This is a genomic window from Nonomuraea guangzhouensis (genome assembly GCF_019396345.1).
Taxonomy (GTDB): Bacteria; Actinomycetota; Actinomycetes; order Streptosporangiales; family Streptosporangiaceae; genus Nonomuraea; species Nonomuraea guangzhouensis.
The window spans coordinates 1-56,507 of sequence record NZ_JAHKRM010000022.1; the positions used below are offsets into that span (position 1 = coordinate 1).

56 protein-coding genes, 1 tRNA gene and 1 pseudogene (1 of these 58 running past the window's edge) are annotated in these 56,507 nt (G+C 68.5%); 28 read left to right on the plus strand and 30 right to left on the minus strand.

The window, feature by feature from the left end; genetic code table 11:
- Window positions 1-140 precede the first annotated feature (140 nt).
- Both KME78_RS38410 and KME78_RS38415 read left to right on the plus strand, forming a co-directional pair.
- Entirely contained in the window at window positions 141-443 is a 303-nt protein-coding gene (locus tag KME78_RS38410) for a zinc ribbon domain-containing protein (protein WP_219534390.1), read from the plus strand.
- 155 nt (window positions 444-598) lie between these two features.
- A complete protein-coding gene (locus KME78_RS38415) occupies window positions 599-1,255 on the plus strand; it encodes a class I SAM-dependent methyltransferase (protein ID WP_219534391.1) in 657 nt (218 codons plus the stop codon).
- A 61-nt stretch (window positions 1,256-1,316) separates the two neighbouring features.
- Here KME78_RS38415 and KME78_RS38420 read toward each other — a convergent pair whose 3' ends face one another.
- The 3 genes from KME78_RS38420 to KME78_RS38430 are packed head-to-tail and all read right to left on the minus strand — an operon-like array spanning window position 1,317 to window position 2,418.
- Window positions 1,317-1,847 carry an Rv3654c family TadE-like protein gene (locus KME78_RS38420; RefSeq protein ID WP_219534392.1) on the minus strand — a complete coding sequence of 177 codons (531 nt, stop codon included), beginning with the start codon at window positions 1,845-1,847 and terminating at the stop codon, window positions 1,317-1,319.
- Complete coding sequence (locus tag KME78_RS38425) at window positions 1,844-2,308, minus strand: TadE family type IV pilus minor pilin (RefSeq protein WP_308127290.1); 465 nt, start codon at window positions 2,306-2,308, stop codon at window positions 1,844-1,846. The genes KME78_RS38420 and KME78_RS38425 overlap by 4 nt, the downstream gene beginning before the upstream one ends.
- Window positions 2,305-2,418, minus strand: coding sequence for a DUF4244 domain-containing protein (locus KME78_RS38430; protein ID WP_219534615.1), 114 nt, complete (start codon window positions 2,416-2,418; stop codon window positions 2,305-2,307). The genes KME78_RS38425 and KME78_RS38430 overlap by 4 nt, the downstream gene beginning before the upstream one ends.
- Window positions 2,419-2,553: 135 nt before the next feature.
- Between KME78_RS38430 and KME78_RS67455 the strand changes: the two genes are divergently transcribed.
- The 7 genes from KME78_RS67455 (at window position 2,554) to KME78_RS38465 (ending at window position 9,562) form a co-directional block, all read left to right on the plus strand.
- Window positions 2,554-3,672 carry a tyrosine-type recombinase/integrase gene (locus KME78_RS67455; RefSeq protein ID WP_219534393.1) on the plus strand — a complete coding sequence of 373 codons (1,119 nt, stop codon included), beginning with the start codon at window positions 2,554-2,556 and terminating at the stop codon, window positions 3,670-3,672.
- Entirely contained in the window at window positions 3,669-6,197 is a 2,529-nt protein-coding gene (locus KME78_RS67460; protein ID WP_219534394.1) for a tyrosine-type recombinase/integrase, read from the plus strand. The genes KME78_RS67455 and KME78_RS67460 overlap by 4 nt, the downstream gene beginning before the upstream one ends.
- On the plus strand, window positions 6,194-6,778 hold the full coding sequence (locus KME78_RS38445; protein WP_219534395.1) for a DUF6262 family protein: 585 nt from the start codon (window positions 6,194-6,196) through the stop codon (window positions 6,776-6,778). The genes KME78_RS67460 and KME78_RS38445 overlap by 4 nt, the downstream gene beginning before the upstream one ends.
- A 112-nt stretch (window positions 6,779-6,890) precedes the next feature.
- Window positions 6,891-7,733 (plus strand): hypothetical protein, encoded by an 843-nt coding sequence (locus tag KME78_RS38450; protein ID WP_219534396.1) that lies wholly within the window; start codon window positions 6,891-6,893, stop codon window positions 7,731-7,733.
- Window positions 7,730-8,683 (plus strand): hypothetical protein, encoded by a 954-nt coding sequence (locus tag KME78_RS38455; RefSeq protein WP_219534397.1) that lies wholly within the window; start codon window positions 7,730-7,732, stop codon window positions 8,681-8,683. Before KME78_RS38450 ends, KME78_RS38455 begins: the two co-directional genes overlap by 4 nt.
- Complete coding sequence (locus KME78_RS38460; protein ID WP_219534398.1) at window positions 8,680-9,231, plus strand: hypothetical protein; 552 nt, start codon at window positions 8,680-8,682, stop codon at window positions 9,229-9,231. Before KME78_RS38455 ends, KME78_RS38460 begins: the two co-directional genes overlap by 4 nt.
- Window positions 9,232-9,304: 73 nt before the next feature.
- Complete coding sequence (locus KME78_RS38465; RefSeq protein WP_219534399.1) at window positions 9,305-9,562, plus strand: hypothetical protein; 258 nt, start codon at window positions 9,305-9,307, stop codon at window positions 9,560-9,562.
- A 34-nt stretch (window positions 9,563-9,596) separates the two neighbouring features.
- Here KME78_RS38465 and KME78_RS38470 read toward each other — a convergent pair whose 3' ends face one another.
- The 6 genes from KME78_RS38470 to KME78_RS38495 form a co-directional block, all read right to left on the minus strand.
- The gene (locus KME78_RS38470) at window positions 9,597-10,394 is read right to left on the minus strand and encodes a hypothetical protein (protein WP_219534400.1); all 798 of its coding nucleotides are present in this window, start codon (window positions 10,392-10,394) and stop codon (window positions 9,597-9,599) included.
- Between the two features lie 1,670 nt (window positions 10,395-12,064).
- Window positions 12,065-12,922: a type II secretion system F family protein gene (locus KME78_RS67465; RefSeq protein ID WP_219534401.1), complete on the minus strand. Its 858-nt coding sequence runs from the start codon at window positions 12,920-12,922 to the stop codon at window positions 12,065-12,067.
- 428 nt (window positions 12,923-13,350) lie between these two features.
- On the minus strand, window positions 13,351-14,061 hold the full coding sequence (locus tag KME78_RS38480; protein WP_308127291.1) for a type II secretion system F family protein: 711 nt from the start codon (window positions 14,059-14,061) through the stop codon (window positions 13,351-13,353).
- An 815-nt stretch (window positions 14,062-14,876) separates the two neighbouring features.
- Window positions 14,877-16,037: a TadA family conjugal transfer-associated ATPase gene (locus KME78_RS38485; RefSeq protein WP_219534402.1), complete on the minus strand. Its 1,161-nt coding sequence runs from the start codon at window positions 16,035-16,037 to the stop codon at window positions 14,877-14,879.
- Window positions 16,038-16,296: 259 nt separating this feature from the next.
- On the minus strand, window positions 16,297-17,337 hold the full coding sequence (gene ssd, locus KME78_RS38490) for a septum site-determining protein Ssd (RefSeq protein WP_219534403.1): 1,041 nt from the start codon (window positions 17,335-17,337) through the stop codon (window positions 16,297-16,299).
- A gap of 953 nt (window positions 17,338-18,290) precedes the next feature.
- The gene (locus tag KME78_RS38495; protein ID WP_308127292.1) at window positions 18,291-19,022 is read right to left on the minus strand and encodes a Fic family protein; all 732 of its coding nucleotides are present in this window, start codon (window positions 19,020-19,022) and stop codon (window positions 18,291-18,293) included.
- Window positions 19,023-19,249: 227 nt separating this feature from the next.
- On the opposite strand from KME78_RS38495, the gene acs reads away from it, so the two are divergent.
- The 5 genes from acs (at window position 19,250) to KME78_RS38520 (ending at window position 24,459) form a co-directional block, all read left to right on the plus strand.
- Window positions 19,250-21,223, plus strand: a complete 1,974-nt coding sequence (gene acs, locus KME78_RS38500) for an acetate--CoA ligase (protein ID WP_219534405.1) — start codon at window positions 19,250-19,252, stop codon at window positions 21,221-21,223.
- A 229-nt stretch (window positions 21,224-21,452) separates the two neighbouring features.
- Window positions 21,453-22,661 carry a Na+/H+ antiporter NhaA gene (gene nhaA / locus KME78_RS38505; RefSeq protein ID WP_219534406.1) on the plus strand — a complete coding sequence of 403 codons (1,209 nt, stop codon included), beginning with the start codon at window positions 21,453-21,455 and terminating at the stop codon, window positions 22,659-22,661.
- A 31-nt stretch (window positions 22,662-22,692) separates the two neighbouring features.
- Window positions 22,693-23,109 (plus strand): phage holin family protein, encoded by a 417-nt coding sequence (locus KME78_RS38510; protein WP_219534407.1) that lies wholly within the window; start codon window positions 22,693-22,695, stop codon window positions 23,107-23,109.
- On the plus strand, window positions 23,099-24,019 hold the full coding sequence (locus tag KME78_RS38515; protein ID WP_219534408.1) for an alpha/beta fold hydrolase: 921 nt from the start codon (window positions 23,099-23,101) through the stop codon (window positions 24,017-24,019). Before KME78_RS38510 ends, KME78_RS38515 begins: the two co-directional genes overlap by 11 nt.
- Window positions 24,016-24,459, plus strand: a complete 444-nt coding sequence (locus KME78_RS38520; RefSeq protein WP_219534409.1) for a DUF309 domain-containing protein — start codon at window positions 24,016-24,018, stop codon at window positions 24,457-24,459. The genes KME78_RS38515 and KME78_RS38520 overlap by 4 nt, the downstream gene beginning before the upstream one ends.
- Here the strand turns inward: KME78_RS38520 and KME78_RS38525 are convergent.
- Window positions 24,456-25,646, minus strand: a complete 1,191-nt coding sequence (locus KME78_RS38525) for a MarP family serine protease (RefSeq protein ID WP_219534410.1) — start codon at window positions 25,644-25,646, stop codon at window positions 24,456-24,458. The genes KME78_RS38520 and KME78_RS38525 overlap by 4 nt on opposite strands.
- 80 nt (window positions 25,647-25,726) lie before the next feature.
- On the opposite strand from KME78_RS38525, the gene KME78_RS38530 reads away from it, so the two are divergent.
- Window positions 25,727-26,263 (plus strand): HEAT repeat domain-containing protein, encoded by a 537-nt coding sequence (locus tag KME78_RS38530; RefSeq protein ID WP_219534411.1) that lies wholly within the window; start codon window positions 25,727-25,729, stop codon window positions 26,261-26,263.
- 8 nt (window positions 26,264-26,271) lie between these two features.
- On the opposite strand, the gene KME78_RS38535 is transcribed toward KME78_RS38530, so the two are convergent.
- The gene (locus tag KME78_RS38535) at window positions 26,272-26,919 is read right to left on the minus strand and encodes an NUDIX hydrolase (protein WP_219534412.1); all 648 of its coding nucleotides are present in this window, start codon (window positions 26,917-26,919) and stop codon (window positions 26,272-26,274) included.
- Window positions 26,920-26,959: 40 nt separating this feature from the next.
- The gene (gene nth, locus KME78_RS38540) at window positions 26,960-27,667 is read right to left on the minus strand and encodes an endonuclease III (protein WP_219534413.1); all 708 of its coding nucleotides are present in this window, start codon (window positions 27,665-27,667) and stop codon (window positions 26,960-26,962) included.
- A 56-nt stretch (window positions 27,668-27,723) separates the two neighbouring features.
- Here nth and KME78_RS38545 point away from each other — a divergent pair, with 56 nt between their 5' ends.
- A complete protein-coding gene (locus tag KME78_RS38545; RefSeq protein ID WP_185069893.1) occupies window positions 27,724-28,404 on the plus strand; it encodes a Crp/Fnr family transcriptional regulator in 681 nt (226 codons plus the stop codon).
- Here the strand turns inward: KME78_RS38545 and KME78_RS38550 are convergent.
- The 4 genes from KME78_RS38550 to sp36 are packed head-to-tail and all read right to left on the minus strand — an operon-like array spanning window position 28,386 to window position 30,634.
- Window positions 28,386-29,174 carry an MBL fold metallo-hydrolase gene (locus KME78_RS38550; RefSeq protein WP_219534414.1) on the minus strand — a complete coding sequence of 263 codons (789 nt, stop codon included), beginning with the start codon at window positions 29,172-29,174 and terminating at the stop codon, window positions 28,386-28,388. The genes KME78_RS38545 and KME78_RS38550 overlap by 19 nt on opposite strands.
- Window positions 29,171-29,974 carry an NUDIX hydrolase gene (locus tag KME78_RS38555; RefSeq protein ID WP_219534415.1) on the minus strand — a complete coding sequence of 268 codons (804 nt, stop codon included), beginning with the start codon at window positions 29,972-29,974 and terminating at the stop codon, window positions 29,171-29,173. Before KME78_RS38555 ends, KME78_RS38550 begins: the two co-directional genes overlap by 4 nt.
- A 49-nt stretch (window positions 29,975-30,023) precedes the next feature.
- Complete coding sequence (locus KME78_RS38560) at window positions 30,024-30,482, minus strand: RidA family protein (RefSeq protein WP_219534416.1); 459 nt, start codon at window positions 30,480-30,482, stop codon at window positions 30,024-30,026.
- On the minus strand, window positions 30,479-30,634 hold the full coding sequence (sp36, locus tag KME78_RS38565; protein WP_165959776.1) for a Sp36 family protein: 156 nt from the start codon (window positions 30,632-30,634) through the stop codon (window positions 30,479-30,481). The genes KME78_RS38560 and sp36 overlap by 4 nt, the downstream gene beginning before the upstream one ends.
- An 88-nt stretch (window positions 30,635-30,722) precedes the next feature.
- Here sp36 and bagA point away from each other — a divergent pair, with 88 nt between their 5' ends.
- Both bagA and bagB read left to right on the plus strand, forming a co-directional pair.
- Complete coding sequence (bagA, locus tag KME78_RS38570) at window positions 30,723-31,718, plus strand: ATPase BagA (RefSeq protein ID WP_219534417.1); 996 nt, start codon at window positions 30,723-30,725, stop codon at window positions 31,716-31,718.
- Complete coding sequence (gene bagB, locus KME78_RS38575) at window positions 31,715-32,842, plus strand: ATPase BagB (protein WP_219534418.1); 1,128 nt, start codon at window positions 31,715-31,717, stop codon at window positions 32,840-32,842. Before bagA ends, bagB begins: the two co-directional genes overlap by 4 nt.
- A 44-nt stretch (window positions 32,843-32,886) precedes the next feature.
- On the opposite strand, the gene KME78_RS38580 is transcribed toward bagB, so the two are convergent.
- On the minus strand, window positions 32,887-33,183 hold the full coding sequence (locus KME78_RS38580) for a WhiB family transcriptional regulator (protein ID WP_148036282.1): 297 nt from the start codon (window positions 33,181-33,183) through the stop codon (window positions 32,887-32,889).
- Window positions 33,184-33,424: 241 nt separating this feature from the next.
- On the opposite strand from KME78_RS38580, the gene KME78_RS38585 reads away from it, so the two are divergent.
- Window positions 33,425-35,686: a transglycosylase domain-containing protein gene (locus KME78_RS38585; protein WP_308127293.1), complete on the plus strand. Its 2,262-nt coding sequence runs from the start codon at window positions 33,425-33,427 to the stop codon at window positions 35,684-35,686.
- A 48-nt stretch (window positions 35,687-35,734) separates the two neighbouring features.
- On the opposite strand, the gene KME78_RS38590 is transcribed toward KME78_RS38585, so the two are convergent.
- Window positions 35,735-36,190, minus strand: a complete 456-nt coding sequence (locus KME78_RS38590) for a GatB/YqeY domain-containing protein (RefSeq protein WP_219534420.1) — start codon at window positions 36,188-36,190, stop codon at window positions 35,735-35,737.
- A gap of 195 nt (window positions 36,191-36,385) precedes the next feature.
- On the opposite strand from KME78_RS38590, the gene KME78_RS38595 reads away from it, so the two are divergent.
- The 4 genes from KME78_RS38595 to KME78_RS38610 all read left to right on the plus strand — a co-directional run bounded on the left by KME78_RS38595 (window position 36,386) and on the right by KME78_RS38610 (window position 39,384).
- On the plus strand, window positions 36,386-37,249 hold the full coding sequence (locus KME78_RS38595) for a metallophosphoesterase (protein WP_246652861.1): 864 nt from the start codon (window positions 36,386-36,388) through the stop codon (window positions 37,247-37,249).
- A gap of 64 nt (window positions 37,250-37,313) precedes the next feature.
- Window positions 37,314-37,387 (plus strand) — tRNA-Pro (locus KME78_RS38600).
- A 288-nt stretch (window positions 37,388-37,675) separates the two neighbouring features.
- Window positions 37,676-38,302: a hypothetical protein gene (locus tag KME78_RS38605; protein WP_219534422.1), complete on the plus strand. Its 627-nt coding sequence runs from the start codon at window positions 37,676-37,678 to the stop codon at window positions 38,300-38,302.
- A complete protein-coding gene (locus KME78_RS38610; protein ID WP_219534423.1) occupies window positions 38,299-39,384 on the plus strand; it encodes an XRE family transcriptional regulator in 1,086 nt (361 codons plus the stop codon). The genes KME78_RS38605 and KME78_RS38610 overlap by 4 nt, the downstream gene beginning before the upstream one ends.
- Before the next feature lie 51 nt (window positions 39,385-39,435).
- Here KME78_RS38610 and KME78_RS38615 read toward each other — a convergent pair whose 3' ends face one another.
- From KME78_RS38615 to KME78_RS38640, 6 genes are all read right to left on the minus strand, one after another.
- Window positions 39,436-40,707: a serine hydrolase domain-containing protein gene (locus tag KME78_RS38615; RefSeq protein ID WP_219534424.1), complete on the minus strand. Its 1,272-nt coding sequence runs from the start codon at window positions 40,705-40,707 to the stop codon at window positions 39,436-39,438.
- A gap of 104 nt (window positions 40,708-40,811) precedes the next feature.
- Entirely contained in the window at window positions 40,812-41,477 is a 666-nt protein-coding gene (locus KME78_RS38620) for a response regulator transcription factor (RefSeq protein ID WP_219534425.1), read from the minus strand.
- A complete protein-coding gene (locus tag KME78_RS38625) occupies window positions 41,474-42,619 on the minus strand; it encodes a sensor histidine kinase (protein ID WP_219534426.1) in 1,146 nt (381 codons plus the stop codon). The genes KME78_RS38620 and KME78_RS38625 overlap by 4 nt, the downstream gene beginning before the upstream one ends.
- A gap of 172 nt (window positions 42,620-42,791) precedes the next feature.
- Entirely contained in the window at window positions 42,792-43,217 is a 426-nt protein-coding gene (locus KME78_RS38630) for a hypothetical protein (protein ID WP_219534427.1), read from the minus strand.
- A gap of 181 nt (window positions 43,218-43,398) precedes the next feature.
- Complete coding sequence (locus KME78_RS38635) at window positions 43,399-43,620, minus strand: hypothetical protein (protein ID WP_219534428.1); 222 nt, start codon at window positions 43,618-43,620, stop codon at window positions 43,399-43,401.
- Window positions 43,621-43,622: 2 nt separating this feature from the next.
- Window positions 43,623-44,042, minus strand: coding sequence for a SigE family RNA polymerase sigma factor (locus KME78_RS38640; protein ID WP_219534429.1), 420 nt, complete (start codon window positions 44,040-44,042; stop codon window positions 43,623-43,625).
- A 146-nt stretch (window positions 44,043-44,188) separates the two neighbouring features.
- On the opposite strand from KME78_RS38640, the gene KME78_RS38645 reads away from it, so the two are divergent.
- The 3 genes and pseudogenes from KME78_RS38645 to KME78_RS65060 form a co-directional block, all read left to right on the plus strand.
- Entirely contained in the window at window positions 44,189-45,331 is a 1,143-nt protein-coding gene (locus KME78_RS38645; protein WP_219534430.1) for a serine hydrolase domain-containing protein, read from the plus strand.
- Between the two features lie 40 nt (window positions 45,332-45,371).
- Window positions 45,372-45,710: a TetR/AcrR family transcriptional regulator C-terminal domain-containing protein gene (locus KME78_RS38650; RefSeq protein WP_246652826.1), complete on the plus strand. Its 339-nt coding sequence runs from the start codon at window positions 45,372-45,374 to the stop codon at window positions 45,708-45,710.
- A gap of 137 nt (window positions 45,711-45,847) precedes the next feature.
- Window positions 45,848-46,726 (plus strand): annotated as a pseudogene (locus KME78_RS65060) (DUF5829 family protein); the annotation flags it as partial.
- Window positions 46,727-46,764: 38 nt separating this feature from the next.
- Here the strand turns inward: KME78_RS65060 and KME78_RS38655 are convergent.
- The 5 genes from KME78_RS38655 to KME78_RS38675 form a co-directional block, all read right to left on the minus strand.
- Window positions 46,765-48,273, minus strand: coding sequence for a helicase HerA-like domain-containing protein (locus tag KME78_RS38655; RefSeq protein ID WP_246652827.1), 1,509 nt, complete (start codon window positions 48,271-48,273; stop codon window positions 46,765-46,767).
- Window positions 48,274-48,847: 574 nt separating this feature from the next.
- A complete protein-coding gene (locus tag KME78_RS38660) occupies window positions 48,848-50,785 on the minus strand; it encodes a glycosyl hydrolase family 18 protein (RefSeq protein WP_219534432.1) in 1,938 nt (645 codons plus the stop codon).
- A 175-nt stretch (window positions 50,786-50,960) separates the two neighbouring features.
- Window positions 50,961-51,845 (minus strand): hypothetical protein, encoded by an 885-nt coding sequence (locus KME78_RS38665; protein ID WP_219534433.1) that lies wholly within the window; start codon window positions 51,843-51,845, stop codon window positions 50,961-50,963.
- The gene (locus tag KME78_RS38670; protein WP_219534434.1) at window positions 51,842-52,894 is read right to left on the minus strand and encodes a hypothetical protein; all 1,053 of its coding nucleotides are present in this window, start codon (window positions 52,892-52,894) and stop codon (window positions 51,842-51,844) included. The genes KME78_RS38665 and KME78_RS38670 overlap by 4 nt, the downstream gene beginning before the upstream one ends.
- Window positions 52,887-53,507, minus strand: a complete 621-nt coding sequence (locus KME78_RS38675; protein WP_308127294.1) for an RNA polymerase sigma factor — start codon at window positions 53,505-53,507, stop codon at window positions 52,887-52,889. Before KME78_RS38675 ends, KME78_RS38670 begins: the two co-directional genes overlap by 8 nt.
- A gap of 131 nt (window positions 53,508-53,638) precedes the next feature.
- Here KME78_RS38675 and KME78_RS38680 point away from each other — a divergent pair, with 131 nt between their 5' ends.
- The gene (locus tag KME78_RS38680) at window positions 53,639-54,079 is read left to right on the plus strand and encodes a hypothetical protein (protein WP_219534435.1); all 441 of its coding nucleotides are present in this window, start codon (window positions 53,639-53,641) and stop codon (window positions 54,077-54,079) included.
- A 33-nt stretch (window positions 54,080-54,112) separates the two neighbouring features.
- Here KME78_RS38680 and KME78_RS38685 read toward each other — a convergent pair whose 3' ends face one another.
- Entirely contained in the window at window positions 54,113-56,230 is a 2,118-nt protein-coding gene (locus KME78_RS38685) for a glycosyl hydrolase family 95 catalytic domain-containing protein (protein ID WP_219534436.1), read from the minus strand.
- 94 nt (window positions 56,231-56,324) lie between these two features.
- Between KME78_RS38685 and boxC the strand changes: the two genes are divergently transcribed.
- A protein-coding gene (gene boxC / locus KME78_RS38690) for a 2,3-epoxybenzoyl-CoA dihydrolase (protein ID WP_219534437.1) crosses the window boundary here: on the plus strand, window positions 56,325-56,507 show its 5' portion. The gene runs 1,407 nt beyond the window's last position; the window shows 183 of its 1,590 coding nt (coding positions 1-183); it begins with the start codon at window positions 56,325-56,327; the stop codon falls past the right edge of the window.

The following is a 56,507-nucleotide window of genomic DNA, read 5'->3' on the forward strand; positions in this document are numbered from 1 at the left end:
CGCGATCAACCTCATCCGCCTGGACGCCTGGCTCACCCAGACACCCCTCGGCGCGACCCGAGTCTCACACTTCGCGCGCCTCGACCTGACACTCACCGCATGACCCACCGAATTGGGCAACGGAGTCCTTTAGGTGGGCGGTGAAGGCCCGTGCGGGAAGGCCCTCTGGGCTTGAGCGTGTCCTGATCCCGGCGGCGAACACCAGCCGGGAATGCCACCAGTGCCACACCATCACCGAGGGATCGCGGCAATCCCAGGCCAGGTTCGTGAGCAAGAATCCAGCGTGCGGGTGGATCGGCAACGCCGATACCAATGCCGCCCGCACCCAGGCGTACCAGTACAACTCAGCCGCCGGACAGGCGGTAAACGGACGTGGAGGCCCCGCGGTACTGGGGCCGGTGAAGCGTCAAGCCACTCGTAGCGGGACCACGCCCACCCCGTAAAGGGCGGCCGCGTAGCAGCCATGAGGATCCTCCCCGTTCACAGGGAGGAGCATGTCAAACTTCCCCTCGTGACTGCTGCTCCCCGACGTGGTGGGTCTTTCTACGACTCGCCTACGACATTCCAGAGGTATCTCGACCATCGTCACAGCGGAGGGATGAGCCCCAACCACGTCATGGAGGAGCCCGCGCTACTGGACGCGATGGGCACGGTCACCGGCCTGCGGGTTTTGGATCTCGGGTGCGGGGACGCGGCCATCGGGCGGACTCTGCTGAACGCCGGCTGCAGTAGCTACCTGGGCCTGGACGGCTCTGCGGCCATGGTCGAAGCTGCCGGCGAAACCCTTCAGGGCACAAGTGGGCGTGCTGAGCAGGTGGATATGGAGGACTTCGCCGCTCCGCCGTCCTCGTTCGACCTGATCGTTTCTCGTCTCGCACTGCACTACGTCGAGGACTTCGCAGCGGTGTTGATGGCTTGCCATGCATGCCTTTCGCCTGGTGGGCGGATTGTTTTTTCGGTTGTTCATCCCGTGCTCAGCTCTTATGACGCCGGGACACGGGAGCCGCGCACGAACTGGATCGTCGATGACTACTTCCTCAAGGGGCCACGACAGCGCAGCTGGTTGGGCGGCAGTGTCACCTGGTTTCACCGGACTGTTGAGGACTACGTGGATGCGCTGGTGAACGCTGGGTTCGCGCTGTCGGCTCTGCGTGAGTGCGCTCCTCGGGAAGAGCGGTTCGACGGCGACCTGGCCGAGTTGGCGCGTCGCCGCCGCGTTCCGCTCTTCCTGTTACTCAGCGGCACGCGGATCTGACCGGTCCAGGAGAACCGCCGAATAGAGTCTTTCACCTGCAGTCTTACGTACTCGGCCTTACCTACTCGCCTGAATCACCAAGGTGGTCTTCCCCGTCGAGCGGGTCCGGATGTCCACGCCCTGGCTGAGCAGCGTCCAGCTCACCCACTCGCCTGTCTTCGTTCACTAGGTCCTCGGTCTTGGGCTGCTTGTGCGCGGTGTACCCGCTCGGGCCGGCGCGAGCTCTGCCGGTCAGGGTTCGTGTCCCTATGGCGGGCAGGGTGATGGTCAGCGAGGTTCGGACGTCTGCGATTTCATCCGTGAGCGTGCATTCGAGGAGGTGAACGGCGTTTTTCGCGGCTACGATCTCCGCCCTGTCACAGGCGGCTTGAGGATCGACGATCGCGAGCCTGGCTGCGGCAAGCGCGCTCAGGTCGGCTGCGTCGTGTACGTGATGACGTGCGACGCGTACGGAGCCCACCATGGCGAAGGCTGTGGCAACCGCCATGAGCAGGCCCATGAGCGCGACGCCCCACAATGTCGCGGAGCCACGGTCTGCTTGCTTGGCGAACGTTGATTCTCGACGCTTCGCGCATGTGTGCTGGTACGTCATGATTCCGTGGCGGCGGTCGCGGAGGCGGTTACTTGTACGGCGGGCAGAGACGCTCCCCATGCTGGTCGTACCTCCACCGAGACCTCTACTTTTGTGCTCTCTGGATTGCGGCTGATGTCCACCCGTGCGTTGGGCCGGGTGGCGGATTGAACGAGTTCGCGGACTTCGTCCAGGGGCTCGCCTCTGGCGGCGGCCCTCGCTGCGGCGCGGGCCGCGTCGACGCACTCCAGCTGGACACCGACTGCTTGAATCGCCCACAGTGCGGCGGCCAAGACGACCATGAGCGCGGGTAGGACCATGGCGGTCTCAGCTGTCACAGAGCCGCGCGATGCCGGGCCCTTCACGTGCGATGCCGGACACTTCGGGTGCGACGCCAGAAACTTCGCGTGCGATGTCGGCATCTTCAGGCGCGGTGTTGAACGCTTCACGTGTTTGGGGGCCGCAGCTTGGGGTGGGGTCATCCGGCTGCGTTGAGCGCCTGGTCGATGAGCTTCGAGAGCATCACTTGCACCTTTGGGCTGCTGACCACCTTGAACAGCACCGCCGCGAAGGCGCATGCGGCGATCGTTATCTTTGGTGACTCTCAGTCGTGTGACAAGTACTTCAAGTAGTGTTGGCGGCTACTTGGCGCACAGTATCTGGGGGTCCGTACGGCATGTTGGGCAGGTCAGGCGCGGCTGAGCGGCATTACCGGGCTGAACGAGCGGTGGCCGCCGATGAGTCGGTGTCGTGGGTGGTGGTCGACGAGGACCTCGAGTTGCACGTCGAGGCGTGCGCGTACCTGGCGGGGCTGCGCGCGGCGGACCGGGCGTTCAACACCGAGAAGACCTACGCCGGCCGGATCGCCTTGTACTTGTCGTACTGCCGAGGTCATGGGCTGGACTGGGCCGGCCCGAGCCTTCCGCAGCTGATGGCGATGATGCGCTGGCTGGTGGAGGAGCCGATGCCGTCGCGTTCACGCAAGCCGGGCGCTGCGGTGCGGTATCGCAGCGAGGGCACCGCGAACGCGATCATGGGGACCGTCGGGGAGTTCCTGTCGTGGTGCAGCCTGCAGGGCTGGGTGCCGCCGACGGTGGTGAACACGCTGACTCAGCCGAAGTTCCTGCGCTACCTGCCGGCGGGGTTCGACCCGGGCGAGGACGGCCAGTACCGCACGATCATGGCCCGCACGATCAAGTACAGGGTCGCGATCCCGGGCTATGAGTGGCTGGCGGATCAGGAGATCGACGTGCTGCTCGGCCTTGCCCGGCACGAGCGCGACAGATTCCTCATCCAGCTTCTTTCGCAGACGGCCATGCGGATTGGCGAAGCGCTCGGGCTGCGCAGGCAGGACATGCACCTGCTGCCCGATTCTCGGGTGATGAACTGCCGGCACGAGGGGCCGCACGTCCACGTCCGGCGGCGCCTCAACGCCAACGGGGCGTTCGCCAAGGCCCGGCAGCCCCGGGCGATCCCGGTGGACGAGGTCACGATCGAGCTTTATGCGCACTACCAGTTCGAGCGGGCCGAGATCGCCGGGGACGCCGGGGACATGGTTTTTGTGAACCTGTTCCACGCGCCGGTGGGTAAGGCCATGTCGTACGGGACGGCCTATGAGTTGTTCTGCCGCCTGGCCAAGCAAGCCGGATTCCGGGCACGACCGCATATGCTCCGTCATTCGTCGATCACCAGGCTCCGGCGGGCCGGGGTGGATCGCCGGGTCGTGCAGGAGATCGCCGGCCACGTCTCGGTGACCTCGCAGGACCCGTACTCCCATGTCACCGACTCCGACAAGCGCGAGGCCGTGGAGATGGTGGCGGCCAAGAGACGGCAGGCCCGTTCGTGAGCGGGCCGGGCAACGTGCTCGCCTTCCCCGGACCGGACGACGAGCCGGCCGGGCGCGAGCCGGTCCTGGGAGCGCTGGCACCGGCGCAGGCCGAGATCTGGACCGCGTGGCTGTCGGCGAACACGCCCTCCCCCTGGCGGGTTGGGGAGTGGGACGCGGCCACGTGGCTGTTCACCGGCGATGTCGACAACCGCTCCACGGTCGCCTACCGCTGCACGGTGGCGGCCTGCGATCGGATCTCGCGCACGCAGGCCCTGTGTGACCTGTGTGAGAAGGCGTTCCGGAAGTCGGAGCTGGCGCTGGAGGAGTTCCGGGACAGCTTCGTCCCGGACCGCAACCGGGTGATCGACGGCGGGGCCAGGCCCTGCATCGTGGCAGGCTGCGCGCGGGACGGAGCGGTGTGGGGGTTGTGCGCCGCGCACGGGTCGCTACGGCACAAGGACATGATGCGCAAGCGTCCCGGCGCCGAGGAACTGGAGGCGTGGGTCGCCGCCGCGGCCCCCTACGACCCGCTCCCGGCGTGTCTGGTCGGCGGCTGCGTGCGTGACTGGCGGCCGGGATCGGGGATCTGCGACCTGCACACCCGGCGGCTGAAGGCGGACGGCCTGGAGGTGGCGGACGCGGCCTGGCTGGATCGCCAAGCGCCGTTCCTGATCGTCAACCAGTTCTCCCTGGCGCCGCTGGAGCCGGTGGCGCGCGCGGAGCTGCTGTTCGCGCTGGCCGCCCGGGATTCGCGGGGGCAGCGGCTGGACCCGACCGCGGTCCGGCAGTCGGTCGCGGTGCTGGCCGGCCACCGCATCGCCGCGATCGCGGCCGTCGCTCTGGGGGCGCTGCCGAGCCGGGCCACGGCGAACGTCGATGCGCTGTTGCGGGAGACGTTCCGGGTGGTGGCTGCGGCCTTCGACCGGTTCCGCGGCGTGGATCCGGCCACGCGGCCGACCTTGGACCTGGTCGACCTCGGGGCCCGGAGCAGGCACGGCAGGCCCACGGCTCGGCCCGGCGATCTGGACATCTCGATGATCCGGCAGGTCTGGCTGCGGGAGATCCTGGTGGCCTGGATCAGCGAGGCCAAGCCCACGACCAGCGAGGTCCGCCGGGCACACCGAGCGGTGCAGACCGCCGCCCGGGCGCTGGACGCGCGCACCGGCGGCGGGCTGGACCCCGCGAGGCTGGGGTTCGCCGATATGACGGCGGTCGTCGCGGGCTTTGAGAACCTCCTGCGGGCCGATGGCCAGGAGATGAGCCAGAAGAACAAGGGCAGTCTGCTGTCGATGTGGTTCAAGGTGCTGGACTGGGGCCGGCTCACCGAGCGGCTGGACGGCATGGCCGCCTCCTTCGCCCGGCACTCCAGTCACGTCATCAAGCAGGTCCAGGTCAACGAGGACGAGATCGGCAGGGCGATCCCAGAGTCGGTGATCAACCAGTTGGACGCGCACACCGAGCTGCTGGGCGCGGGCATCGCCCACGGGCGGCTCTCGCCCGAGCAGGTCCACGCGATGGCGGTGGCGGTTTATGAGCTGCTGCGCGACACCGGCCGCCGCCCCGCCGAGATCGGCCAGCTGGAGGTCGATTGCCTGGAGCGGGACGGGGAGGATTGGCAGCTGCGCTGGGACAACAGCAAAGGGCTGCGCAAGGGGCGCCGGTTGCCGATCCCATCGGAGACGGTGTCCACCATCCACACCTGGCAGGCCGTCCGGCAGGCGATCGCGTTGCCGTCCGGTTCGGAGGGGTTCCTGTTCCCGCCGGCCGGTGAGTTCGGGGAGGTCCGGCATCTGATCTCCGAGCAGATCTCACCGATCATCCGGGCCTTCGCTGATGCGGTCCCGCAACTGCTGGCCGAGGAGTTCGGCCCGGACGGGCGGCCGCTGCCGTTCGACCGATCGCTCATCTTCCCCTACGCATTCCGACATGCTTATTGCCAGCGGCACGCGGATGCGGGGGTGCCGATCGATGTGCTCCGCGACCTTATGGATCACCGATCCACTCAGACCACGTCCGGGTACTACACCGTCTCCCTCAAGCGGAAGCGGGAAGCGGTGGCGATAGCCGGCCGCCACGGTTTCGACCGCGCCGGCCGGGCTCGGCCGACCCGTTCGGGCACCGCCTATGAGGCGCAGTCGGTGGCGGTGCCCTACGGCCGCTGCACCGAGCCCGCCAACGTCAGAGCCGGAGGCAGCGCCTGCGCGATCCGCTTCCAGTGCGCCGCCTGCCAGTTCTTCCGCGCCGACCCGTCCTATCTGCCGGAGATGGAGCAGCACGTCATGCAGTTGCGGGCCGATCGGGAGCGGGCGCTGGCGATGGACGTCGACGAGTACGTGATCAAAAACTTCGACGCCAACATCGAGGCGATGGGCAGGATCGTCGGCATCGCCCGGGACAAGCTGGAGGCGCTGCCCGAGGAGGAACGGGCCGAGCTGCTCGCGGCCACCGAGGCGTTGCGCATCGTCCGGGCCCAGCAGGCCGACGGCATCACCGACCTGGGCATGCCCGGCTTCCCCAGACGGCGCGGGCGGGAAAGCGCGTGAGCCAGAGGGCACCGGGTGCTGGGCGCACCCCCGGCGACGTGCTGCGCGAGGTTCGCCGCAAGGACAGCCAGGTCAAACGCGGCAAGGTGCTGGCCACGCTGGAGAAGCTGAAGTCCGGCGGGGAACCGATCACCTTCCGGGGTGTCGCGGCGGCGGCCCAGGTGTCGACCTCGCTGGTCTACTCCCCAGGCGTCCGCGAGCACATCGAGACCGCGATCGCCGGGCAAGCCAAAGCAGCCCGGCGCGCCACCGCGACCGGGACCAGCGTCTCGGCCGCGTCGCTGGCCTGCGACCTAGAGCTGGCCCGCGCCCAGATCAAGCAGCTGCGCGCGGAGCGGGACAAGCTCAAGGCCGCCGTCCGGCGCGGTCTGGGGGCGGCGCTGGAGACGGCCGGCAGCCGGGAACTGACGGAGCGGATCAACGAGCTGCTGGCCCAGGTCGAACGCCTGGCCGCCGAGCGCGACGCCGCGCTGGCGGAGAACACGCGGCTGAAGGCCACGCTGACCGAGACCGAAGACAATCTGACCGCCAACCGGACGGCGTTGAAAGACCTGATGAAGGAGGTCAACCGCGAACGCTGACCCAAGGCGCCCCGGCTCCCGCACCCCTGGGCGGAGAATCGGCAAACAGAAGCGTATCCATTTGATTACACTGCGTGCTCGTCAACCAGCCCGGTTTCACTGAGGGGTCCGCATGAGCTTCACAGAACACGACGTTCACGAGTGCCGCCGCCTGATGAGCGCCTGCCGCGTCAGCCAGCTGGCGATCGGCGACATGCTGGCGGCCGCGTGGGCCGACGGCGATGCCCTCGGACAGTTCTGCGAGCAGGTCGGCCTGTCGGTGACCACCGCCAAGCAGTGGCGGGCCACAGCGAAGGCTGTCACGCCGAACCTGCGCACGCTGCTGGAGACCTGCGGCGTCTTCGTCTCCTACTCCGTCTTGCGCGAGGGGACACGCATGATCGGCGGCCGGCCCGTCGACCCCGGCTACGCCAAGCTCCGGCGCTTGATCGACGATGCGAAGACGGCGGGTGGCGACCGGGTCAACTACGCCACCTACCAGACGGTCTTGGGCACGGCGCCCTCGCTGGCCATCGTCTTGGATCCGCAGGCACGAGAGGCGGAGGAGGTCGTCGACTACGTCAGCGACATGAACAACAGCCCCAACCGCGACCTGCTCGTCTCGGCGCTGCTCGCCGACGACGCCGTGACCCGCGCCGAGCTGGAGGCCGAGTTCGACAAGCAGCGGGCCGAGCGAGAAGAACAGGGCGGCCAGCAGCCGCCGAAACAGCCCACGGGCAAGCCCGACCCCAGCGCCGCGCTGGTCGCCGATCTGCTCGCCCTGGCCGCGCAGTCCGCACGGATCATCAAACGCCTTCCCAAGACAGTGCAGCTGGACCTCGCGCAGCGGGCCAACGCCTCGGTCGCCTTGGACGACCTGGACGTCTTCACCACGAGGGTCCGTCAGATCGCCGCGATCCGCACGGTCCGCGTCCCGGCGCAGCGGCGGTCGCAGCGCGAGAAGACGACAGCATGAACCAGGATCTGCCCGAGGAGGCTCTCGACGACGGCGAGGAAGCCCTGCAGGCGGACATCGACGAGTTCGTCACCCTGGATCGCAAAGGCCCTTGGAGGCTCGCCCTTCTGGTCGCCAGGCGAGTCACGCCCGGCGAGGGCAACGGCGTGAGAATCGACTACCAGCCCCGGAGCGGCCTGAACGCCTTCCGGCGCATCAGCGCCGGAGAGTTCGCCCGCCGGGCCAGGACTGCACCCAGGCGCGTCATAGCCCTGTTGGATGCGTGGAATCGGCTCGCCGCCGACGGCGTCGTCCCGCCCGCCGCCGCCCTGCGCCCGGACACGACCATCGAGTCTCCTGATACCGGGGAGTATCCCTTTTACGGCAAGAACGGCTACTACCGCAGCTGGGAGGCCACGGGTCTGTCGACCGAGCGGCGTGATGCGGTCGAGAAAGAAGCGGAAAAGAGCGGGACCCGGCCGTCGGCCATCACCTATGTCATGACACATCCCACAGCAGTCAAGACTGCTCTGCTGGCCGATGAGGCGACCCGGAGGACGGCGCGGGAGGCCCTGCAGGAGTTCGAAGCCCGCCAGGCCGCCGCAGATGCCGAAGACCGCGCCGCGGCCGCCGAGGTCGCCAGCGAGCGGCAGCGCGAATACGACGACGTCATCCGCGCCGAGCGGGACGCCTATGCCGCACAAGCCCGCCAAGCCAGCGAGGGATCGCAGGCCGAGGCGTCCATGGACGTCTTCAACGCCATGGCCGAGATCCGCATGGCCGCCTCACGGGCGCTGGCGTTGCTGAGCAAGCAGCAGATCAACTTCACCTCGGACCGCGCCCAGGCCATCGCGGAGTTGTGTGACGGCGCCGAGGCGGCGATCGCCGCCGTTCGTGACATGGCCACCGGCGCTGCTCTGGACGACGCCGCGCTCGCGGCTTTCATGGACGAGAACGGGAAATTCCTGTGAGCCGCCGCCGTGATGAGATGGGCTGGACCCGCGCCGAGACCGACGTCGCCGAAGTGATGATCTGGCTGCGCAGCAACCACGGCCGCGAGATCAGCTACGCCGACATCGCCGCCGGCGTCGGCATCAAGGACGGCGCCCGCCTGCGGCGGGCCGTCAAGGTCGCCCGCGTGGTCGCGGCCAACCGGGGCGATCGCCTGGAAAGATTCCTGCCATCGCAAAGCCCCGCCCGTCGCCGGGTCTTCGTCACCCGCTACATGCGCCAGGGCCTGGGCGATGAGTTCGGCGCCCGCGACGCGATGTCCGCCGCCCGCACCGCGATGACCGCGATGAAGGACATGCACCGCGCCACCACCTTCGAGGCCGGCAACGACAAGTCGATCGCGCGCCAGGAGTTCGGCACGATGGCCACGGCCGTCGACGAGTGCATCACCAAGGTCTCCGGCATCGACAAGGTCGGCCCCCAGGTGGTCCGACAGGAGAACACCGGCCTGCTCGCTCAGATGATCGCCGCCCTGGAAGCCCGTCTCACCGAGCCGTCAACAGGCTGACCAGGGCCGCCCCCGTGTCCTGCCAGCCGCCCCGGACACGCCTCGCAATCCGACGACCAGCCAGGAGCCCATCGTGACCCCGCTCGAACACACCCTCGCCAAAGCACTCACCGAGGTCGTCATCAGACTGGACCTCAGCGACGACGACGCCATCACGCCCGAGGCCACGATGCAGGTGATCGAGCCGGTGGCCGCCCTGCTGCAGGACCTCCCCGAGCGGGACCGGCAAGCTCTCGCCGAGCTGATCAACCAGTTCGCGCACCAGGAAACCGACCCTGAGCGGCAGCTGACCGCCTGGGAAGCGCCCGAAACCCTGGGCCTCCTGGTCTGAGAGTGTGTCCTCAGTACAACAACCAGACTTTCCCCTAGCGTTGATTGGGGAGTCTTCGCTCCATTTCGAATAGGAGGTCTCGAGCCTCCTTCAGGGTGCTTCGGCCAGGCTGTCGGGACTGGGGATGGGCGATCCAGTCGCGGACACTCTTCGCGAAGGCCACCTGGAAGCGCTCCATTCCGCTTGCGCCAGTCAGCCAGGCGACACCGTCGTGCCGAGCCTGAGGACGGCGCCGCATCAGTCGCTCCCATATTTGAAGGATCTCTCGCTCCAGTCGCAAGGCCTTCTCAGAGCGCTCAACCGGGTCCGTGGCCGGCTGAGGATTTGCGGCGGGCCTGCCTTGCCTCTGGGAACCTGGAGGCACTCGCACCGCGCGGTTCCCTAAGGGAACCTGCGGCCTTCTGGCTTGGCGAGTTGCGTCTTGAGGCTTCGGGCGAGATGTCGGCACTGCAGGTCTTGACTCGATCACCTTGGTCAGCTCGGCCTTGAACTCGGCCGCCCTCTCAGCATCAAGATCTTGGAACGTCCTCATTGGTCTAATAACACGCATTCCCATGTTCTCGAGCGCGACCCACACAAGATGGCGGGCCGCCCCATAATCAAGGCCGAACTCCTCCTTAGCGACCTCCCATACGTTGATCGTTCCGCGCTCGATCACCTTGCCCAGCTCGGCTCTGAACTCGGCCTCCCTCTCTGCATCAAGAGTTTTGACCGTCGCTGGTAAACGAACAGGCACTCCCATGTTGTCGAGCGCCACATACACGAGACGGAGGTCATCACACTTGAGGCCGAACTCTTTAGCGACCTCCCATACGTTGATCGTTCCGCTCACGACCCTCCTCAGACTCCGCATGCCGACGCAGCTATTGCCATCGTTTATCACAATCGCACCAACTGGAGCGCCCAAGCCGCGCAACGCCCCATGGGTGATCCGGTCGAGTTCGTCGCGGGGCAGGCCGAGGAGATGGGCCTGGCGCGCAAGGCGAGCACCAGGCCCGGGAGGGACATCTATCCCTTACCTCGATGACCAGCATGCTTCCTACGGGGCCTGGTATGTCCAGAGGCGTTCCCTATCGCTCGGCCCGAAGACATCTCGATGCCCTTTGGGCGGTTCGTCCTCATCGGGCCGGCCGAGTTCAATTGGTCGATGCGATTTGCGAATCTGGCGGAGAAGAGTACGGCCACGGCCCGCAGAATCGCCGGGCGTTCCTTTGGGTGAGTCCCGCGCAGCGCCAGCCACACCACAACTACCCGGGCCAGGCCCGCGACTATGCCTGCGGCGGCCAGAAGCGCCATGCCGCTAGGGACAAGATTGCCCACTTCAACAAGATCCCTTCGCCTCTCCTGGTCGAGAGAGGCGATCCACATCAGGTCCTCAGCTCGACCAGTGCATGACTGGTTGAACCGAGAACCCTTCGCTGCCGGCACAACGTGGATCTCAGAAGTGGTGGGCGACGACCCCTCTAGCGTCGAACGACAAGGCCCTTCTGCATTTCCCCTCACCCTCCGGGAGCAGGGGCGGAGCGTGCTACTGCCGGTGCAGCCGACTCGACTGGCCCGGCAGAGCTCGCGGCCTTATCCACGAGTTACCCGAACGACCTCACGGCCGCCGACCAGATAGCAACAACCCTACTCGCCTCCGTCCAAGACGCGGGCGTTCGCCGACTCTGAACACTGCCAGCAGCTTGGAACCCTGGTCGCCGTCACGGGCTGCGTTCGGGTCAACTTGGCCTACGTGAAAGAAGAGATCATCGTCCTCTGACCTGGTGGAAGAGTCCTCCAACCCTAGATAATCGCCGTGCCCACCGCGTATTCGGCTGTGGACATTCCGCGATCGCGGAGCGGTCCCGAACAGCGGGCCCATCTGTTGGCGAGCCAGTTGTGGGGGCGGGCGGCTGGATTGGCCGGTTTGGCGAGCAGTTGGTCTTCAGAGGGTGTGGCGGCAGCGTTCAGGGGGGTTGCCGCATCGTGCATGGTGCCTCCAGGTGATCGGGCCGGGCGTTGTCCGGCGTGGGTCCAACGGTGCCTGAAGGCTGTATGTGGCGGACGGCCCGAACGTGGTTCTGGGGATAAGTGGAGGCGTCGGAGCGGCCTGTGGATAGGTGATAGGGCACCTGTGGATGGGCGATAGGGCAAGGGGATACCGCTTGCGCCTGGGTTGGGTCGGAAGCCCACGCTCATCTGAGGCCGGTCTGCCGGGTCGAGGGCTCGGGCGTGTGCTGCGGAGCATAGGCAGGTTCCAGTTCCAGGCGCAGGCAGGCCCCAGGGCGCAGGTGGATTCGGAAACTCAGGCCCGTCGCGGGGCCCGGGCCGGCAGGTTCCTGGACACAGGCAGGGCCTCAAGCAAAGGCTGATCCTGGAGCAGGCCAGTCCCGGGAGGCAGGTCCCGGGAGGACAGATCCCGGGGGCAAGAAGCAGATCAGTCCCGAGGGGCAGGTCAGTCCCGGGCTGGCCCCTGGATGCAGGCTGGTTCCGAAGTACGGGCTGGTCCCTGGGTAGGTGTTACGGGAAGGTGATGGCGGTTGCGAGGCCAGCGACGATGGGGATGATGCCGAGCAGGACGAAGGCCGGTAGGAAGCACAGGCCGAGAGGCGCTACTGCCTTTACGCCCACGCTCCTGGCTGCGGCCACGGACATGGCTCGGGTGGACTCGCGGGCGTCGTTGGCTAGGCGGGTCAGGACGTCTGCCACTGGGGCGCCGGTCTGAGCGGCTCTGCTCATTGCTCGTGACAGTTGTGCAGTGGCCGGTTCTCGGGCGAGGAAGGCCCAGGTGGGGTCTGGGTCGGCGCCCAGGCGGAGTTGACGGCTAACCCACGACAGGCGCTGGCCGAGTGGGCCGGCCAGCGCGTCTGCCGCTATCTCGGTGGCCGCACTGACCGGTTGCCCGGCGAGTAGGCAAGCTGCCATCAGGTCGGCGGCGAACGGCAGGTCGGCGGTGATCTGTTTGGCGTCTTGGCGGGCTTCTGGGTCGTTTCGTCTGTGTAGGGCCACCCCGACGATGGGGGCGATGAGCAGGGCCGCTATCAGTCCGGCTGCTCCGCCGATGAGTAGAGCGGTGATGAGGGCGGCGCCGAGGGCTCCGACGATCGTGCGGCGGGTGATCGGTTGGGGTGAAGTTGCGGGGTGATCGAGCCAGGTTGGTGGGGAGAGTGTGTCGGTAGTCGGCCGTGTGGGGGACGTGTCGGTATCTGGCCCTGTCGAGGGTGCGCGTGTGGGTCGCTGTGATCCGGGGTGATGTGGGCGGTCTCGGGCGGATGCTCCTGGCGGTAGCAGGCGGGTCACGCGTTCTGCCGGGGTTGTCGGTGAGATCCACAGCCAGGTTGCTGCGCAGGCACATGCTGCGGAGAGCAGTTCGAACATCGAGCATCCGTTCCGATCGGTTGCGCGGCGCGATCACTTGAAGAAGGAGATCGACGCCAAGGAGCTGGTCGCTGCCGCTGAGGTGGGCAGGCGGAAGCTGACGCCTCTGAGCGGCCGTGGCTGCCACGACCGAGGTGGCCATGACCGAGGTGGCCATGACCGAGGTGGCCATGACCAGGTCTGGGCGGGTCATGGTGGAGAACTGAGCGGACCACAGTGTGAGCGGGTCGTAGTGGGGTCTACTCGGACCACGGTGTGCGCAGACCGTGGTGGGGTCTACTCGGACCACGGTGTGCGCAGACCGTGGTGGGGTCTACTCGGACCACGGTGTGCGCGCACCCTGGTGAGGTCTGGACGCACCCTGGTGAGGTCTGGACGCACCGTGGTGAGGTCTGGACGCACCCTGGTGAGGTCTGGACGCACCGTGGCTAAGAGTTTTCAGCGCGGGTTGCCATCTGGTGGGTCCACCACAGGCCGCAGGCGTCCAGGGCGATACCGGCCGTGAGGCAGGCGAGGCCGGGGAGGTTGCCGAAGAGGAAGGCGAGCGGATGCATTCCCAGTGCGCTTCCCATGAGGAGGCCTAGGGCGGGCAGTGCGGCCAGCATTCTCGCGGTGGTGCGAGGACCGGCCAGTTGCGCCTTGACGTCCTGGCGGTGGGATTGGGCTGAACGTAGCGTGCTGCCGATGCGTTCTACGAGGGGAGCTAGGCCTGCGCCTACGGTCACGCTGACGCTCCAGCAGGCGGCCAGGCTGCGTAGTCCCTCGCCGCCCTGCTGTGGTGCCACGGATACGAGAGCCGTGGATACGTCGCCGCCGTCTCTTGCCGCCGCCATCACCGGGCGTAGGGCTTCCGGGTCTGGGAAGTCCACCGCGTTGATCGCTCTGGTGAGGGCTTCGCCTGGAGTACGGCCTGCGGTCAGTTCGGCTGAGAGGGCTTGGCAGAGCTCGATCGATGCTCGGCGCCAGGTGGCGGCACGACGAGCTGGGCTGGGGCGGGTGATCAGGTGTTTTATGGATCGCTGCTGGAATGGCTCGCGGATGGAGGTCAGTCTGTCGAGGCGGGCTGTGGCGGTGCTTGGGCCGGTCCACAACCATACGGCGGCTGCTGTGGACAATGCGGCCATTAGGGCTGCGATCACGGATTTACGCTCCTTTCGCCCGTCGTGGTCTGGCCGAATGAGCCTGTTGGCCGGTGACAGTGCGGCTTGGTGACAGTGCGGCTTGGTGACAGTGGGGTTGGCTCGGTGCGGGTCGGTGGCTGGGTGCAGGTAGGTGACTGGGTGCAGGTCGGTGACTGGGTGCGGGTCGGTGACTGGGTGCAGGTGGATGACTCGGTGCAGGTGGATGACTCTGTGACGGTACGGGGTCGGATGAGCCTTGCCGGGGGAGGCACGGATCGAGTGGGGCTCGCCGGTGACGGTACGGGTCAGTGGAGGTACGGGTTGGGTGTATGCGGCGCCGATGGTCGCTCCGGCGGGGTGGGGGTACCGGTCGGGCGTTCTTCGGTCATGGTCGGGGCGCACGACACGTCGCCGGACGTACGAGGCGGAGGACGTACGAGGCGGAGGACGTACGAGGCGGAGGACGTACGAGGCGGAGGACGTACGAGGCGGAGGACGTACGAGGCGGAGGACGTACGAGGCGGAGGACGTACGAGGCGGGGGGCGGGGGCGTACGAGGCGGAGGGCGTACGTGAGGAACTCTCAGTAATGGTCTGGGCGTAGGACGACGTCGTCTGGTGCGGTACGGACCGGCGAGCTTCGTTGGGCACGTGACGCCTGACTTGGATTCGGTCGCGGGCTGTATCTCTCGCTCGCCGTTCCCGCCTGGTCGCGCCGCCTCTGTACGGCTGGTGGTGCGGCTGCGGTGCGGTGTGGAGGCGACGTTTCCGTGACTCTCACCAAGCGACACGAATCCGGTTCACTGCGGCAAGGTCGCCGCGTCGCGAAGTTGGTCACGGGCGAGTCCTCTCCGTCAGGGTGTCGTGTCCTGGGCCGGTGCGCGGGTGGCCTTTTGTGTCGAAGGTCAGGGCGGGTACGGATTCGACGAAGCCTGTCGAAGATCTCGACAGGAGGCAGATTTCCGCTACGCGGCGGCGTCCGTCGGAGCGGTTGCGGGTCAGGTGGATGACCACGTCCAAGGCGGCGGCGAGTTGGCTGTGAACGGCTTCTCTGCTCAACCCCGCCGCGCAGCCCAATGCCTCCAGCCGGGGCGGTACGTCGGCGGCCGCGTTGGCGTGCAATGTGCCGCAGCCGCCCTCGTGGCCGGTGTTCAGGGCGGCTAGCAAGTCCACTACTTCGGCGCCTCTGACCTCTCCGACCACTACTCGGTCGGGGCGCATGCGGAGGGCCTGGCGTACCAGGTCTCGTAGGCCTACGCCGCCGGCGCCTTCGAGGTTTGGTGGACGGGACTCCAGGCGTACGACGTGGGGGTGGAGCGGGCGGAGCTCGGCTGAGTCTTCTACGAGAAGCAGGCGTTCGCCTGGGTCCGCCAGCGAGAGCAGGGCTGACAGGAGAGTCGTCTTGCCTGTGCCGGTGCCGCCTGTCACCAGGAATGCCAGCCGGGCCGTCACGATGGCCGTCAGTAGGGGCACCGCCGACGGTGGGATCGTGCCTGCCGCCACCAGGTCGGGCAGGGCGAACGTACGTCTCGGTGGCAGGCGGAGCGACACGCAGGTGCCGCCTGAGGCGATCGGCGGGAGCACGGCGTGGAGGCGTACTCCTCCGGCCAGTCTGGCGTCCACGTACGGCGAGGCGTCGTCCAGGCGACGGCCGGCGGCGGCTGCCAGGCGCTGGGCCAGCCTGCGGACTGCGCCGTCGTCGGTGAACGTCACCGAGGTCCTGCGCAGGCCGTGGCCGTCGTCGACCCATACCTCGCGAGAGCCGTTGACCAGGACGTCGGTGACGTCGGGTTCTGCCAGGAGGGGCTCCAGCGGGCCTGCTCCTATGAGGTCGGCGCAGAGGGAACGGGCTACGGCGAGGATCTCCGCGTCGCCGTATACGGATTTTTCGGCTCGTAGGGCTACTGCTACCTGGGCGGCGCTTGGTTCGACGCCGGTCCGTGCCAGCCGTACGCGCACGGCCTCGATCAGCTCAGGTGACACGCCCGTGTTCATGTGCTCATTTCTCTGTGCTCTGTGTCGCTTTTGATATGTGCTCGCCTCTGGCCTGACCTGCGCTGATCCCTGTCCTGGTTTGGGTGGCGGTGCGTCCGCCGTGGGTGGTGGTTTCCGTCACGAGGAGGCCCGACCCGGCCGGTCTGCCCAACTGACCCCCAAAGGACGCGGGCTCACGGGCTGACAGGCCACCGGTGCGGACGCGAACGCGGGTGCGGGTGCGGACAGCTCCTTGCCGCCGAGGACAACGGCTGGCTCGTCACGGCGGGAGTAGGTCGCGGAGGAGGGAGGTGCAGAGGGCGCCGAGGACGGTGCGGGGGCCGAGTTTGGGGAGTTCGCCGCGGTTGAGGGTGGTGGGGAGGCGGGGCTGGTCGGGTAGGTGGCCTGCGGAGGGGATGCCGAGGGAACTCGCCACCACGTCGTCGTCGAGGATGCCGGGGCGGATGACCGCGCGGATGTCTGAGGTGTGCCGGTTGACCTCCGTGAGGACCTGGGCGGCGGCCAGGACTCCGCGTACGTCGGCCGTGGCCACGAGCAGGGTGCCACTCGCCCTTGTCAGCGCCTCGATGGCGGCAGGGTCGAGGTGGCGTGGTAGGTCGACGACCACCACGTCGAAGCCGCGGCGCCCGGCTTCCAGCACCGAGCGCATGGCCTGGGCGGGGATCGCCCGTACCTCGCCGCGGTGGAAGGACAGGACCGTCAGGTCGCCGAACGCGGGCAGCGCGGCCTGCAGGGCCGCCGAGCCGACCCGGCCCTCGCGGGCCACCAGGTCTCCCCAGCGCGCGCCGGTGGCCTCCTCCTGTCCCAGCAACGCGTCGATGCCGCCGCCCAGCGGGTCGGCGTCGATCAGCAGCGTGCGCAGGCGGTCGCCGGAGGCGCGCAGGGCCAGACAGGCCGACAGGACGCTCGCGCCGACGCCGCCCCGGCCGCCGATGACGCAGAGCACGACGCCGGAGCGGGGATCGGGCTCCATGGCGTCGGCGAACTCCTCCACGAGGCGCCGCTCGCCGCTGGGCAGGTCGATGACGGCCTGGGCGCCCACGGCCACGCATCGGCGCCAGCTGTCGGGGTCTTCCGGGTCGCGGGTGACCAGGAGCACGCCGTCTCGGGCGGGTGGTGAGGTGGCGGCCATCGCGTCGGCCAGGTCGCCGCCTATCACCACCAGGGGTGCGAGGTTCCAGAAAGGGCGCGCGTGGGCGGGGGCGTGGGCCACGTCGAGCTGGGCACCGGCTGCGGCGGCCACGCGGACGAGGTCGTCGAGCAGGTCACGGTCTTCGGTGATGACCAGTGGGCGGTGCATGAGGGGTCTCCCTGATCTGGTGGTCGGGATCGGGAGGTACACCATGCGTCGGGAGGGTGGGGTGGCGGGGGGCCGAACGTGGTTCTGTGGATGACGGGGCTGGAGGAGGGAGTTCCTGTGGACGACGGGATGGGAGGAGGGGGTAGGTCCGGGGTCTGTCCTGGTGGGCGGCTAGACCGCAAGACGGACTATCAGACGGTCCACAAGACCGAAGTCCTGTGGATGATGGGGGTCGCTGGACAAAGGCCCTGTGGAAGTCGGCGCCGGAGGATGGACCTCGCCGGCGAAGGGGCCGGAGGGCCAAGGGGGCCAAGCGCTGGGGGGCCAGACGGCCGGGAGAACCAAGGCGCACAGAAAAGGGGCGACCCCCGCCGGGGGGGAGAGCGGGGGTCGCCTGATCGGTCCGGCTCCGGGGGGGTAGAGCCGGTCCCGTTTCAGAAGAAAGCTTTCATCACTTGACCAGAGCATGGCAAGAGACTGGCAATGCAAACCCGTGCACAGTCGCCCCAGTTTCAAGAGATACCCCCGTATGCTGCCCGATCAACTTGAGTTTCGTCGAGGAGCAATCTCGCATTTTCGCCAAGTTTTTTCGCCCTCTCATAACGATCACATAAAGCAGCTCACTCAGAGTGATCGTCACAGGTTGATAACCACAGCAAAACCCCCGGTCGCGCGAAATCTCCGCCCCCGCAGACCCTCGTCCTGGTAAAGGTCTTGCTCCCAGGGGTTCCCATCAGGGCGGATCCGTCGTACAAAGGTGACACGGACCACTTGTCCGGGTGCGTCAACCAGGCACCCACGCGCGACCAGCCGCGGGAGGCGCGTCGTGACGGGCTTGTCCCGCTCCGACGAATAGAGGTGCACGCTTGGTAACCCGGTGTGACGTATCGGCCGACGGCGTCTCATGACTGAGACGCCGTCAGCTATGTCAGCCTCAAGCAGGCTCAGGTAGGTCAGCCCCGTTGCAGCGCCTCGCAGATCGCGGTCGTCTCGCGTACGCCAAGGGTGACCGCGGCGGCACAGTGTCGTACCCAGGTCGCCACCCCCTCGGGTGATCCGCTCAGGTAGGCCCGCAGGCCATCGGCATAAGGCAGCTCCAGATGCCCTACTTCGACGGCCACCAGCGACTTCGGGTCCAGCCCGTACTCGACCAGTGTGAGCCGTTCGGCCGAGCGCGCGACGACGCCGTCGGCCGTACCGAACGGGCGCAGCACGGCCAGCTCCGCGTGGACGACGGCGGCCAGCACGAGCGCGGGCGCCTTCGTGGGCGCTTCGAGCAGCCCGAACAGGCTCTCCAGACGCGCGGCCAGCTCCTCGTCCGGGGTGCGCGGCCGGCCGAGTGAGTCCGTGAGACCGGCCGCGGCGACCGTGTGCAGGCGGGCGAGCACCTGACGGGGGGCTTTGCGCCAGGTGATGCCCAGCCGGCCCAGCTCGGCTGAGGCGCGCAGGGCTCCCTGGACGACGGGATCCTCGACCGAGCCCTGGCGCAGCTCGTCCAGGGGCACGTCGACGCCCTCGATGGCCGCCGACGCCCGCGCTCCGCGCAAGGACGACTCGGCCGACACAGTCGGGCTCGCGCGGCGCAGGACGCGATGGCGATAGAGCCCGTCTACGGCCCGCCTGGCCTCCTCCACCGCCTCGGGAACGCCGGGAAGTGCCGCGATGACAGCCAGTGGATCACTCACGGCATTCAACATTAGCGGGGGACCCAATAAACCCATCCATTGGCCCGTTCCATCTTCGTTCGGTGCCAAGATGACAACAGTTCAATAGCGCATGTAAGACCACTTGATAACCGGATCGGCCGCGCGTCGTCACATGTACAGACCTGTCTAGACCTCTTGTGTGCGGAGCAGGTGAGCTGGTGGAGTGGGACATGAACCGTCAGATCTGGCCATAGAAGGAGTACGAGGTGGCCCCGGAAACCCCTGGCAACGAGCCCCAGGCGCTGTCGAACCTGCTGCAGGAGAACCGCCGGTTCGCACCGCCGGCCAACCTGGCGGCGGCGGCGAATGTGACCTCCGCCGCGTACACCGAGGCGGCGGCCGACCGGCTCGCGTTCTGGGAGAGTGCGGCTGACCGGCTGACCTGGGCCAAGCGGTGGGAGACCACGCTTGAGTGGAACGCGCCGTTCGCCAAGTGGTTCGTCGGCGGCGAGCTGAACGTCGCCTACAACTGCGTCGACCGCCACGTCGAAGAGGGCCGCGGCGACAAGGTCGCCTACCACTGGGAGGGCGAGCCCGAGGGCGACACCCGTACCCTCACCTACAACGACCTGAAGTCCGAGGTCAGCAAGGCCGCCAACGCCCTGCTGGAGCTGGGCGTGCGCAAGGGCGACCGCGTCGCCGTCTATATGCCGATGATCCCCGAGCTGCCGATCGCGATGCTGGCCTGCGCCAGGATCGGCGCGGTCCACTCGGTGGTGTTCGGCGGGTTCTCGGCGACCGCGCTGAAGAGCCGCATCGACGACGCCGACGCCAAGCTGGTCATCACGGCCGACGGCGGCTACCGCCGCGGCGCCCCCTCGGCGCTCAAGCCGACCGTGGACGAGGCCGTCGCCGAGTGCCCGCAGGTCGAGCACGTCCTGGTCGTACGTCGCACCGGCCAGGACGTGGCGACGAACGACAAGGACGTGTGGTGGCACGACGTGGTCGAGCGGCAGAGCGACCAGCACACCGCCGAGCCGCACGACGCCGAGGACCCGCTGTACATCCTGTACACCAGCGGCACCACCGGCCGGCCGAAGGGCATCCTGCACACCACCGGCGGATACCTGACCCAGACGGCCTGGACGCACCACGCGGTCTTCGACCTCAAGCCGGAGACCGACATCTACTGGTGCACCGCCGACATCGGCTGGGTGACCGGACACTCCTACATCGTGTACGGCCCGCTCGCCAACGGCGCGACCAGCGTCATCTATGAGGGGACTCCCGACACCCCGCACCGGGGCCGGTTCTGGGAGATCGTGCAGAAGTACAAGATCACGATCCTCTACACCGCCCCCACGGCGATCCGGACGTTCATGAAGTGGGGCGACGACATCCCCGCCAAGTACGACATGTCCAGCCTGCGCATCCTCGGCTCCGTCGGCGAGCCGATCAACCCCGAGGCGTACGTCTGGTACCGCGAGCACATCGGCCACGACCGCTGCCCGGTCGTCGACACCTGGTGGCAGACCGAGACCGGCGCCATCATGATCAGCCCGCTGCCGGGCGTCACCAGCGGCAAGCCGGGCGCCGCGATGCGCCCGCTGCCGGGCATCAGCGCGGACGTGGTCGACGACCAGGGCAACAGCGTGCCCGACGGGGGCGGCGGCTTCCTGGTGATCCGTGAGCCGTGGCCGTCCATGCTCCGCACGATCTGGGGCGACGACCAGCGCTACATCGACACGTACTGGAGCCGCTTCGATGGCATGTACTTCCCCGGCGACGGCGCCAAGAGGGACTCGGACGGCGACCTGTGGCTGCTCGGCCGCGTCGACGACGTCATGCTCGTCTCGGGGCACAACATCTCCACGACGGAGGTGGAGAGCGCGCTGGTGAGCCACCCGAAGGTCGCCGAGGCGGCCGTCGTGGGCGCGACCGACCCGGTGACCGGGCAGGCCATCGTGTCGTTCGTGATCCTGCGCGGCACCGCGGAGGAGGGCGCCGACATCGCCACCGAGCTGCGCAACCACGTGGCCAAGGCGCTCGGGCCCATCGCCAAGCCGCGGCAGATCCTGGTGGTGCCCGAGCTGCCCAAGACCCGCTCGGGGAAGATCATGCGCCGCCTGCTCCGCGACGTCGCGGAGAACCGCAGCGTGGGCGACGTCACCACACTGGCCGACAGCACCGTGATGGATCTCATCTCAGAGAAGCTCCCGTCAGCCAAGAGCGAAGACTGATCCTTTACGGCACGGCCAACCTGGCGCCACCCGCCGCACGTGGCGGGTGGCCTCCAGGGAAACGGCCGCTGACCCCGCACAGGGCCGGCCGCCGTGACGTGCGTCTTCTGGGCCGGTTACCGGGTTAGGGTGACAGCCGGTTACCGGGTTAGGGTGAAAGCGGTGTGCCGGGAAGTCGGGTCGGCGTCACGAGGAAGCGATCCTCGCGACACCCGCCAGAGGAGACCCCGTGCGTAGAACCATCGAGATGTGGCCCTTCCCACCCACCGTCCGCTACGCACGCACCGTGGCCGAGGCGCTGCGCGCCGAGACGATCGGCGGCATCGTCATGCTGGCCGCCACCGTCGCCGCGCTGATCTGGGCGAACGTCGCGCACGGCGGCTACGCCGCGCTCCAGCACACCGCGCTCGGCCCCATGGAGCTCTATGAGTGGGCGCAGCACGGCCTGCTGACGGTCTTCTTCTTCGTGGCCGGGCTGGAGGTCAAGGAGGAGTTCGTCCATGGGGAGCTGGCCAACCTGCGCAAGGCCGCGCTGCCCATCGTCGCCTCCCTGTCCGGCATGGCCGTGCCCGCGCTCGTGTACCTCGCGGTGAGCTGGGGGGCGCCGGACGCGGCACGCGGCTGGGCGATTCCCACCGCCACCGACATCGCCTTCGCGCTCGCCGTGCTGGCCGTGACCGCCAGCGCGATGCCCCCGGCCCTGCGGGCGTTCCTGCTGACCAGCGCGGTCGTCGACGATCTCGGCGCCATCACCATCATCGCCGCCTTCTACACCGACCACCTGAACCTGCTCATGCTGCTGGCCGGCGCCGCCCTGATCGCCGTCTACGGGATCCTGCAGCGCTCGGGAGCCGGGAAGCTGTGGATGTACCTGCCGCTGGCCGTAGGCGCCTGGTACGCCGTGGAGGCCAGCGGCGTCCACGCGACCGTGGCGGGAGTGGCGCTCGGTCTGCTCACCCGCGTCACGACGCGAGAGCACGAGACCCGCTCCCCCGCGGAGGCCGCCGATCACTACCTCCGCCCCGTCTCCGCGGGCTTCGCGGTGCCGGTCTTCGCGTTCCTGTCGGCGGGGGTGAAACTCGACGGCTCCAGCCTCGGCGGTATCTTCTCCGATCGGGTAGTTCTGGGAGTGGTAGCGGGGCTCGTGATCGGGAAGTTCCTGGGTGTGTTCGGCGGTGCCTGGCTGTCCGTACGGCTGGGCCTGGCGAAACTATCCGAAGAGCTCCAATGGCGGGACATGGCGGCGGTGTCGCTGTTGGCCGGGATCGGGTTCACGGTGTCGCTACTGATCGGCGACCTGGCTTTCGGCGCCGACCGGGAGCGGGCCGACGCCGTGACGACCGGGATCCTCGCGGCCAGCCTCACCGCGTCCGTCCTGGCGGCGGTGCTGCTCCACGTACGGGTGCGTAAGCGCCGCACAGCGCTGGATGATGTTTGACAGGGCCACCAGGCCTCGATAGGAGACGTTCATGCCGCAGACTCCCGAGGAAGAATCCCTGGGCTCACTGGTCGCCCAGGCGAGCGATCACATCTCGACCCTGGTCCGCTCGGAGATCGAGCTGGCCAAGGCCGAGCTCAGGTTCGACGCCAAGCGGGTCGGCACGGCCGGTGGCCTGTTCGCCGCGGCCGCCTTCATGGCGCACCTGTGCTTGATCCTCGCCTCGTTCACGTTCGCCTTCGTGCTCGCCCAGTGGCTGCCGAACTGGGTGGCCTTCCTCATCGTCACCGCCGTCTACCTGGTGGCCGCCGGGCTGGCGGTGTTCTTCGGGATGCGTAGGCTGAAGGGACTCGCCGGAATGAAGCGTACGACCAGGTCGATCAAGGGCCTCAAGGAGATCGCCACTCCGGAGAAGGAGATAGAGCCGGTGACCAGTGATGGCGCCTGACGAGTCAGTCGTCCAGATCGAGGGCCCGTGGAAGCACCGCGCGGTCCACGCCGGCGGCACCCGCTTCCACGTCGTGGAGGCCGGTGAGGGGCCGCTGGTCCTGCTGCTGCACGGGTTCCCGCAGTTCTGGTGGACCTGGCGCAACCAACTCCGGTCGCTGCCCGCCGCCGGGTTCCGCGCGGCCGCGGTGGACCTGCGCGGTTACGGCGGCAGCGACAAGCCGCCGCGCGGCTACGACCTGCCCACACTGGCCGGTGACGCGAGCGGCCTGATCCGCGCGCTCGGCGAGACCGGGGCCATCGTGGTCGGCCACGACTGGGGCGGCCTGCTCGCCTGGACGATGGCGGTGCTCGACCCGAAGTGCGTGCGCCGGCTGGTCACCGTGTCCGCGCCGCACCCGCTGCGCATGCGCAGGTCGCTGGTGACCGACCCGTTCGGCCAGCTGCGGGCGACCCGCCCGTCGATCGGCTACCAGCTCCCGCTGCTGCCCGAGCGCCGGCTCACCCGTAACGACGGCTCGCTGGTCGGCAAGATACTCGACGCGTGGTCGGGCCCAGGCTGGCCGGACGCGCAGACCGCGCGCGTCTACCGCGAGGCGTTCCGCATCCCGACCGTCGCCCACTGCGCGCTGGAGTATCACCGCTGGTTCGGCCGCTCCCAGTTCCGTCCCGACGGCCTGCGTTTCGCCAGGACCATGCGTGCCGAGATCGAGGCCCCCACCCTGCAACTGCACGGCGCGCTCGACCGCCGGGTGCTGCCGCGCACCGCCCAGGGTTCGGGCGGCTACGTGACCGCTCCCTACCGGTGGCGGCTGATCGAGGGCGCAGGCCACTTCCCCCACGAGGAGACCCCCGACGTGTTCGATGCCGAGCTGATCGGCTGGCTGACCGACCCGGAGCCTGACCGATGAGAGACCGCGACCCCGACGGCAAGCCGCGCAACGCCCGGCCACGCGACGCCTACGGCCGGCCGCTGCCCTACGGCTCGACCGGCGTGGACCGGGTGCCCGACGACTACGCGCCCTCCACAGCGCAGGCCCTGGCCGACGGGCGCCGCTTCCTGAGCGAGGGCCTGCCGTTCAACGCGCACGAGGTGTTCGAGGGCCGCTGGAAGTGCGCCCCCGACGACGAGCGCGAGCTCTGGCAGGGGCTGGCGCAGATCTGCGTCGGGCTGACGCACCTCCAACGCGGCAACGGGCGCGGGGCGCTGACCCTCTTCGGCCGCGGCGCCGCCCGTGTGCAGTCGTACGGCGAGCCGTACGACTCGGTGGGCCGGGCGGCCTCGGGCCTGAGCCCCGACAGCGACCCCGGGCAGGCCATCGCGCTGATCCTGAGCGAGCTGCCCGGCTAGTCGCACTCCTGCGTGCCGGCCGGCGTGGTGTCGTTCCTGCCCTGGTCGGCGTCGGGCCTGACCTCGTTGGCCGTCAGCACGTAGCCGGTGTCCTCCTGGCTGACCGCGGCGGCGAAGACGACCCCGAACACCTGCCCGTTCACGGTCAGGAGCGGGCCGCCGGAGTTGCCGGGCAGCACCTTGCCGCGGATCGCGTAGACCTTCCGGGTGACGTTCTTGCTGTGGTAGATGTCGGGGCCCTCGGCGTCCAGCTGGCTGCGGATGCGGGCCGGCTCCGCCGTGAAGCCCTGACCCTTGGGGAACCCGGCGACGATGGCGTTGTCGCCCTTCTCCGCGCTGCCGTCGAAGGAGAGCTGCGGCAGGTCCAGTCCGGGCACGTACAGGATGGCGATGTCCCGCTGCGGGTTGTAGCGGACGACCGTGGCCGGGTGGCGCTTGTTGTCGTAGGCGAGGACCTGCAGGTCACGTGTCACGCCGGCGACCACGTGCGCGTTGGTCATGATCCGGTCCTTGGCGTAGACGAACCCGGTGCCCTCGATGAGCTTGTTGCAGCTCTCGGCGTTGCCCTGCACCTTGACGATGGCCCGCTGCGCCCGGCCGAGCTTGGCGCCCTGCAGGATGCTGCGCGCCGGCGGCGGCACGTCGACGAGCTGGCCGGCGCCGATGGCGTCGAACACCGGCGGGAACTCCGACCGGTCGACGAACTTCTTGAACGGCTGCTGCCAGTTGCGCGCGCTCTGCGGGATCGAGTCGTCGACCGTGGTGAGCAGCATGGAGTTCTTTACCTGGTCGACGAGGGGGGTGAACGCCGTCGACACGATCAGCGACCCGATCAGCCAGGCGATCACCAGCACCGACAGCGCGCTGGCGAACGTGCCGCCGACCGCGTCGGCGACCTTGGCCGGCTCCCAGGTGACATGGCTGCGCACCACGGCGCCGATCGTCGAGGAGGCGAACTGGCCGATCGTCGCGGCCAGGAAGACGATCACGATCGCGAGCAACGCCTGCGGCGTGTCACCGCCGACGACGGCCTTGGCGATGGGAGGCGCGATGAAGACCCCGAGCACGGCCCCGCCGACGAATCCGACGAAGCTCATGACACCGATGATGAAGCCCTGCCGGTAACCCGAGATGCCGAAGGCGATCACGAGGCCGATCAATATGAGGTCAAGCAGATCACCGCGCACGTTTCAAAGGTAACCAGCGATCCGGTCAAGTGTGCACGTCTTCCCAAGGACGTCGTCACCGGCTGGTTACCGTTGACGGCATGCCGCCGATCGACGAAACAGTGCGCGGCCTCATCGAAGCAGCTCTTGACGACGACGATCCCGACGGGGCGGTGCGCTGGCACGTGATCTCCGTACTACGGCAGCGCGACGATCTGGAGTCCTTCATCGAGGCGCGACGGCTCTGCGCGGCGGATGACGTCACCCAGCGCCTGCTCGGCGTGGACATCATGGGCATGCTGAAGACGTTCGCGGACCGGACGCTGCCCGTCCTGCGCTACCTCGCGGCCAGCGAGGACCACGTCATGGTGCTCTACTCCGTGCTCATCGCCTTCGGCCACCTGGCCGACCCTCGGTCGCTGCCGTCCGTGCTCGACCTGGCCGTGCACGACGACCCACGCGTCAGGTACGGCGCCGCGTACGCGCTCCAGCACGTGCTGGGCGACCCGCCGGACCGGGCCGGGCTGAACGCGCTGCGGGCGCTGGCCGCCGACAGCGACCCCGACGTGGCCGGCTGGGCCGCGCTAGGCGTCGCGCTGACCACGGGCGACTCGGACCGCCTGGGCCCGGTCGTCTGAAGCCCTGTTCAGCCTCGCGAGGCCAGGTCCAGGACGTCGGGCGGCATCTCCTCCACCTGCCCGGGGTCCCACGGCCGCTCCAGGCCGCCTTCGCGCAGCACCGCGTCGAGCACCATCGCGGTGAACCCCCACACCAGCATGCCGCGCACCCGGAACGCCGGCCCGGCGAAGCCACGCGGATGTCGCAGCGTGAACCGGTTGCCCGGATCGACCAGCTCGGCGATCGGCACCCGCTCCACGGACTCGACCTCGGCGGGCGAGGCCGCGTGCACCGCCGACGGTGTGTGCCACCAGCCGACGACCGGCGTGACCCGGTTGTCGCTGCGCCAGACGAAGAGCTCGGGCATCGTGCCGAGCACGGTCACGCCGCTCGGGTCGAGGCCGGTCTCCTCCTCCGCCTCGCGCAGCGCCGCCCCGACGGGCCCGCCGTCCTCCGGATCCACGCCGCCGCCCGGGAACGCCGGCTGGCCCGCGTGCCTGCGCCCGTTCGAGCTGCGCTGAATGAGCAGCACGTCGGGGCCGAGCGGCCCCTCGCCGAACAGCAACAGCACCGCCGCGGGCCGGCCGCCCTCGGCGGGCGGCCGCAGCCCGGAGGGCACCGAAGTACGTACGGCCTGCGCCGCGAGCCTGTCGAGCCAGTGGGGCACCTGAGTCACGCAATCTCCAACACGCCGGGGCTTCGGGGACTTCCCCGTTTTACGAGAAGGGGCCCGATCTCACGAGCTTCTGGGCCTTGGCGGTGTCGGTGGGGCCGGTGCCGTACGAGGGGCAGAGGGCGGCCAGCGGGCAGACGCCGCAGGCCGGCGTGCGGGAGTGGCAGATGCGGCGGCCGTGCCAGATCACCCGGTGCGAGAAGACCGTCCACTCGCGCTTGGGGATCAGCTCCCCCACCACGTGCTCGATCTTGACCGGGTCGGTCTCCTCGGTCCAGCCGAAGCGGCGGACCAGCCGCTGGAAGTGCGTGTCGACGGTGAGCCCAGGCACGTCGAAGGCGTTGCCGAGCACCACGTTGGCCGTCTTGCGGCCCACGCCGGGCAGCTTGACCAGGTCCTTCAGCTTGTTGGGCACCACCCCTCCGTGGTGCTCGCACACGGCCTGGGCCATGCCGATGATGCTGTTGGTCTTGGCGCGGAAGAACCCCGTCGAGCGGATGATCTCTTCCATCTCGGCTCGGTCGGCGCCCGCATAGTCATCCACTGTCGGGTACTTGGCGAAGAGGACTGGAGTAACCATGTTGACCCTCTTGTCCGTACACTGCGCCGAGAGGATCGTCGCGACCAGCAGTTCGAGCGGGGTACCGAAGTCGAGCTCGCAATGGGCGTCGGGGTAGGTTTCCGCCAGGATGCGATTCATCCGGCGTGCGCGACGCACGAGGGCGAGCCTGGACTCAGTGGGCATTCCCATAGCCTACGTGTGCCGCCCGGAGTGGGGTGCGTCACAATGGCAGCAGAGGAGGCAGAGTGAACACCGAAGATGTGCTGGGCAAGGCCCCCCTGTTCGCCGCGCTTGACCGTGAGAGCGCCGCGGCGCTGCGGACGAGCATCACCGAAGTCCAGCTGTCCAAGGGACAGACGCTCTTCCACGAGAACGAGACAGGCGACCGGCTCTACGTCGTGCTCGAAGGCAAGATCAAGCTGTCGCGCACCTCGCCCGACGGCCGGGAAAACCTGCTGAGCGTGCTGGGCCCGAGCGAGATGTTCGGCGAGCTGTCCCTGTTCGACCCGCGTCCCCGCACGGCCTCCGCGACCGCGCTGACCGACGTGCGCCTGGCCGGGCTGGGCCACGACGACCTGCGTCCCTGGCTCACCGGCCGTCCCGAGGTGGCGCTCCACCTGCTGCGGGCGCTGGCCCAGCGGCTGCGCCGCACCAACGACGTGCTGGCCGACCTGGTCTTCACCGACGTGCCCGGCCGGGTGGCCAAGCAGCTGCTCGACCTGGCCGAGCGGTTCGGCACCAAGACCGACGACGGGCTGCGCGTCCACCACGACCTCACCCAGGAGGAGCTGGCCCAGCTCGTCGGCGCCTCACGCGAGACGGTCAACAAGGCTCTCGCCGACTTCGCGCAGCGCGGCTGGCTGCGCATCGAGGCCAAGGCCGTGGTCATCCTCGACATGGACCGCCTCTACAACCGCTCCAGGTAGTCGAGCTGGGCCCGCACCGACATCTCGGCCGCGGGCCACAGCGAGGTGTCGACGTCGCTGTAGACGATCTCCACGATCTGGCGGGGCGTCTTGGCGCCCTGGCGCAGCGCCGCCCTGATCTGGTCGAGGCGCTGCCGCCGGTGCGCGAGATAGCCGTCGAGCACGCCGATCGGGTCGGCCAGCACCGGGCCGTGGCCCGGCAGCAGCGCCGCCACGCCCAGCTCCTCGGCCATGGTCCTGAGCCGGTCGAGGCTGCGCAGGTAGTCGGCCAGGTCACCGTCGTGGGCGATCACCGTGGTGCCGCGGCCGAGCACGGTGTCGCCGGTCAGCATGGCCTCGTCCTGGGGCAGCCAGAAGCAGAGCGAGTCGAACGAGTGCCCCGGCGTGCCGTACACGCGCACCTCGACGTCGCCGGCGCGCACCACGTCGCCGTCGCCGAGCCCCTCGTCGCCGAGCCGGTGCTTGGGGTCGAGCGCCCGTACGGGCGCGCCGACCAGCTCGGCGAAGCGCTTGGCGCCGCCGCTGTGGTCGTGGTGGCCGTGGGTGAGCAGGATCCGGCTCACCCGGCGCCCGGCGAGGTGATCGGCGACCCGGCGCAGGTGCCGCTCGTCGTCGGGGCCCGGGTCGATGACGATGGTGTCCTGTTCGCCGATGATCCAGGTGTTCGTGCCGTCGAGGGTCATCGGTGACGGGTTGGGGGCGAGGAGGTTCTCGGCGTGGGCCGTACGGGATCCGTCGGGTGAGCCGGCCGGGATGTGCAGGCCGCTCATGCCGTCACCAGCTGGAACTCACCGTCGACCTCCACGACCCTGGGCAGGATCGTGACGATCTCGCGCCGCGCGGCCAGGACGGCCTCCACCGAGTCGCAGGCGGCCAGTTCGTTCAGCGTGCGGTAGGTGGGCGGCATCAGGAAGATCTTTCCCTCGTGCGCCAGCTCGACGGCGTCGGCCGGGCGTTTCCAGGCGACCTGGTCGGCCTCGCCGCCGACATCGCGGGTGCGCTGCCCCTCGGGGAGCACGGCGGCGAAGAAGCGGGTGTCGAAGCGCCGGGTCTCGATCTCCGGCGTGATCCAGTGCGCCCAGGGCTTGAGCAGGTCCGAGCGGAGCACCAGGCCGCGCTTGGCGAGGAAGTCGGCGAAGGCCAGGCTCCGGTCGATCAGCGCGAGCCGGTCGGCCTCCCAGTCGTCTCCCGTGGTGTCGTCGACGACCGAATCGGGCCCCGGCCCCGCGAGCAGCACCCCCGACTCCTCGAAGGTCTCCCGTACGGCCGCGCAGACCAGGCCGCGCGCCACCGCCTCGTCCGCGCCGAAGACCTCGCCCCAGTCGGCCGGAGACGGCCCGGCCCAGGCGACGGCGTGGTCGGTGTCACGGGGATCGACCGAGCCGCCGGGGAAGACGTAGGCGCCCGCCGCGAAGGCCATCGTGGCCTTGCGCCGGAGCAGATATACCTCTGGCCCCTCGCGCAGGATCACCACCGTGGCGGCGTCCCGCGCGGGGACCGGCTGGACACGTCCGGCGAGGATGTCCCTGGCTCGCTCGGCGAGCTCGTCCGGGAGTCGAAGACCAGTCACATGACCTCCTTCTAGAACATCACTCGGGTCATGGTGACATATCCGGACTCTAGGCGACCTCGGCGATCAGCTCCACCTCGACCGGAGCATCGAGCGGCAGCGCGGCGACGCCCACGGCGCTGCGGGCGTGCTTGCCCGCCTCACCCAGCACCTCGGCGAGCAGCTCGCTCGCGCCGTTGGCGACCTGGGGCTGCTGCGTGAAGGCGGGGTCACTGGCCACGAACGCCACGACCTTGACGATCCGCACGACCTTGGCCAGGTCGCCGATCTCGGCCTTCAGCGCGGCCAGCGCGTTGAGCGCGCAGATCCTGGCCAGCTCGCGGGCGTCGTCGAGACCGACCTCGGCGCCGACCTTGCCGGTCTGGGCCATCTTGCCGTCGACCAAGGGCACCTGGCCCGAGGTGTAGACGAGGTCACCGGTCCGTACGGCCGGCACATACGCGGCCAACGGCGCGACGACTTCGGGCAGCGTCAGCCCGAGCTCGGCGATCTTCTCTTCGGGTGTCACTGCTTCTCCCTCTTGAAGTAGGCGACGAGCTGCTCGGGCGTCGCACCCTGCAGGATCTGGACCAGCTCCCAGCCGTCGGCTCCGAAGTTGTCCAGGATCATCTTGGTGTTGTGGATCAGCACCGGAGCCGTCAGGTACTCCCATTTCTTCATGAGGGCCAGCGTAGGCGCACCGGAGTGTGAGCAATCTCAAAGGGTGGTCATCGGCATCTGGTAAATAACCGTTCGGTAGCCTCGAAACGTGGACTCTCGGGACACCGATTGGGACGGCGTGCGACTGCACGTGGTCACCGGCAAAGGCGGCACAGGCAAGACCACAGTCGCCGCGGCCCTCGCCCTGGCACTGGCCTCGGGCGGGCGCAAGGTGCTGCTCGTCGAGGTGGAGGGCAGGCAGGGCATCGCGCAGATCTTCGACCTGCCGCCGCTGCCGTACGAGGAGCGCCGGATCGCCGTGGCCCCGTCGGGCGGCGACGTCTACGCGCTGGCCATAGACCCCGAGGAGGCCATGCTCGAGTACATGGAGATGTTCTACGGCATGCGCAGGGCGGGGCGGGCGCTGACCAAGATGGGCATCGTCGACTTCGCGACCACGGTCGCACCCGGCTTCCGCGACGTCCTGGTGACCGGCAAGACCACCGAGGCCGTGCGCCGTCGCGGCAAGAACGGCAAGCGGGTCTACGACGCGGTCGTGCTCGACGCGCCGCCGACCGGCCGTATCTCGCGCTTCCTGAACGTCACCCAGGAGGTCGCCGGGCTGGCCAGAGTCGGTCCGATCAAGAATCACTCCGATCTGGTGAACAAGGTCGTGAAATCTCCGGAAACAGCGGTGCACTTCATCACCTTGCTGGAGGAGATGCCGGTTCAGGAGACGCTGGACGGGATCGCCGAATTGCAGTCGGCGGGGCTACCGCCCGGTGGGATCTTCATCAACATGGTGCGTGAATCACTGCTTCCGCAGGCCGCACTTGACAGTGCTGTCAAGGGCCGATTCGACGTCGCCGAGCTCACACTCGGGCTCAAGGCGGCCGGTCTCGCCGACGGCGCCTCCTCGACGGCGGAGGCACTGGCGGAAGAGGTCGCCGAGCATGCCCGCCGTACCGACCTGGAACGCGCCGAGCGCGCCTCGCTGGCGCAGGCGACCCTGCCGTCCTACGAGTTGCCGCTGCTGGCCGACGGCGTCGACCTGGCCGGCCTGTACGAGCTGGCCGAGTCCATCCGCACCCAGGGAGCAGCGTGAAGAAGCCCGCCGTACTCGACGTCGACGCCATCCTCGACGACCAGGGCACCCGGATCATCGTCTGCTGCGGCGCCGGCGGTGTGGGCAAGACCACCACGGCCGCCGCCCTGGGGCTGCGGGCCGCCGAGCGCGGCAGGTGCGCGGTCGTGCTGACCGTCGACCCCGCGCGGCGGCTGGCGCAGTCGATGGGGCTCACCGAGCTCGACAACACGCCACGGCTGATCAGCTCGCCCGAGGGCGGGGGCCAGTTGTTCGCGATGATGCTCGACATGAAGCGGACGTTCGACGAGATCATCGAGGCGCACGCCGACCCCGAGCGGGCCCGCCAGATCCTGTCCAACCCCTTCTACCAGTCGCTGTCCTCCAGCTTCGCCGGCACCCAGGAGTACATGGCGATGGAGAAGCTGGGCCAGCTGCGCCGCTCGGACGAATGGGACCTGATCATCGTCGACACGCCGCCCTCGCGGTCCGCGCTCGACTTCCTCGACGCCCCCGAGCGCCTCGGGCGCTTCCTCGACGGGCGGTTCATCCGGCTGCTGACCGCGCCCGCCAAGGCGGGAGGGCGCAGCGCGTTCAGGCTGCTCAACGCCGGGTTCGGGCTCATGGCGGGCGCGATGACCAAGCTGCTGGGCGCGCAGGTCATCAAGGACCTGCAGACGTTCGTGTCGGCGCTCGACGCCGTCTTCGGCGGGTTCAGGCAGCGCGCGGAGATGACCTACCGGCTGCTCCAGGCGCCCGGCACGGCCTTCGTGGTGGTGGCCACGCCTGAGCGCGACGCGATGCGCGAGGCGTCCTACTTCGTCGAGCGGCTCGCTGAGGAGCGCATGCCCTTGGCCGGACTTGTGGTCAACCGGGTGCACGAACCCACCGCAGCGGCGCTCTCAGCCGCGCGTAGCGCCGCCGCGGCGGAAGACCTGGAGTCGCGGGGCGAACATGAGCTGACCGCCGCCGTACTGCGGCTGCACACCGGCAGGATGCAGCTCGCCGCCCGCGAGCACCGGGAGCGGGACCATTTCACTTCGGCCCACCCCACGGTGCCGGTCGTCCAGGTAAGTGCGATGTCGGAGGATGTCCACGATCTAGCGGGTCTACGCCGGATCGGAGAGCTCCTCGCCACCACATGAGAGTACGGCCGGTGCCGGCACCGGCCGTACTCCCGAGGCTTGGGTCAGCCTGCGATCAACTCGTTAGTCCGTTCGTACTCTTCCTTGGCGGACTCGAGCAGCTCTCGCCACGAGTCCACGTCAGGACGCCGCCGAAGCAGAGCCCGCCGTTCCCGTTCCGTCATACCGCCCCACACGCCAAACTCGATGCGGTTGTCCAGCGCATCGGCGAGGCATTCGGTACGGACCGGGCATCCTCGGCAGATCAGCTTCGCCCTGTTCTGTGCGGCTCCCTGGACGAACAGCGCGTCCGGGTCCGCTCCTCGACAGGCGGCACGGGAGGTCCAATCCGTGATCCACATTTCGACCCCACTCCCCTTAGGTGGTCAGTCGTCATTTGGGGCCGACGGGCGCGGGCGCCGAGCCTCCGTATTCAGTTGCCGCAGAGGAGAACGTACGCAACTAGACGTTCGGGCCGACAGACCCCAGAGGACCAATTTCTCGCTGCAGTCTTGACCGGGAATGACTAGTCACCCCCGTCAGTCAAGGCGAAATGGTGCCGAGTTACCGATAAGGTCACCCATTCGACGTACTCTGTGTCTTGTGCAAGCTCAGGGCAAAGATCGTTCCTCGCCGTTCCTGAACATCACGCGGTTGATCGCCGCGGGTGCGGCCGCGGGTGTCCTCACGGCTGCCATAGCCCTTCCGGCCGTCGGCGGGGCCGGGATGTCCGCCAAATCCGCGATGACGGGGATCAACCTAAAACCCGAGGACCTGGAAGAACCCCCGTTGCCCGAGCGCACGGTCCTGCAGGACTCCGACGGCAAGCAGATAGCCCAGTTCTACTACGAGAACCGGCAGTCGGTGCGCCTGGACCAGGTCGCCCCCATCATGCGCACCGCGCTGATCTCGATCGAGGACTTCCGTTTCTATCAGCACGGCCCGATCGACGTGGAGGGAACGGCCCGAGCCCTGGTCAAGAACCTCACCACGGGCGGCGTGACCCAGGGCGGCTCGTCGATCACCCAGCAGTACGTCAAGCAGGTGCTGCTCAACTCGGCCGAGACCAAAGAGGAACAGGCCGCGGCCATCGAGGCCACTGTCGGGCGCAAGCTCAACGAACTGCGCTACGCCATGGCCATCGAGAAGAAGTACACCAAAGATCAGATCCTTGAAAAGTATCTGAACATCGCATACTTCGGCGCCGGCGCACACGGCATCCAGGCCGCCTCGAAGCGCTTCTTCGGCAAACCGGCCTCCGCGCTCAACCTCGTCGAGGCGGCCACGCTCGCGGGCGCGGTCCAGAATCCCAACCGGACCGACCCGAACGTCAGCAAAGCGTCCAGGGACCTGCTGAAGGCCCGGCGCAACGTCGTCCTCGACCGAATGGCCGAACTCGGCAAGATCACGCCGCAGGAAGCCGCCGAGTCCAAGGCCAAGAAGCTGGTCTTCAAGGACACCAAGGTCTCCGGCGGCTGCGAAGAGAGCAAGTACCCGTACTTCTGCCTCTACGTTCAGAACGAGATCCTCAACAACGAGGATTTCGGTAAGACCCCCAAGGAACGCCTCAAACTGCTCCAGCGCGGCGGTCTCACCATCAAGACCACCATCGACAAGAAGATGCAGAAAGCCTCCGAGAAGGCCATCAAGGAGTACGTCAGCACCAAGGACAAGCCCGTGGCCTCGCAGGCGATGGTCGTGCCGGGCACGGGCGAGATCAAGGCGATGGCGGCCTCGCGCAAGTTCGGCGGCAGCAAGAAGAAGAATGAAATGAGCTACAACGTCGTCGCCGACGCCAAGCACGGCGGTGGCGGCGGCTTCCAGCAGGGCTCGACGGCGAAGGCCTACACGCTCGCCACAGCGCTCGAGGAGGGCCTGAAGTACGGCGACGGTTACCCGGCGCCCGCCGGCTTCACCGCGTCCGGCTACGGGGCGTTCAAGGACTGCGACGGCAAGCGGGTCGGCGACCCCACCCATGAGGTACGCAACTCCAGCGAGGGCGGCGGCGGCTTCAAGACGCTGCAGACCGGCACCTGGGGCTCGGTCAACACGTTCTTCATGCGGCTCGAGGAGCGTGTCACGCTCTGCAAGGTCGTCAAGCTGGCCAAGCGGATCGGGCTCAAGCGGGCCGACGGCACGAAGCTCCGCGAGTTCGAGACCTTCACGCTCGGCATCAACGAGGTCGACCCGGTCACGGTGGCCAGCACCTACGCGGTCTTCGCCTCACGCGGCCAGTACTGCAAGCCGCTGGCGATCACCGAGATCAAGGACCGCTACGGCAAGGCCACCCAGTACAAACCCAAGTGCTCCAAGGTCATGGAGGAGGAGGTCGCCGACGCCGTCAGCGGCATCCTGTCGGGCGTGTTCACCAAGGGCACGATGCGGGAGGTCGGCGGCATCGGCCGGGACGCCGCGGGCAAGACGGGCACCACCGACGGCTACACGGCCGCCTGGTTCGCCGGTTACACCCCGAACCTCGCCTCCGCCGTCAGCCTCGGCGACCCGCGCGGCGCCTTCACGCACAACCTGATCGGCGTCACCATCGGCGGCCGCTACTACAGCTACGTGTACGGCGCGTCGATCTCGGGCCGCATCTGGAAGCAGGCGATGATCGGGGCGCTCAAGGGCGTCGAGCCCACCAAGTTCACGCCGGTGGATCAGGAGCGGTTCGGCGGCTGCGGCGACAACTGCGCGCCCAAGCCCAAGAAGGAGAAGAAGGACGAGCAGGGCCCGCCGGACGACTTCTTCGACCAGTTCAACCGCGACGACAACGGTGACGACAACGGCGATCGGGGCCGGGGGCGGGGCCGGGGACGCGGCGGCGAATCGCCCATCACTCCGGCGAACGTCGCTCCGCTGAACTGAGCTCTTTCTGAACCCTGGGTGCCCGCTTTGGGGCGGGCACCCTCTTGGCTAGGCGGACAGTCGCGCGCGTACGGCGGCGGCGACACGTCCCCCCTCCGCGCGGCCGGCGACTTTCGGGTTGACGGCCTTCATGACCTGACCCATCGCCTGCGGCCCGGCGGCGCCGGTCTCGGCGACGGCCTCGTCGACGAGGCGGCCGAGCTCCTCGTCGGAGAGCTGCGCCGGCAGGTATTCCTCCAGCACCGCCTGCTCGTCCAGCTCCGCCTGGGCCTGCTCCGCGCGACCGGCGTTGCCGAACGCCTCCGCCGCCTCCCGGCGCTTCTTGGCCTCCTTGGTCAGCACCTTGACGATCTCGTCGTCGGAGAGCTCCCTGGCCGCCTTGCCGGCGACCTCCTCGACGTTGACCGCGGCCAGTGCCATCCGAATCGTCCGGAGACGTACCTCGTCCCGGCTCTTCATGGAGGCCGTGAGGTCGGCCTTCAGCTTGTCCTTCAATGCGCTCATGCGGTCCATCTTGCCGCGTGTACGGACGGCTACGCGCTCGCGCGCCCCATCGCACAGCCCGGCACCCGGCCTTTTCGCGGCCTTTGTACCTCATGCTCGTGGCCTTCGTACGGCCTTCTCGCGGACTCGGGACGGCTCGGGCCGGATGTCGGGCATCATGAATGGGTGAGGAAAGCCGCCGCTGTACCACTGTCCATGCTCGGTCTCGGCCTGGCCGGGTTGGGATACGCCTCCGTCGTCGAGCGCAACTGGTTCCGGCTGCGCCGCTTCGACGTGCCCGTGCTCGAGCGCGGGCAGCGACCCGTACGCATCCTCCACCTGTCCGACCTGCACCTGACGCCGGGCCGCAAGAAGCTGATCAACTGGGTCCGCTCACTCGGCTCGCTGGAGCCCGACCTGGTCGTCAACACGGGCGACTCGATCGCCCACCCGGAGGCCGTGCCCGCGCTCCTGCACGCCCTGGAGCCCCTGCTGGCCCGTCCCGGGATGTTCGTGTACGGCTCGAACGACCTCTACGCCCCCAAGCCCAAGAACCCGGCCCGCTACCTCTGGCGCACCTCCAAGAAGGACCGTCGCCAGCACGTCCCGTCCCTCCCCTGGGAGGAGCTCGGCGCCGGCATGACCGCCGAGGGCTGGCTCGACATGAACAACACCACGGCCCGCATCAAGATCGGCGACCTCGACGTGGCGGTGGCGGGCATCCACGACTCCCACATCGACCGCGACCGTTACGACCTGGTCGCCGGCCCCGCCCCGGCAGACGCGGACCTCCGCCTCGGCGTCATGCACTCCCCCGAGCCCCGCAACATGACCCGCTTCGCCGCCGACGGCTACCAGCTCCTCCTGGCCGGCCACACGCACGGCGGCCAGCTCTGCATCCCCTTCTACGGCGCCCTGGTCACCAACTGCGGCATCGACCGGGCCCGCGTCAAGGGCCTCAACCGCCACGACGACGCCTGGCTGCACGTCTCGGCCGGCCTCGGCACCTCGCCGTACGCCCCGGTACGCTTCGCCTGCTTCCCGGAGGCCTCGTTGCTCACCCTGGTTCCGCGCCGGTAAAGGCGGTCACAAGCACCCGCGAAGTCAGCTAGACTTTCTCAAGCACGCTGCAGAGGGCGTGCAACGGGGTGTAGCGCAGCTTGGCAGCGCGCTTCGTTCGGGACGAAGAGGCCGTGGGTTCAAATCCCGCCACCCCGACAGGGTTCCCGAGGTAAGGGCCTGGTTCTCAAGATCGAGAGCCGGGCCCTTGATCGTTTGACCGTCAAGTGAGCCTCTGCCTGAACGCCTCCAGAGGCCGCCTGGATGACAGGCTGCAGGCCATCCCACGGGACGCACCCGCACCGTTGATACCCGGCACAATCTCGCTGAGTGGATCAAGAGAGAAGCGACTCTCCCTGACGCACGGAGCCCAGGAGATCGGCAGACAACGGCGTGTCGGGGCGGGGAATCACATGGTGTGTATTTCCCGCGAATATGATTAGCGGCATGGTCAGAGATGACTCACCCGAGGCGACCTCGGCGCGCTTGGAGACCCCCTGCCAAGAGGTCTACCGGGCGCTGCAACGCGGCATGCAGACCGCCGACCATCTTCACGACGTAGCGGCGTGGAAGCGTGAGGCCGATCTCCACCTGCACCGGCACATGACCCGGCGGGACGCGATGGAGGATCTCAAGCAGCTCAACCCGGAGATGGAGGACGACGACGACCTCGGCCTGCCGATGAGCGGGCTGATCCTGCACCTGCCCGAGGACGTCATCCGTATCTGGCACACCGCCGACAGCAAGATCCCCAAGCCGACGACAGAGGCCAAACTGCGGTTCGTCAATCAGCTGTCCGAGCGTGCGATTCCGCTGATCGGGCCCGGCGAGCTCGATCTGGGGTTGCCCGAGTTGCTGCCCAAGCCCCATGCGACCAACAACGTGATTCTTCAATGGACCGCCGAGGGCTCGGTCATCACCCGGTTCGACCTTGTCCGGCCGGTCGGCGTACAAGGGGGGCAGGTCGCCATCGACTGGCGGCTCTCACTGCTCGGCCGTTACACCCAGCTTCCCGACCTGCAGTACCGTCTCCGCGATGGGCTGGAAGGCATCGGGGAGGCACAAGCACCGTGATCTACGGAACTCGGCTCACGCAGGCGCGTGAGTTCGCCCTGCTCACCCAGAAAACGCTCGCGGGGGACATCGGCGTCAGCCAGACCACCCTGTCGAACGCCGAGCGGGACAGGTACGAACTGCCCTTCGGGGCGCTGGCCGAGTTCGCCGCAGCAACGGGCTTCCCGACCGGATTCTTTCAGGAACCGCCCCGGGTGATTTTCGATGGCCTGCCCACACATTTCCGCGCCCGAGCAGGCATGGGTGCCAAGGAGTCCAACCAGGCCAAGCGCGCCGGCGAGATCATCACCGAGGCCGCGCTCGTCATGCGGGACAAACTCGTCGGGCCACCGCTCACCATCCAGTCCTGCCGACGCGGCACCAGCCCCGAGGAGGCCGCTCGATGGACGAGGGAGATTCTCGGCCTCTCTCCTGGTGAGCCCGCGCTCGGCTTGCCGGTCCTCCTGGAACACGCGGGAGTCCTCGTCATCGCACTCCCCCTGCCCAACACCCGGCGCGACGCCTTCTCCCTGTGGTTCGAGGATCTGCCGGTCCTGGCGCTGCTCGACACCGACGCGGGAGACCGGCAGCTCTGGTCGACCGCACACGAACTGGGCCATGCCGTCCTGCACCGGCAAGCGGGCGCCAGCCGCGAGCTGGAGCATGAGGCGGACGAGTTCGCGATGCATCTGCTCACGCCGCTCGACAGCATGCGACGCGATATGCCAGAACATCCCACCATCCAGGATTTCGCGCTGCTCAAGCGGCGCTGGGGTGTTTCCATCGCCGCGCTCGTCCGTACCGCCCGCCGGCTGGGAAAGATCGACGACCAGAGGTACACGAGCCTGTTCAAGCAGATGAGCGCGCGGGGCGAGCGGCTGCGGGAACGGGTCGCGATCGCTCCCATCAAGCCGCGCGGGTTCCGTGCGATGGCCGAGACCATCTACGGACCGCACCCGGGCGAAGACCTGGCCGAGGCGGCGCTGTGGACGCCGGCCTTCGCCGAAGACGTGCTGAGCCGCCACGCCACAGGCTCAGAACTGCCGAGTCGGCGCACCACCAACGTGGTGAGCCTCGCTCCCCTCCGAGCACGGCGCGCATAGTGTACGGACGAGAGCCCGACCTCTACAGCCGGCCGACCTGAGGAACTGGAGCTATGCGCCGGTGATGAGGCGTCGTTCCAGGGCGATGATCGGCTCGATGCTCTGCAGGTCGTAGTTGCTCAGGATGACGGCCGTCCAGTCCATGTCGAGGTAGACGGACCAGCTCGTCGAAATGCCGCCTGCACCACCTCCGTGGGTGATGATGCGCTGGTTGTTGTATGTGGCGGCCACAGGCCCGTACGCCTGGAAGGTCTCCCCTCGAAGGGAACTGCCGGAGGTGTCCTCCCTGAGAGGCTTCGCGGAGATCTTTCCGTTGATGTACAGCTCGGTATAGGGCCGGGCGGTGAGCTTGCCGCCTTGCAACGCGACCGCGAAGCGCAGCAGGTCCGGGGCGCTGGCGAAGCCGTTGCCGCCGCCTGTCCCCATCCATCCCCGTGCCGAGTTACTGCCTTGGCCGGCGTCGCCGTAGACGGAGCCCTTGTCGAGGTTGCGGACGGCGTCAACCCGCGTGCCGTCCTTCTGATACATGTACGGATGGGCGATGCGCTCGTCGGCCAGCCACTGGCGGCGGTTGTAGTAGGCGGAGTCCTCCATGCCGGCCGGGAGGAAAATGTTCTGGTGGACGTAGTCCTGGAACGACTTGCCGGAGACCTTCGCCACGAGTTCGCCGAGCAGGGTGTAGCCCATACTGCTGTAGGCCTTCTTCGTTCCGGGGGCGAACTCCAGCTCGAATGTGTTTAGATTCGCCCAGAAGTCGGCCATCTGCTCCGCGTAGCTGTTGTGGATCTTCTCCGGCGGCGGCTTCTCGCCAGGGCGCCGGGCGTCGCCCAGACCGCTGGTGTGCGTCAGGAGATGGTGCACGGTGATGCTTTCGGCCATTTTCGCCGGCAGGCCGTCCAGATGCTTGCTCACCAGGTCGTAGAACTTGAGCTTGCCCTGCTGGACGAGCTGCACGACGGCCAGCCCGGTGAACGGCTTGGAGGACGAGGCCAGAGCATAGATGGTGTCGACCTTGTTCGGGACCTTGCCTTGCTTGTCCGCCCAGCCGTAGGCGCGGGCCAGGACCTGACGGCCGCGGTGCGCGATCAGCACGGTGCCGGAGAACTCGTCCTTGTCCGCGAGTTCTTTGATGTGCCGATCGAACGCGCCTCCAGGACGCAGATCCTTGGGGATCCGGCCAGTACCAGATGAGAGGTCGGTGTTCGCCTCGGCGGTTCCCTGCGCGGCCAGCAGGCCACCGGCCGCCAGCGGGACTGCTCCCAGGAACCCGAGGGCGGAACGGCGCGAAGGATCTTGGTCAAGTGAGGGATGTGGCAACGCCATGGAAATCCTTTCCCGAGAAACGATCTGCGAGGGATGTAAGCGCGCAGGCCGTTTCCTCGGCGTTTCCGTAGCCTCCTTGACTGGTCGAGCCGTCCGTCCTGATGTCACGCGCCGGGCTGTACCAGGCCGCTCTCGTAGGCCAGGATGACCAGCTGGACCCTGTCGCGCACGTTCAGCTTGGCGATGGCCCTGGTGATGTGGGTCTTGGCGGTGAGCGGGCTGATGACGAGGCGCTCGGCGATCTCGTTGTTGGAGAGGCCGAGCGCCACGAGCTTGACCGTCTCCAGTTCCCGGGCGGTGAGGGCGGCCAGCCGCTGCCCCGCGCTGGGCGTGAGGTCCTGCCGGTGGGCGAACTGCTCGATGACGCGGCGGGTCACGCCCGGAGACAGGAGCGCGTCTCCGCCGGCGACGGCGGCGACCGCCCGGCGCAGTTCGGCTGGTTCGACCTCTTTGGTGAGGAAGCCGCTGGCGCCGGCGCGCAGGGCGGCGAAGACGTGTTCGTCGGTGTCGAACGTGGTGAGGATGATGACGCGACAGCCCGGAGTGGTCGGGCTGGTGACGATGCGGCGCGTGGCGGTGATCCCATCGGTGCCCGGCATGCGGATGTCCATGAGGATCACATCGGGGCGGGTGCTCGCGGACAGCGTTACGGCTTCGTCGCCGTCCTGGGCCTCGCCGACGACCGTGACGTCCCGGGAGCGGGCCAGCAGGCTGCGGAAGCCGGCCCGTACGAGTGCCTGGTCGTCGGCGAGGAGCACCTTGATCGTCATGCCGTCGAGCCTGCCACAGGGATGTCGGCCCGCACGGCGAAGCCGCCGGGGACCGGCCCCGCGGTGAGCACGCCCCCGAGTGCGCTCACCCGCTCACGCATGCCCGCCAGGCCATGGCCTTCGGTGACATCGGCGCCGTCTGGGACACCGCGGCCGTCGTCGCTGATCTCGACGGTGATCGAGCGCGGCGCGTAATTGATCGTCACCTCGGCCTTGCTCGCCCCCGCGTGCTTGAGCGTGTTGGCGAGGGACTCCTGCACGACGCGGTAGATGGCGATGGCGGGAGTGGCGGGCACGGTCGCCGGGTCGCCGTGCTCGTCGAGGGTCACCTCAAGCCCGGCGGCGCGGGCGTCGGAGATGAGAGTGCCCAAGGAGGCCAGATCCGCCTGGGGTGCGGTGTCAGCGGGGCTGTCGCGCAGGACCGCGATGAGCGAGCGGAGGTCGGCCATCGCCCGGTTCCTGACGTCCTTCGCCAGGCGTAGCGCGGCGGCGGCCGCGGCCGGGTCCTCCTCAAGAGTGTCGGCGGCGACATTGAGCTGAACGCCGACGACGGCCAGCGTGTGGGCGATGACGTCGTGAACCTCGTGCGAGACGCGCAGCCGTTCCTCGGCGGCCCGGGCACGGCTGTCGGTTTCGCCCAGCCGTTCGCGCCAGCGCATCGCGGCGGTGTAGGTGAGGCCCGCGGCGATGAGGATCGCCAGGAGCAGTCCTTCCCCCGCGACGTGGATCAGGTAGCGAGTCGGGTTCGTGTCCAGGACCGAGCGGAAGTCGACCGCGGAGTAGACCAGTTGGACCAGGCCGATGGCGGCAACCCAGCGCACGCGTGGCGTGGTGGCGGCGGTGAAGTAGGCGACCGCGGCCGGCCAGATCCAACCGGCGGGAGACCAATGTCCGGTGAGGTGATAGGCGAAGATCCCGCCGATCGACAGCAGCAGCACGGTCATCGGCCAGCGGCGTCTGACCAGCAGGAGCGCTCCGAGAAGCAGAGCGAGGGGGATTGTGCCCTGCCAGGGGCTGTGCACTCCGCTGGCGAGGGCTACGGCGACGAAGAAGATCAGAGTGAGGGCAGCGAGCGTAATGTCGGTGATCCGGGCGAAGTGTCGGACAGGCGCGGGTTCGCGTCGCGGGGGCGGCTCGGCCATGCGGAGGCCCTTCTCGAGGGGTGACGGGTGTGACGCCGGGCCGGGGCGTACCGGACCGCGTCGCCCAGGTGGTCACCTGGGCGACGCCCTCGGCATGCTCGGCTTCCGTAGCCGCGTGGACCGGCGGACTCAAGGACCGCGGAAGCTCCGGATCTGTTTACCAGCGTTCGGATCAGACGTGGGTGACCAGGAGGGTCACGCCTGCCTCGCCGTCACAGTCGACGAAAACAGGACCGACGCCGTTACCGATCTTGGAGGCGATGGTCGCCTTCGCCACGAATCCCTTCGGGCTGTCCTCAATGATGTGGATGTTCTCTAGCACTGGGTGCTCCCTGTCCATCCCGGAGAGCACGGCCTTGAGTCCCTTGCCGTCGACGCAGTGGCCGGTGATCGTCACCTCCTGGCCTCGCTTGGTGGTGGGATTGGGGCTGACCTGAACCACCGCCCTGGCGCCCTTCGGCGGCTTCGGCACGGCCATCGCAGCGGTGGCGGCCTCGCCGGCCGTGCCGACCTGGGCACCAGCCGGCGCGCCGGCCCATCCCAGCAGACCGGCCGTCAAGCTCAGCCCGGCGATCGCAGTCATCACTCTCTTGCTCATGGCGTTTCCTCCAGTTCTCATCCGGCTATCTCGACGGGAAACGCTAGGCCGGGCCGCAGCGGGAGCGCGTCGTCCGTTGATCGTCACTTGGCCTTGCACCGTTCGCCGTACGCCGTACACCGAAGGGAGTAGGCGTCGGCGGAGTGTGCGTCCGTGTGGAGGTCGCCGAGAATGCGGCTCGTCACCAAGCGGCGGCCGGGGCGCCGGGGATGACGTCGTGCCCCACGCTTTGGGGACGGTGGATGGCGAGCTGCCGCACTTGGCCGGTCTCCACGTTCACCGCGTACGTGATGTGGCGGTTCTCGTTCCAACGGTCCGACGGGACGGCGGCGAGCGTGACCTCGACCGCGCTCAGCCAGGCGCCGAGGGTGAACGAACGGCTGCCCTTCGGCAGGCCGCGCATGGTCAGGTGCCGAGCGAACAGCCGAGGGGCTCCGCGGTCTCCCGTTCGCTGCGATCTTCGTAGAAGCGCAGGACGATCACCGCGCGTTGCCGGGGCGTGAGCCTGGTCAGCACCTGGTGCAGGACAATGCGATCGATCGTGGCGGCGTCGTGCGCGTGGCCGCGTTCCGGCGGGTCTACGTTGGGCGACTCCCGTCGTTTGCGCCGCTGCCACGAGATGTACTGGTTGATCAGGGCCTTGCGCGTGTACGCCTCGGGGGTGCCGTGCCGGACCAGTCGGGGCCAGTGGTTGGCGACCTTGAGCAGAACGCTCTGCATCAGGTCCTCGGCGAGGTGGGCGTCTCCCGTGAGCAGGTACGCGCTCCGCATCAGCGCCTGCTGGCGGGCGAGCACGAACTCGCGGAAGCCGTCATATCTCCCCAAATTGTGTTCTCCTCTCACCCGATACTCACGCCCGTGAGAGGCGGATAAGTTGGAACCTCGGCCTGGAGAGAAACGCTGGGGAAACGGTCTCCTGGCTAGGACTGGAGCTTCACATCGGAGCTTCGGCCTTCCAGGAGAAGTGATTCATGGTTTCGCGTCAATCGGCAGTCGCCCGCGTCGTCTCGGCGGGATGCGCGGCATTGGCTCTGAGCGTCTCCGCGCCCGCCATCGCGTCGACGGACAACGCCTCCGTCAAGGTAGGGGACGTGCGGAAGGCGATGGCGGCCTTGGTGAAGTCAGGCCACGTGGTGGGCGCCATCGGCGAGGTGTACGTGAACGGCAAGCGGGCCGGAAAGGGATCGGCCGGATCCCGGCTGCTCGACGGCGACGGTGGTGCGATCCCCTCCACCGCCCGCTACCGGATCGGCTCACAGACCAAGAACATGACCGCCACCGCGGCCCTGCAACTCGTGCGGAGCGGCGAGCTGAAGCTGGACGACAAGCTCAGCGAGCTGCTCCCCGAGGTGGCGGAGAAGGATCTCGTGGAACGGGCCGACGAGATCACGGTACGCGACCTGATCAAGCAGACCTCGGGCATCCCCGACTTCCTCACCCCCGACATCGACCCGCTCGACTCCACGGTCACGTATCGCCCCGTCGACTTGCTGTCCGCCTCTCGCAAGCGGCAACGGCCATCGGAGATCGGGACCTTCAACTACTCCAACACCAACTACATCCTGATCGGAATGATCATCGAGAAGCTGACCGGGCATTCGCTGGCGACCGAGCTCAAGCGGAGGATCTTCACCCCGCTGGGCATGCGGGACACCTACCTGCCGGTCAAGGCCGCCGAGGGGATCAAGGGCCCGCATGGGCACGGCTACATGGTGGATGAGACGGGCAAGGTGCTCGATGTCGACAAGCTCAACGCCACCACCATGCTGGGCGCCGGCGGCGTGATCTCCACCGCGCACGATATCAGCGCCTTCGAACGCGCGTTCGTTCAGGGCAGGCTGCTGCCGGACTCCCTGAGCAAAGTGATCACCGACCCGGCGCCCGGCCAGCAGCCGCCGCCGAAGGGCGGCCTGTGCGAGGGCAACCCCAGCTTCCAGCCACGCGGTGGCAGTGCTCCCGGCTTCGTCGCCGTGACCTACACCTCCCCGGACGGGAAGCTGCAGTTTGCGGTCTCCGTGACGGTGGCCGCGGACGATGCCGAGCGCGGCGGTGTGGGGAGGCGCGTCGACCAAGCCCTCATCTCGGTGTTCTGTCCCGCGTCGGCTGCCGGCTAGCTCCCTACGCAAGGTCGCCGCCACGCTCGACGCCGGACCGATGCGGCTCTACGGCTACGTCGCCACCAAGGACGAGCTCCTGGACCTCATGGTCGACGCGGTCTACGCGGAGATCACCCCGCCCGAGCCGACCGGCGAGGACTGGCGCGCCACCCTACGATCGCTGGCGCACCGCACGCGGCAGGCCGCCCACCGGCACGAACAATGGCAAAGGGCATCGGGCCCCTACATCACCCGGATGCTCGCCACCGGCCGCTACCCCACCCTCGCCAGGGCCATCCACGACGGCACCCACCCCGACACCGACACCACCTTCGACACCGGCCTCGACTGCGTCCTCGACGGCATCGCCGCACGACTCGGCAGCCAACGCCGATGACAGGCACCGCAAACGCGAGAGCGCTGGCTGCCGATATGAGTTCCGCCACATTGCCTGTCTGAGTCCTGTCAAAACACCAGTTGATGTGATCATCTCAGCCTAAGATCACATCCATGCTGATTCGCCGGACATTACGGATGATCACCGTCCTCACCGCGACCTGCGCCGTAGCGCTCACCGGAGCGGTCGCGAGCGGTGTGGGGACAGCGCAGGCCGACCAGGCTCAGGCGTCGTCCCAGAAGCAGTTGCTGTTCTACAACCACGCTTACAGCGTCGTCGACCGGGAGACGGCCGACGCCATCGAGAACTCCGCCTACCTGCGGGAGTTCGCCAACTTCGAGGTCCGTACCACGACCGGTGGCGGAATGACCTGGAAGGGCCGCTACCTCAAGGGCCGCGAGACCTACATCGAGCTGTTCAGCGAGGGCGACCTGCCCGGCCAGGACGCCCTCTACGGCTCCGCCGGGCTCGGCGTCTCGACCGAGCGCAGCGGTGACCTGGCCAAGGTGACCGCGAACCTGGCCGACCTGGGCATCAGCGACCCGGCCAAGTACCGCCAGACGCGCGACTTCGGCGACGGCGTCCCCGTGCCGTGGTTCGACACCATCCGCACCACCTCCGAGCAGTACGAGCACTTCGACCCGTGGGCGATGGAGTACTTCCCCGAGTACTTCGCCGACCCGCGCAGCCAGACCGAGCCGGAGAGCTACCCCGGTGACGTCAGCCGTGAGCGCTACCTGCCCGACGCCTACGCCGACCATCAGATGCGGGACGTGACCAGCATCCGCATGGGCGTCACCGCGCGCGATCTCGCCAACACGATCCCCCTGCTCCAGGCGGGCGGATTCGAGGTCACGAAGGTCGGCGGCGGTGTGATCGCGATGGGCGGCGGCACCACGATCACGCTCGACTCCGTCGAGCGCGCGAAGGCGGGCCTGAAGCAGGTCACGTTCTCGCTCAACCAGGCCGCGGCGGCCAAGCACGAGGAGCGCATCGGACGTTCGACGCTCACCGTGGGCCCGGGCGCCGTCGTCCGGGATGTGTGGGCGCTGGTTCAGCGGCGGCCGCGGCGGGCGGTGCCGAAGATGGATCTGACGATCTCGCGGCCGAGGGCGGACGCCGCCGACCGCGCCAGCGAGCGGAACTCCTTCGACTCCAGTACGGAACGCGGCGGTTCGGGTTCCGGTTCTCTGCGCCTTTCCGGCTCGCGCGGGGCCGCGGGGGTCTTGGCGGGCTGCTGCGCGGCCAGTTTCGTGGCCAGGATCTCGTAGGCCGACTCGCGATCGACCGCCGTGCCGTACTTCTGCTGAAGCGGTGAAGAGGCGATGGCGCCCTGGATCACGTCCGGGCTCGACGGCGCCATGAGCGTCTGGGGGGCACGCAGGCGCGTATAGGCCACCGGGGTCGGCGCGCCCGTCTCCGACAGGACCGTGACGACGGCCTCGCCGATGCCGAGCTCGGTGAGCAGGCGCTTCAGGTCGTAGGAGGACTCGGGGAAGGTCGACACGGTGGCCTTGAGCGCCTTGGCGTCCTGAGGGGTGAAGGCGCGCAGGGCGTGCTGCACGCGCGCGCCGAGCTGAGCCAGTACGTCGGCGGGCACGTCCTTCGGTGTCTGGGTGACGAAGAACACGCCCAAGCCCTTCGACCGGATCAGCCGCACGGTCTGGGTGATCGACTGCAGGAACGCCTTGGACGCGTCGTTGAAGAGCAGATGCGCCTCGTCGAAGAAGAACACCAGCTTCGGCTTGTCGACATCGCCCACTTCGGGAAGCACGTTGAACAGATCGGCGAGGAGCCACATCAGGAAGGTGGAGAAGAGCTGCGGCCGGTCCTGCACGGCGGGCAGTTCCAGAACGGAGATCATCCCACGGCCGTCCGGCGTCACCCGGATCAGGTCGCGTACGTCGAACTCCGGCTCGCCGAAGAACGCCCCCGCCCCCTGCGCCTCGAAGTTGGTCAACGCGCGGAGGATGACCCCCGCCGTCGCCGCCGACAGCCCGCCGATCCCGCTCAGCGCCTCCGGCGTGGTGGTCAGATACCGGATGACCGCGATCAGGTCCTTGAGGTCCAGCAGGGGCATGCCCTGCTTGTCGGCGAAATAGAAGATCAGCCCGAGCGACGACTCCTGCGTCTCGTTGAGCCCGAGGACCTTGGCGAGCAGGGTGGGCCCGAAGGCGGTCATGGTGGCGCGGATCGGGATGCCTGACCCCAGACCGCCCAGGGAGAGGAACTCCACCGGATAGGACTCGGGGTTCCACGTCTGCCCCACCTCGGCGGCACGCTGGGTGACGCGCTCGGAGGCGGTGCCCGGTGAGGCGAGCCCCGACAGGTCGCCCTTGATGTCGGCGAGGAAGATCGGCACGCCCTGGGCGGCGAGTTGCTCCGCCATGAGCTGGAGCGTCTTGGTCTTCCCGGTTCCGGTGGCGCCGGCCACCAGTCCGTGCCGGTTCAGCATGCTCAAGGGGATGCGGATCCGCGTCGACGGGCCGGTGGTGCCGTCCTCACGCACCAGGGCCCCGAGTTCCAGGGCCGGGCCCTCGAAGTCGTACCCCTTCATCGTCATCACCTCTCCTCCGATGCCCGCGTTGCTACTACCCACCGTGACGCATCGGTCGCAAAGGATGACTAAAGAGGCGTCAGTCTCCTTCGGCGTCGAAGAGGCTCCTGCACAGCCGCGCCCTGAACCCCTCGAACCGGAGGCAGGGCGATCGGTGCTTGACGCTCTTCAGACGATGTTTCGACACGGCCGCTGGACGGGAAACGGGCTTGGACGCAGGAGCCACGTGACCGGCGGCCGGTGACGGGAGTGAGGGAGAGGCCGGTGCGGCGCTCAGAGTTGTCGTGGCCGCCATGGCCGCCACACGTTGCTGGACCGGCGGCTGAGGGTCCTGGGCGGTGCGTCCCAGCAAGTAGCCGAAGCCGATGGCTCCGGTGAGCGCGAGAGCGAGCGCCATCCACGCCGCTCTCCCCCTCCGTCGCGGTCCGGATGGTGTTCTGCGGATGAACGCCGACGGCGGAAGCATGTTCGTCGTCACCGCTTCAAGATTTCCGCTCAGCTCCCGGATCAACCCTCCAACCAGGGGAAAGGGCCGGCTCCGCGATGCGGGGCCGGCCCAGAACTCATGCGGAGGAGGTGATCACCCCAGACCGCTCTTCATCGCGGTGATCAACTCACCGTTGGTGGTGTCGCCGCTGAGCTCCCAGAAGAAGGCTCCGCCGAGCCCCTGACCCTTCGAGTAACTCATCTTGCCGCCGATGGTGCCGGGCGTGTCGTAGCTCCACCACTGGCCGCCGCAGTAGGCGTAGGCCGTGCCGGCGACGGTGCCGGTGGCCGGGCAGCGGGTCTTGAGCACCTTGTAGTCCTCGATGCCCTGCTCGTACGTGCCGGGCGCCGCTCCCGACGCGGTGCCGCCGGGGGCCGACTGCGTGACCCCGGTCCAGCCGCGGCCGTAGAACCCGATGCCGAGCAGCAGCTTGCTCGACGGGATGCCCTTGCTCTTGAGCTTCTGGATGGCGTTGTCGGAGTAGAAACCCGCCGTCGGGATGCCCGAGTAGGAGGTGAGCGGCGAGTGCGGGGCCGTGGGGCCCTGCGCCGCCCAGGCGCCGAAGTAGTCGTAGGTCATGACGTTGTACCAGTCGACGTACTGCGCGGCGCCGCCGTAGTCGGCCGCGTCGATCTTGCCGCCGCTGGTGCCGTCGGCGGTGATGGCCGCGGTGACGAGGTTGCCGGAGCCGAAGCGGGTGCGCAGGGCCGACATGACGTTCTTGAACGCGGCGGCGCCACTGGTGTCGCAGGTGAGGCCGCAGGCGTTCGGGTACTCCCAGTCGATGTCGATGCCGTCGAACACGTCCGCCCAGCGCGGGTCCTCGACCAGGTTGTAGCAGGAGTTGGCGAAGGCCGTCGGGTTCTGCGCGGCCTGGGTGAAGCCGCCGGACCAGGTCCAGCCGCCGAAGGAGAAGAGCACCTTCAGGTTCGGGTACTTCTTCTTGAGCTTGCGGAGCTGGTTGAAGCTGCCGCGCAGCGCGCCCGTGTCCCAGGTGTCGGCGACGCCGTCCACGCTCTCGCCCGCCTGGTAGAAGCGGTCGTAGTCGGCGTAGCTGTCGCCGATGGCGCACTGCCCGTTCTGTACGTTGCCGAAGGCGTAGTTGATGTGGGTCAGCTTGGCCGCCGAGCCGCTGGTGTCGATGTTCTTGACGTGGTAGCCGCGCTGGTAGACGCCCCACTGGACGAAGTACCCGAGCACCTTGTTGCCGCCGCCGGTGCATCCGGTGGTGGCGCCGGTGGCCTGGGCACTGGCCGCGGACTCGCCGACCGAGTTGTACGCCTTGACGGTGTACGTGTGCGAGGTACAGGCGCTCAGCGACCCGATGGTGGCCGACGTGCCGGTCACCGTGGCCCTGACCGTGCTCCCCTCGTAGACGCGGTAACCGGTGACGGTGCCGGACGAGGCGCCCCACGACAGGGTGATCGAGCTGCTGGTCGAGCCGGTGACGTTGGGCGTGCCCGGCTGGCCGGGAGCGCCGGTGCCGCCCGAGGTGGAGGCGGTGACCGCGGCGCTGGCGGCCGAGACGTTCCCGGCGGCGTCGCGGGCGCGCACCGTGTACGTGTAGCTGGTCGAGGCCGCGAGCCCGCTGTCGGTGTAGGTGGTGCCGGTGGCCGTGCTCACCTGCGTCGAGCCTCGGTAGACGTCATAGCCGGTGACGCCGACGTTGTCGGTGGCGGCGTCCCAGGCCAGTGAGACGCTGCTGGAGGTGGTGCCCGTCGAGCGCAGGTTGGCGGGCACGGACGGCGCGGTGGTGTCGGTGCCGCCGCCGGTGACCGGTTTCCACAGCGCGGGCACGTTGGGCGGCTCCCAGCCGGGCTGGGAGGTGTGGCTCTGGATGCACTCGTAGTCGACGCCGTTGTAGGTGACGCGGGTCCCCGCCGTGTACGCGGTCCACGGGGCCCACGCGGCGGCGAAGGCGACCGAGGTGGCGCCGTACGCGCCGGTGGGGACGGCGACCGTCGCGGTCAGCGGCAGGAGGAGCGCCGCTAAGACCGCGAGGCCCTTGCTCAGGATGGTGTGTCGTCTCATAGGTGTTCCGACCTCCGGCGGGTTGGGGGGTGGATGGGAGGTCCGACGGGAAACTTATAGTAAAGTTTCCTGTCAATTATGAGACGACGCTAGCCTCTGCCTGCGGGGTCGTCAATACGTGATCGCGAAAACGAAAAACTCGCCCCGAGGGCCTCGGGGCGAGCGGGTATCGCGGCTACTTGCCGTCAGGGACGGCGGGCTTCTCGTTGGTCCAGCCGACCGTGTACGTCTCCACCTTGGTCTTGCCCGGCAGCGGCTTACCGTCGGCGGTGGCGCCGGTGTACTCGGCCAGCAGCGTCATGGTCTCGGTGTCCACGATGAGCACCGTGCCCTTGGTCATGTTCGACGGCAGGGCCAGTTTCTGCCCGGAGCGGCCGAGCGGATCCTTGGCCCGCCCCAGATCGGTGACGCCCTTGGTCGTCTTGAGTGCCTGGAAGGCGGCGCTTCTGACCTTCGGCGGCACCGGGGTCTCGTACAACATCCGGCCCAGATTGATGGCCACGTACGAATCCAGGTTGGACAACCAGTCGTCGATCTTAGAGTTCGGGGAGGTGGTCTTGGCCTCCTCGGCGGCCTCGTCGATCCAGGCCTTCACGTCCGCCACGACGTACTCCTTGAGGGCGGCCGGATCCGACGGCAGGTTCTGGAGCTGCTGGTAGGTCACGGTCTTCTCGCCCAGGCGGAAGCCCTTGGGCTCGCCCTTCGTCGGCCCCACAGATCCCTTGCCGGGTTCCGTGGAAAGGGAGATCTTCATCCCTTCCGTGCGGTAGTTCCACGATTTCGGCGAGCCGTCGGCGCGCCAGGCCGCCTCGTCCTTCTCGGTCGTGGGCCGGGCGCCGAGCGGCCGGTAGCCGAACCAGCCCTTGCCTTCGGGTGTCTTCCAGTGGGTGGAGGCCCGCCGCTCCGTCAACCAGTAGCCGCTGCCGACCGGCCGTGGATGGGCCAGGGTCAGGACCGACTCGACTCGCCAGTACGCGCCCCCGGGCGGGGTCGCCTGCGCGGGTACGGCGAACACTCCGGTGAAGGCCAAACCGGCTGCGGCGGCGATCAGCGATCTCACTTCTGCTCCTTCAGTGGGTTGTCATCTGTCCAGACGCTCTCCTGGATCGCGGTGAACCGCAGGAGACGGCCATCTGCCGTGTCACGCGTCTCGATCGAGAGGGGCATTCCGGTGGCTGGATCGATCACCAGCCGATTGCGGGTGCGCCCCGCGTACTCGGTAAAGGCGAACTCCCCAGACTGGTATTCAAGGGCCTGCCCGGTACGTCCAAGCGTGTCCGTCTGCTGGCCGACGGCCGAGACGCCTGGCATCGACGCGAGCAGACGGTAGGCGGCGGCCCGGGTCTCGCTCGTCACCGGCGCGTACACGAGGAGCCGCACGACGTCGTCGACGAGCGCCTGGTCATCCACGCCGGAGAAGAGCGCGCGCAACCCTTCGGGGGTCTCCGGAACCTCGTTCATCCTGGTGAGCGGCTTGCCTGCCAGGACGATACGGAAGTCCCAGTCCTCGCTCGAAAAGGTCCACGGCTTGCCCCGGGCCGCTCGGACGACGCCCGGCGGCCCCTCGTCCGTGATCAGGTCAGGGGCGTTCTTCCCGTAGGTCCAGGACGTGGGTGCGCCGGCCGCCCGCCAGGCGGCCTCGGCCTGGGAGCTCGCGGGCGCGGCGCCGAGGTACGTCTCGCGGTACCAGGTGCGGGTCTCCGGGTCTGCCGGGATCCACGACTCCACCGACTTGGTCTGCCGCAGCAGGTAGCGGTGGCCGGGGTCGTAGAACTCGCGGCCGTCGATCAGCTTGCTGCCCCACCAGGCGCCCGAGTCGGACGTCGCCGCCACCGAGGTCGCGGCGGCCAGCAGGATCCGGTTGGCGTTCGCCGGAGCGACCGCGCCATGCGTCACGACCGGCCGGTCCGGCAGCACCCCGGTCAGCAGGGCGACGGCCGCCGCCCCGGCCAGGACGAGCCCCAGCGCGCTCCTTCTGGCGATCTTGCGGCCCCGCCGGACCCGCTCCTGAGCGAACGCGCCGGCCAGCCGTTCGCGCCCGGCCCGCTCGACCTCGGGCGACAGCGGCGGCGCGGGCAGCAGTTCGCGCACCGCCTGGTAATCATCCATCGGAGCCTCCGTTCAAGGGATTGACGCCGCCCAGAGCGGCACGAAGCTTCCTGCGCACCCGCGACAGACGGGACCCGACGGTGCCGTACGGGATGCCGAGGGCCTTGGCCACCTCCTCGTGGCTCAGCTCGCCCAGGGCGCTCAGCAGCAGCACGTCCCGGTCGCCTTCGGACAGCGCCTGCAGTTCCGCCGTGAGCCGCGCCTGCTCGTTCGCGGCGTCGACCCGGCTGACCACGCGTTCCTCGTGGCCGTGCTCCGCGTCCTGACCCTTGGCCGCGCTGCGGCGCAGCGCCGCCAGCTTCCTGGTCTCGGTACGCCGGTGCAGCGCGATCAGGTTGCTCGCGATGCCGTACAGCCAGGGGCGCACCTCCCCGCGCTCGGGGTCGAACGTGGCCCGCTTCCTGAACGCGGTGAGGAACACCTCCGCGGCGAGGTCGTCGGCCGCCTGCTGGTCGAGCCGCCTGCCCAGGTACGCGTGGATCTCCCGGAAGTAGCGGTCGTAGAGCTCGCCGAACCGCTCGGGTTTTCGGTACGACGCCTTCAGCAGGTCCGTATCGCTGATCGCCCCCGGAGGATCAACGAGGCGGAGCGAAACCGTCGGGTTGGCAGTCACACCTGTACTCAACCGATGGGGCGCTCTGCTTTCACGCCATCACCCGACATACATGGAATTAACACTCGCCCCGGCAATCTTCATGGTGACCGGCCGGTCGTCATCCGCAAACATTCAGAGAAGAGACTCACATGAGACGCGCACTTGGCGCCGCCATTCTCGCCGTGGCGGCCTTCGGCACCACCGCTGCCCTGTCCACTCCGGCGTTCGCGGCGGACGACCCGTCCCAGCCGGCGCTCATCACCAGCGACCAGCTCACGCCCATCCTCGAATGCGCCGAGCCGGACGTCGAGCACGTCGAGCTGTTCAAGGTGGTCAAGGGCGAAAAGGTGTACAAGGGCGAGGCGGGTATCCGCATCTCGGAGCGGATCGACGGCCCCGAGGCATGCGGCCCGGCAGGGAAGATGAAGTGCGTGGTCAAGCGCAAGGACGGCGACCGCTGGCACGTCAGGTTCCGTGACGAGAAGGGCGTCGTGCACAACCGCAGGTTCACGGAGAGGGTCGACGCCCAGCGCTTCACGAAGAAGGACAAGCACATCGCCAAGTGGATCGGCTGCTCCGTCGAGCGCTGAGCCCCATGGTGACGGGCGCGGACCCCGCGCTCGTCACCGTCGCTGAAGGGCCACGTGGTGGGGTTCGCCCGCGAGCAGCTCGACCTCCTCCCGGTACGCGGACGCGCGGTGGATCAAGGTGACCCGCTGATCCACCGGCGACCGCAGCACCGCCCTGACACCCCCCGAACCCCAGGTCAGCTCCTCGACGACGACCCGCCCCCGGCAGGCGACACCGCGAATCGTCCCCTTCGGCAGCAGATCCGGTACGGCGGGCAGCAGCTCCACCACCCCCGGCCGGGAGTCCACCAGCAGCTCGATGAACAGCCCGTGCAGCGTGTGGGCGGCGTCGGCGTTGTAGATCTCCCGGCCGGGGTTGTGCGCGGTCATGAGCGACCGGAAGAGCATGTCCGTGCCCAGGATCTTCATCAGGTTGGTCCTGACCAGCTCCGCGTCCTTCAGCCGGGCCGCCACCAGCGCCCGGTGCAGGCTGCCGTGGGCCGACAGGTTCTCGTCGCCGCGTAGTTCCAGGGCGCGGTGCGCGGCGGCGGCCAGCTCCGGCTCGTCGTCGGGGTTGATCTCGTGCAGCGGCCACACCGGGTACAGGTGGCTGACATGCCGGTGGTCCTCGTGCGGGGCCACGTCCCACGCCCACTCCGTGAGTGCGCCCCGATCATCGATCCGGTACGGCGGCACCCGCTCCGCCAGCGGGGATCCGGCGAGGCGCAGGGCGTGCCGGGCCGCCGCGAGGTCCATGGTCGCGTTGACGCTCGCGTACGAACCTCCCTCGGGACCCACCTCGGGCGAGAACGACGGCACGACCACGAAGCCGGACCCGGTCAGGAAGCCCTCCCAGAACGCGGCCGCCTCAGCCAGCCAGCCGGGCAGCTCCTCGGGCAGGTCACCGGTGACCTGGTGGTGCTCGTGCAGCGGGTACAGCAGCCAGTCGGCCCCGGCCAGCCACATCGTCCACGGCCAGTCCTCATTGAGGTGGAACAGGTAGCCGCTCTCCCCGTCCGTACGGCTCGGCGCGAGGATGCCGTCGAGGCCGTAGATCTCGCGGGCGTTGACCCGCCAGTGGTCGATCTGGTCGCGGATCAGGGCGGCGTACCCGGTCATGAGCTCGGGCATCGCGCCGATGTTCACCCCGGCGACCTGCAGGTTGAGGTTCGCGTCGGTGGTGAAGTCGCCCGACCAGGCCGCACCCCACGCGCCCAGCCACAGACCGGTGAGCCGTGGCGGGAGCACGCCCGAGGAGCTGAGCAGCAGGTAGCGGCCCGAGTGGAACAGCCGCTCGACCAGCGCCGGGCCGGGCTCGGCGATCAGCTCGCCGACCGGCGGGTCGCCTGCCACGTCCAGGTCGAGGGTCACCCGCTCGTAGATGGGCCGATGGACGGCGACGTGCCGCGCCAGCAGCTCACCGTACGAACGACCGGCCAGAGCGGTGAGCGCGGCTTCCAGCCGGTCGGTGCCCCAGCCCGGCTCCTCGTACCGGTCCAGTTTCGTCAGCAGCAGCGTCTCGCCCCGCGTGACCACCACGTCCCCCGTCACGGAGACGTCGTCGGCCAGGACGAGCGTCAACCCCTCGAACCCGGCGGCCCCGAGCCCGGCCGGATAGGCGCCACGGACGCTCAGGAAGACGCGCCCACCCTTCTCGTACGCGGAGGTCTGGTAGACGACGTCGTCCGGCTTGCCCGGCAGGTCGCCGGTGAGATGGAGCCGCAGCTCACCGGTCAGCCGCTGCACCACGACGGAGTCGGCGCGGGAGACGAACGCGTGGTGTGCGCGCTCGCCCGACATGACGGCGATCTCCCCGGTCGCGAAGTCGGTGGAGCGCCGGTAGGGACCACTGGATCGACCTTCGACGACCAGCTCGTACCCCGGATGGAACGCCTGCGTCCAGGCCAGCTCCCGCCCGTCGGCCGCCACCCGCTGGGCCTCGGTGGCCCGCCCGGACAGGATCAGCTCGCGGATCTCCCCCAGCCGGTCGGCGATCGCGGGCGGGCGCAGGTCGCGGGTGCCGTTGGGCAGGACGAAACGGTGGTGGTTGAACACCACGCGCTGGGCGTGCGGCTCGCCGTAGACCATGATCCCGTATTCACCGTTACCGGACAGGAACGCGTCCTCCCAGGTCAGACCGGGCTCGTTGTCGTGAATGCGGTGCTCGGGCATCGGACCTCCGACCAGGGGTAAGCGCTTTCCAGCACAGCCTATTAAATGCTACAAAAGCTTGACGTAGCGAAAGAATTATGTCGAAACTAGGGACGTGTCAGCACCCGAGGTCTCCTTCGACACCCACCCCGACCGCTACCGCCACCTCCGCGTCGAGTACGACGGCGAGATCGCCCGCATCGTCCTCCAGGTGGATGAGGACGGCGGCCTGGTCCCCGGGTACGAGCTCAAGCTGAACTCCTACGACCTGGGCGTGGACATCGAGCTGTACGACGCG

Coding starts and splice junctions, on each gene's coding strand:
- KME78_RS38415 (WP_219534391.1), top strand. CDS start 599: ATGAGCCCCAACCACGTCATGGAGGAGCCCGCGCTACTGGACGCGATG.
- KME78_RS38420 (WP_219534392.1), bottom strand. CDS start 1,847: ATGACGTACCAGCACACATGCGCGAAGCGTCGAGAATCAACGTTCGCC.
- KME78_RS38425 (WP_308127290.1), bottom strand. CDS start 2,308: ATGACCCCACCCCAAGCTGCGGCCCCCAAACACGTGAAGCGTTCAACA.
- KME78_RS38450 (WP_219534396.1), top strand. CDS start 6,891: ATGAGCTTCACAGAACACGACGTTCACGAGTGCCGCCGCCTGATGAGC.
- KME78_RS38455 (WP_219534397.1), top strand. CDS start 7,730: ATGAACCAGGATCTGCCCGAGGAGGCTCTCGACGACGGCGAGGAAGCC.
- KME78_RS67465 (WP_219534401.1), bottom strand. CDS start 12,922: ATGTTCGAACTGCTCTCCGCAGCATGTGCCTGCGCAGCAACCTGGCTG.
- KME78_RS38485 (WP_219534402.1), bottom strand. CDS start 16,037: ATGAACACGGGCGTGTCACCTGAGCTGATCGAGGCCGTGCGCGTACGG.
- ssd (WP_219534403.1), bottom strand. CDS start 17,337: ATGCACCGCCCACTGGTCATCACCGAAGACCGTGACCTGCTCGACGAC.
- KME78_RS38510 (WP_219534407.1), top strand. CDS start 22,693: ATGCCGCAGACTCCCGAGGAAGAATCCCTGGGCTCACTGGTCGCCCAG.
- KME78_RS38515 (WP_219534408.1), top strand. CDS start 23,099: ATGGCGCCTGACGAGTCAGTCGTCCAGATCGAGGGCCCGTGGAAGCAC.
- KME78_RS38520 (WP_219534409.1), top strand. CDS start 24,016: ATGAGAGACCGCGACCCCGACGGCAAGCCGCGCAACGCCCGGCCACGC.
- KME78_RS38530 (WP_219534411.1), top strand. CDS start 25,727: ATGCCGCCGATCGACGAAACAGTGCGCGGCCTCATCGAAGCAGCTCTT.
- nth (WP_219534413.1), bottom strand. CDS start 27,667: ATGGGAATGCCCACTGAGTCCAGGCTCGCCCTCGTGCGTCGCGCACGC.
- KME78_RS38550 (WP_219534414.1), bottom strand. CDS start 29,174: ATGAGCGGCCTGCACATCCCGGCCGGCTCACCCGACGGATCCCGTACG.
- sp36 (WP_165959776.1), bottom strand. CDS start 30,634: ATGAAGAAATGGGAGTACCTGACGGCTCCGGTGCTGATCCACAACACC.
- KME78_RS38580 (WP_148036282.1), bottom strand. CDS start 33,183: ATGTGGATCACGGATTGGACCTCCCGTGCCGCCTGTCGAGGAGCGGAC.
- KME78_RS38590 (WP_219534420.1), bottom strand. CDS start 36,190: ATGAGCGCATTGAAGGACAAGCTGAAGGCCGACCTCACGGCCTCCATG.
- KME78_RS38595 (WP_246652861.1), top strand. CDS start 36,386: ATGCTCGGTCTCGGCCTGGCCGGGTTGGGATACGCCTCCGTCGTCGAG.
- KME78_RS38605 (WP_219534422.1), top strand. CDS start 37,676: ATGGTCAGAGATGACTCACCCGAGGCGACCTCGGCGCGCTTGGAGACC.
- KME78_RS38615 (WP_219534424.1), bottom strand. CDS start 40,707: ATGGCGTTGCCACATCCCTCACTTGACCAAGATCCTTCGCGCCGTTCC.
- KME78_RS38620 (WP_219534425.1), bottom strand. CDS start 41,477: ATGACGATCAAGGTGCTCCTCGCCGACGACCAGGCACTCGTACGGGCC.
- KME78_RS38625 (WP_219534426.1), bottom strand. CDS start 42,619: ATGGCCGAGCCGCCCCCGCGACGCGAACCCGCGCCTGTCCGACACTTC.
- KME78_RS38630 (WP_219534427.1), bottom strand. CDS start 43,217: ATGAGCAAGAGAGTGATGACTGCGATCGCCGGGCTGAGCTTGACGGCC.
- KME78_RS38635 (WP_219534428.1), bottom strand. CDS start 43,620: ATGCGCGGCCTGCCGAAGGGCAGCCGTTCGTTCACCCTCGGCGCCTGG.
- KME78_RS38645 (WP_219534430.1), top strand. CDS start 44,189: ATGGTTTCGCGTCAATCGGCAGTCGCCCGCGTCGTCTCGGCGGGATGC.
- KME78_RS38650 (WP_246652826.1), top strand. CDS start 45,372: ATGCGGCTCTACGGCTACGTCGCCACCAAGGACGAGCTCCTGGACCTC.
- KME78_RS38655 (WP_246652827.1), bottom strand. CDS start 48,273: ATGACGATGAAGGGGTACGACTTCGAGGGCCCGGCCCTGGAACTCGGG.
- KME78_RS38660 (WP_219534432.1), bottom strand. CDS start 50,785: ATGAGACGACACACCATCCTGAGCAAGGGCCTCGCGGTCTTAGCGGCG.
- KME78_RS38670 (WP_219534434.1), bottom strand. CDS start 52,894: ATGGATGATTACCAGGCGGTGCGCGAACTGCTGCCCGCGCCGCCGCTG.
- KME78_RS38680 (WP_219534435.1), top strand. CDS start 53,639: ATGAGACGCGCACTTGGCGCCGCCATTCTCGCCGTGGCGGCCTTCGGC.
- KME78_RS38685 (WP_219534436.1), bottom strand. CDS start 56,230: ATGCCCGAGCACCGCATTCACGACAACGAGCCCGGTCTGACCTGGGAG.